The organism is Colwellia sp. MB3u-8 (genome assembly GCF_014076985.1).
Classification (GTDB): domain Bacteria; phylum Pseudomonadota; class Gammaproteobacteria; order Enterobacterales; family Alteromonadaceae; genus Cognaticolwellia.
Genome location: NZ_JACGVA010000037.1, coordinates 57672 through 115342, shown reverse-complemented (window position 1 = coordinate 115342; position 57671 = coordinate 57672). Strand labels below are relative to the sequence as shown.

At 37.9% G+C, this 57671-nt stretch carries 56 protein-coding genes, 1 tRNA gene, 1 pseudogene and 1 riboswitch (2 of these 59 cut by a window edge); of the genes and pseudogenes, 25 read left to right on the top strand and 33 right to left on the bottom strand.

Features of this window, described 5'->3' with window-relative positions; translation table 11 throughout:
* On the top strand, positions 1 to 1642 hold the 3' portion of the coding sequence (locus tag H4J54_RS02880) for a S8 family serine peptidase (protein ID WP_182189396.1). Its footprint begins 479 nt before the window's first position; the window shows 1642 of its 2121 coding nt (coding positions 480-2121); its start codon lies beyond the left edge, outside the window; it ends in the stop codon at positions 1640 to 1642.
* 673 nt (positions 1643 to 2315) lie between these two features.
* The gene (locus H4J54_RS02875; protein WP_182189394.1) at positions 2316 to 4214 is read left to right on the top strand and encodes a DEAD/DEAH box helicase; all 1899 of its coding nucleotides are present in this window, start codon (positions 2316 to 2318) and stop codon (positions 4212 to 4214) included.
* Positions 4215 to 5234: 1020 nt separating this feature from the next.
* On the opposite strand, the gene H4J54_RS02870 is transcribed toward H4J54_RS02875, so the two are convergent.
* Together H4J54_RS02870 and yghU are read right to left on the bottom strand one after the other, a co-directional pair.
* On the bottom strand, positions 5235 to 5900 hold the full coding sequence (locus H4J54_RS02870; protein ID WP_182189392.1) for a DsbA family oxidoreductase: 666 nt from the start codon (positions 5898 to 5900) through the stop codon (positions 5235 to 5237).
* A complete protein-coding gene (yghU, locus tag H4J54_RS02865; protein ID WP_182189390.1) occupies positions 5900 to 6781 on the bottom strand; it encodes a glutathione-dependent disulfide-bond oxidoreductase in 882 nt (293 codons plus the stop codon). Before yghU ends, H4J54_RS02870 begins: the two co-directional genes overlap by 1 nt.
* Before the next feature lie 262 nt (positions 6782 to 7043).
* Here yghU and H4J54_RS02860 point away from each other — a divergent pair, with 262 nt between their 5' ends.
* The 6 genes from H4J54_RS02860 (at position 7044) to H4J54_RS02835 (ending at position 10546) form a co-directional block, all read left to right on the top strand.
* On the top strand, positions 7044 to 7637 hold the full coding sequence (locus H4J54_RS02860; protein ID WP_182189388.1) for a TetR/AcrR family transcriptional regulator: 594 nt from the start codon (positions 7044 to 7046) through the stop codon (positions 7635 to 7637).
* 3 nt (positions 7638 to 7640) lie between these two features.
* On the top strand, positions 7641 to 8318 hold the full coding sequence (locus tag H4J54_RS02855) for a haloacid dehalogenase type II (protein ID WP_182189385.1): 678 nt from the start codon (positions 7641 to 7643) through the stop codon (positions 8316 to 8318).
* Between the two features lie 578 nt (positions 8319 to 8896).
* On the top strand, positions 8897 to 9241 hold the full coding sequence (locus H4J54_RS02850; RefSeq protein ID WP_182189383.1) for a hypothetical protein: 345 nt from the start codon (positions 8897 to 8899) through the stop codon (positions 9239 to 9241).
* Positions 9228 to 9635, top strand: a complete 408-nt coding sequence (locus H4J54_RS02845) for a hypothetical protein (RefSeq protein ID WP_182189380.1) — start codon at positions 9228 to 9230, stop codon at positions 9633 to 9635. Before H4J54_RS02850 ends, H4J54_RS02845 begins: the two co-directional genes overlap by 14 nt.
* A gap of 7 nt (positions 9636 to 9642) precedes the next feature.
* Entirely contained in the window at positions 9643 to 10257 is a 615-nt protein-coding gene (locus H4J54_RS02840; RefSeq protein ID WP_182189379.1) for a hypothetical protein, read from the top strand.
* On the top strand, positions 10250 to 10546 hold the full coding sequence (locus H4J54_RS02835) for a hypothetical protein (protein WP_182189376.1): 297 nt from the start codon (positions 10250 to 10252) through the stop codon (positions 10544 to 10546). The genes H4J54_RS02840 and H4J54_RS02835 overlap by 8 nt, the downstream gene beginning before the upstream one ends.
* A gap of 55 nt (positions 10547 to 10601) precedes the next feature.
* On the opposite strand, the gene H4J54_RS02830 is transcribed toward H4J54_RS02835, so the two are convergent.
* On the bottom strand, positions 10602 to 11090 hold the full coding sequence (locus tag H4J54_RS02830; protein ID WP_182189374.1) for a hypothetical protein: 489 nt from the start codon (positions 11088 to 11090) through the stop codon (positions 10602 to 10604).
* Between the two features lie 1009 nt (positions 11091 to 12099).
* Here H4J54_RS02830 and H4J54_RS02825 point away from each other — a divergent pair.
* Both H4J54_RS02825 and H4J54_RS19330 read left to right on the top strand, forming a co-directional pair.
* On the top strand, positions 12100 to 12753 hold the full coding sequence (locus H4J54_RS02825; protein ID WP_182189372.1) for a PEP-CTERM sorting domain-containing protein: 654 nt from the start codon (positions 12100 to 12102) through the stop codon (positions 12751 to 12753).
* Positions 12754 to 13235: 482 nt separating this feature from the next.
* A pseudogene (locus tag H4J54_RS19330) lies at positions 13236 to 13385 on the top strand (IS3 family transposase); the annotation flags it as partial.
* A gap of 111 nt (positions 13386 to 13496) precedes the next feature.
* On the opposite strand, the gene H4J54_RS02820 reads toward H4J54_RS19330, so the two are convergent.
* A tRNA-Ser gene (locus H4J54_RS02820) sits at positions 13497 to 13587 on the bottom strand.
* Positions 13588 to 13748: 161 nt separating this feature from the next.
* Here H4J54_RS02820 and H4J54_RS02815 point away from each other — a divergent pair.
* The 6 genes from H4J54_RS02815 (at position 13749) to H4J54_RS02790 (ending at position 16684) form a co-directional block, all read left to right on the top strand.
* The gene (locus H4J54_RS02815) at positions 13749 to 14345 is read left to right on the top strand and encodes a DNA-3-methyladenine glycosylase I (protein WP_182189371.1); all 597 of its coding nucleotides are present in this window, start codon (positions 13749 to 13751) and stop codon (positions 14343 to 14345) included.
* 162 nt (positions 14346 to 14507) lie between these two features.
* Positions 14508 to 15173 carry a Bax inhibitor-1/YccA family protein gene (locus H4J54_RS02810; protein WP_182189369.1) on the top strand — a complete coding sequence of 222 codons (666 nt, stop codon included), beginning with the start codon at positions 14508 to 14510 and terminating at the stop codon, positions 15171 to 15173.
* Between the two features lie 129 nt (positions 15174 to 15302).
* Positions 15303 to 15680 (top strand): sulfurtransferase complex subunit TusD, encoded by a 378-nt coding sequence (gene tusD / locus H4J54_RS02805; protein ID WP_182189368.1) that lies wholly within the window; start codon positions 15303 to 15305, stop codon positions 15678 to 15680.
* Entirely contained in the window at positions 15680 to 16057 is a 378-nt protein-coding gene (tusC, locus tag H4J54_RS02800; protein WP_182189366.1) for a sulfurtransferase complex subunit TusC, read from the top strand. The genes tusD and tusC overlap by 1 nt, the downstream gene beginning before the upstream one ends.
* A 1-nt stretch (position 16058) precedes the next feature.
* A complete protein-coding gene (gene tusB, locus H4J54_RS02795; RefSeq protein WP_182189364.1) occupies positions 16059 to 16355 on the top strand; it encodes a sulfurtransferase complex subunit TusB in 297 nt (98 codons plus the stop codon).
* Positions 16352 to 16684: a TusE/DsrC/DsvC family sulfur relay protein gene (locus H4J54_RS02790; protein ID WP_182189362.1), complete on the top strand. Its 333-nt coding sequence runs from the start codon at positions 16352 to 16354 to the stop codon at positions 16682 to 16684. The genes tusB and H4J54_RS02790 overlap by 4 nt, the downstream gene beginning before the upstream one ends.
* Positions 16685 to 16967: 283 nt before the next feature.
* On the opposite strand, the gene H4J54_RS02785 is transcribed toward H4J54_RS02790, so the two are convergent.
* Positions 16968 to 18416 (bottom strand): glyceraldehyde-3-phosphate dehydrogenase, encoded by a 1449-nt coding sequence (locus tag H4J54_RS02785; protein ID WP_182189360.1) that lies wholly within the window; start codon positions 18414 to 18416, stop codon positions 16968 to 16970.
* A gap of 158 nt (positions 18417 to 18574) precedes the next feature.
* Here H4J54_RS02785 and H4J54_RS02780 point away from each other — a divergent pair, with 158 nt between their 5' ends.
* Positions 18575 to 19381 (top strand): DUF2989 domain-containing protein, encoded by an 807-nt coding sequence (locus H4J54_RS02780; RefSeq protein ID WP_182189358.1) that lies wholly within the window; start codon positions 18575 to 18577, stop codon positions 19379 to 19381.
* 102 nt (positions 19382 to 19483) lie between these two features.
* On the opposite strand, the gene gndA is transcribed toward H4J54_RS02780, so the two are convergent.
* Positions 19484 to 21013 (bottom strand): NADP-dependent phosphogluconate dehydrogenase, encoded by a 1530-nt coding sequence (gene gndA / locus H4J54_RS02775; protein ID WP_182189356.1) that lies wholly within the window; start codon positions 21011 to 21013, stop codon positions 19484 to 19486.
* A 258-nt stretch (positions 21014 to 21271) separates the two neighbouring features.
* Between gndA and gap the strand changes: the two genes are divergently transcribed.
* The gene (gap, locus tag H4J54_RS02770) at positions 21272 to 22270 is read left to right on the top strand and encodes a type I glyceraldehyde-3-phosphate dehydrogenase (protein ID WP_182189354.1); all 999 of its coding nucleotides are present in this window, start codon (positions 21272 to 21274) and stop codon (positions 22268 to 22270) included.
* Between the two features lie 395 nt (positions 22271 to 22665).
* On the opposite strand, the gene H4J54_RS02765 is transcribed toward gap, so the two are convergent.
* The 5 genes from H4J54_RS02765 to zwf are packed head-to-tail and all read right to left on the bottom strand — an operon-like array spanning position 22666 to position 28346.
* Positions 22666 to 23313 carry a bifunctional 4-hydroxy-2-oxoglutarate aldolase/2-dehydro-3-deoxy-phosphogluconate aldolase gene (locus tag H4J54_RS02765; protein ID WP_182189352.1) on the bottom strand — a complete coding sequence of 216 codons (648 nt, stop codon included), beginning with the start codon at positions 23311 to 23313 and terminating at the stop codon, positions 22666 to 22668.
* Positions 23314 to 23321: 8 nt separating this feature from the next.
* Complete coding sequence (locus tag H4J54_RS02760) at positions 23322 to 24332, bottom strand: glucokinase (RefSeq protein WP_182189350.1); 1011 nt, start codon at positions 24330 to 24332, stop codon at positions 23322 to 23324.
* A 2-nt stretch (positions 24333 to 24334) separates the two neighbouring features.
* Positions 24335 to 26167, bottom strand: coding sequence for a phosphogluconate dehydratase (gene edd, locus H4J54_RS02755; protein WP_182189630.1), 1833 nt, complete (start codon positions 26165 to 26167; stop codon positions 24335 to 24337).
* A 17-nt stretch (positions 26168 to 26184) separates the two neighbouring features.
* The gene (pgl, locus tag H4J54_RS02750) at positions 26185 to 26877 is read right to left on the bottom strand and encodes a 6-phosphogluconolactonase (RefSeq protein WP_182189347.1); all 693 of its coding nucleotides are present in this window, start codon (positions 26875 to 26877) and stop codon (positions 26185 to 26187) included.
* A complete protein-coding gene (gene zwf / locus H4J54_RS02745) occupies positions 26877 to 28346 on the bottom strand; it encodes a glucose-6-phosphate dehydrogenase (RefSeq protein WP_182189345.1) in 1470 nt (489 codons plus the stop codon). Before zwf ends, pgl begins: the two co-directional genes overlap by 1 nt.
* A 318-nt stretch (positions 28347 to 28664) precedes the next feature.
* Between zwf and H4J54_RS02740 the strand changes: the two genes are divergently transcribed.
* Positions 28665 to 29513, top strand: coding sequence for a MurR/RpiR family transcriptional regulator (locus H4J54_RS02740; RefSeq protein WP_146881122.1), 849 nt, complete (start codon positions 28665 to 28667; stop codon positions 29511 to 29513).
* Positions 29514 to 29582: 69 nt separating this feature from the next.
* Entirely contained in the window at positions 29583 to 31037 is a 1455-nt protein-coding gene (pyk, locus tag H4J54_RS02735) for a pyruvate kinase (RefSeq protein ID WP_182189343.1), read from the top strand.
* A gap of 150 nt (positions 31038 to 31187) precedes the next feature.
* Here pyk and H4J54_RS02730 read toward each other — a convergent pair whose 3' ends face one another.
* Positions 31188 to 32036, bottom strand: coding sequence for a DUF6279 family lipoprotein (locus H4J54_RS02730; RefSeq protein WP_182189340.1), 849 nt, complete (start codon positions 32034 to 32036; stop codon positions 31188 to 31190).
* 155 nt (positions 32037 to 32191) lie between these two features.
* Here H4J54_RS02730 and H4J54_RS02725 point away from each other — a divergent pair, with 155 nt between their 5' ends.
* Entirely contained in the window at positions 32192 to 33244 is a 1053-nt protein-coding gene (locus H4J54_RS02725) for an ATP-dependent 6-phosphofructokinase (RefSeq protein ID WP_182189338.1), read from the top strand.
* 141 nt (positions 33245 to 33385) lie between these two features.
* Here H4J54_RS02725 and H4J54_RS02720 read toward each other — a convergent pair whose 3' ends face one another.
* Positions 33386 to 34306, bottom strand: coding sequence for a LysR family transcriptional regulator (locus H4J54_RS02720; RefSeq protein ID WP_182189336.1), 921 nt, complete (start codon positions 34304 to 34306; stop codon positions 33386 to 33388).
* Positions 34307 to 34772: 466 nt separating this feature from the next.
* Between H4J54_RS02720 and H4J54_RS02715 the strand changes: the two genes are divergently transcribed.
* Complete coding sequence (locus H4J54_RS02715; protein WP_182189333.1) at positions 34773 to 35468, top strand: type 1 glutamine amidotransferase domain-containing protein; 696 nt, start codon at positions 34773 to 34775, stop codon at positions 35466 to 35468.
* Positions 35469 to 35817: 349 nt separating this feature from the next.
* Here H4J54_RS02715 and H4J54_RS02710 read toward each other — a convergent pair whose 3' ends face one another.
* The 10 genes from H4J54_RS02710 to aroG all read right to left on the bottom strand — a co-directional run bounded on the left by H4J54_RS02710 (position 35818) and on the right by aroG (position 45418).
* Positions 35818 to 36267, bottom strand: coding sequence for an SMI1/KNR4 family protein (locus tag H4J54_RS02710; RefSeq protein WP_182189331.1), 450 nt, complete (start codon positions 36265 to 36267; stop codon positions 35818 to 35820).
* 157 nt (positions 36268 to 36424) lie between these two features.
* Positions 36425 to 36862: a SirB2 family protein gene (locus H4J54_RS02705; RefSeq protein ID WP_404851885.1), complete on the bottom strand. Its 438-nt coding sequence runs from the start codon at positions 36860 to 36862 to the stop codon at positions 36425 to 36427.
* Between the two features lie 151 nt (positions 36863 to 37013).
* Entirely contained in the window at positions 37014 to 37838 is an 825-nt protein-coding gene (locus H4J54_RS02700; RefSeq protein ID WP_182189326.1) for a LytTR family DNA-binding domain-containing protein, read from the bottom strand.
* A complete protein-coding gene (locus H4J54_RS02695) occupies positions 37835 to 38908 on the bottom strand; it encodes a sensor histidine kinase (RefSeq protein WP_182189324.1) in 1074 nt (357 codons plus the stop codon). The genes H4J54_RS02700 and H4J54_RS02695 overlap by 4 nt, the downstream gene beginning before the upstream one ends.
* A gap of 85 nt (positions 38909 to 38993) precedes the next feature.
* Entirely contained in the window at positions 38994 to 40073 is a 1080-nt protein-coding gene (locus H4J54_RS02690) for a phosphotransferase (protein ID WP_182189321.1), read from the bottom strand.
* Positions 40074 to 40153: 80 nt separating this feature from the next.
* Positions 40154 to 40828, bottom strand: a complete 675-nt coding sequence (gene pnuC / locus H4J54_RS02685) for a nicotinamide riboside transporter PnuC (protein ID WP_182189318.1) — start codon at positions 40826 to 40828, stop codon at positions 40154 to 40156.
* The gene (locus tag H4J54_RS02680) at positions 40828 to 41094 is read right to left on the bottom strand and encodes a hypothetical protein (protein ID WP_182137891.1); all 267 of its coding nucleotides are present in this window, start codon (positions 41092 to 41094) and stop codon (positions 40828 to 40830) included. The genes pnuC and H4J54_RS02680 overlap by 1 nt, the downstream gene beginning before the upstream one ends.
* Positions 41095 to 41245: 151 nt before the next feature.
* Positions 41246 to 43339: a TonB-dependent receptor gene (locus tag H4J54_RS02675; protein WP_182189315.1), complete on the bottom strand. Its 2094-nt coding sequence runs from the start codon at positions 43337 to 43339 to the stop codon at positions 41246 to 41248.
* A 136-nt stretch (positions 43340 to 43475) separates the two neighbouring features.
* Positions 43476 to 43590: riboswitch (TPP riboswitch) on the bottom strand.
* Positions 43591 to 43728: 138 nt separating this feature from the next.
* Complete coding sequence (locus tag H4J54_RS02670) at positions 43729 to 44097, bottom strand: HIT domain-containing protein (protein ID WP_182189313.1); 369 nt, start codon at positions 44095 to 44097, stop codon at positions 43729 to 43731.
* Positions 44098 to 44362: 265 nt separating this feature from the next.
* Positions 44363 to 45418 carry a 3-deoxy-7-phosphoheptulonate synthase AroG gene (gene aroG / locus H4J54_RS02665; RefSeq protein ID WP_182189311.1) on the bottom strand — a complete coding sequence of 352 codons (1056 nt, stop codon included), beginning with the start codon at positions 45416 to 45418 and terminating at the stop codon, positions 44363 to 44365.
* Positions 45419 to 45647: 229 nt separating this feature from the next.
* On the opposite strand from aroG, the gene add reads away from it, so the two are divergent.
* The 3 genes from add to deoD all read left to right on the top strand — a co-directional run bounded on the left by add (position 45648) and on the right by deoD (position 47720).
* Complete coding sequence (add, locus tag H4J54_RS02660; RefSeq protein ID WP_182189309.1) at positions 45648 to 46667, top strand: adenosine deaminase; 1020 nt, start codon at positions 45648 to 45650, stop codon at positions 46665 to 46667.
* 50 nt (positions 46668 to 46717) lie between these two features.
* Positions 46718 to 46888, top strand: a complete 171-nt coding sequence (locus tag H4J54_RS02655) for a XapX domain-containing protein (RefSeq protein ID WP_182189306.1) — start codon at positions 46718 to 46720, stop codon at positions 46886 to 46888.
* A 127-nt stretch (positions 46889 to 47015) separates the two neighbouring features.
* On the top strand, positions 47016 to 47720 hold the full coding sequence (deoD, locus tag H4J54_RS02650; protein ID WP_182189304.1) for a purine-nucleoside phosphorylase: 705 nt from the start codon (positions 47016 to 47018) through the stop codon (positions 47718 to 47720).
* A 112-nt stretch (positions 47721 to 47832) separates the two neighbouring features.
* Here deoD and H4J54_RS02645 read toward each other — a convergent pair whose 3' ends face one another.
* The 10 genes from H4J54_RS02645 to gyrA all read right to left on the bottom strand — a co-directional run.
* Positions 47833 to 48135, bottom strand: a complete 303-nt coding sequence (locus tag H4J54_RS02645; protein WP_182189301.1) for a ComEA family DNA-binding protein — start codon at positions 48133 to 48135, stop codon at positions 47833 to 47835.
* 139 nt (positions 48136 to 48274) lie between these two features.
* The gene (pyrF, locus tag H4J54_RS02640) at positions 48275 to 48970 is read right to left on the bottom strand and encodes an orotidine-5'-phosphate decarboxylase (protein ID WP_182189299.1); all 696 of its coding nucleotides are present in this window, start codon (positions 48968 to 48970) and stop codon (positions 48275 to 48277) included.
* A gap of 120 nt (positions 48971 to 49090) precedes the next feature.
* Positions 49091 to 50260: a lipopolysaccharide assembly protein LapB gene (lapB, locus tag H4J54_RS02635; protein ID WP_182189297.1), complete on the bottom strand. Its 1170-nt coding sequence runs from the start codon at positions 50258 to 50260 to the stop codon at positions 49091 to 49093.
* 1 nt (position 50261) lies between these two features.
* Positions 50262 to 50513, bottom strand: coding sequence for a lipopolysaccharide assembly protein LapA domain-containing protein (locus H4J54_RS02630; RefSeq protein ID WP_182189294.1), 252 nt, complete (start codon positions 50511 to 50513; stop codon positions 50262 to 50264).
* Positions 50514 to 50583: 70 nt separating this feature from the next.
* Positions 50584 to 50871, bottom strand: a complete 288-nt coding sequence (gene ihfB / locus H4J54_RS02625; protein ID WP_077286743.1) for an integration host factor subunit beta — start codon at positions 50869 to 50871, stop codon at positions 50584 to 50586.
* Positions 50872 to 50969: 98 nt separating this feature from the next.
* On the bottom strand, positions 50970 to 52637 hold the full coding sequence (rpsA, locus tag H4J54_RS02620) for a 30S ribosomal protein S1 (protein WP_146879902.1): 1668 nt from the start codon (positions 52635 to 52637) through the stop codon (positions 50970 to 50972).
* A 96-nt stretch (positions 52638 to 52733) separates the two neighbouring features.
* Complete coding sequence (gene cmk / locus H4J54_RS02615) at positions 52734 to 53426, bottom strand: (d)CMP kinase (RefSeq protein ID WP_182189292.1); 693 nt, start codon at positions 53424 to 53426, stop codon at positions 52734 to 52736.
* A gap of 41 nt (positions 53427 to 53467) precedes the next feature.
* Positions 53468 to 54826: a 3-phosphoshikimate 1-carboxyvinyltransferase gene (gene aroA, locus H4J54_RS02610; protein WP_182189289.1), complete on the bottom strand. Its 1359-nt coding sequence runs from the start codon at positions 54824 to 54826 to the stop codon at positions 53468 to 53470.
* Between the two features lie 101 nt (positions 54827 to 54927).
* The gene (serC, locus tag H4J54_RS02605) at positions 54928 to 56010 is read right to left on the bottom strand and encodes a 3-phosphoserine/phosphohydroxythreonine transaminase (RefSeq protein ID WP_182189287.1); all 1083 of its coding nucleotides are present in this window, start codon (positions 56008 to 56010) and stop codon (positions 54928 to 54930) included.
* Positions 56011 to 56518: 508 nt separating this feature from the next.
* Positions 56519 to 57671, bottom strand: partial view of a DNA topoisomerase (ATP-hydrolyzing) subunit A gene (gene gyrA / locus H4J54_RS02600; RefSeq protein WP_182189284.1) — the 3' end only. 1586 nt of this gene lie beyond the right edge of the window; 1153 of the gene's 2739 nt are visible here — the last part of the coding sequence; its start codon lies off the right edge, out of view; it ends in the stop codon at positions 56519 to 56521.

Sequence of the window (57671 nt, the reverse complement as noted above, 5' to 3'; positions counted from 1 at the left end):
TGCACCAAAACCTATTCCATTGAGAAATCGAGCATCCAATGAGTCAGGTTTGACAACACCTCAGTCATTTGATCCAGAAAAATACAATGACACCTATTTCACTAACTCTTTGTATTTAGATGAGCAACAAGCTTACTTAATGGGCGCTCACTCAGTATTAAAAGCCAATGACTATGTTGATGCCAATAAGGTCATGACGAAAAAAGTTCGTATAGCAATTGTAGACACTGGTAAATGGGAGCATGAGGATGTTATCTGGTCTGAGGAAGGTGTGGATATGGTATCTTGGAATCTTTATTCTAATTGTTTATCTGATGATACTACAAACTCTGGAATGGATATTACTTGTCCTTTAGCTGATTATGAAGAAAAAGAGCGTGACACCGATCCAACAGATAAATCTTGGGATTTTGAACTTGATAGTGATGGAAATCCAATTGGTGATGGTCAAATAAAAGTTGGTGGTCATGGGTTAGAGGTTGCATCAACAGTAGCCGCAATTAGAAATAATGCTGTAGGTGTTATAGGTTCACTTAACGCAAATGATGTTGAGTTAATTGCCGTAAGATCGCTTCATTTCAACATGGGTCTATCTATAGATCTTATTGATAGTATTTTATGGTCAGCAGGGGTAGATATCCCTGGCGTTCCATCAATTAGTGAACCTGTTGATATTATCAATCTAAGTTTAGGTGGTAATGGAGGTGGTTGTCATTTTAATATAGCACTAACAGATGCCATTAACTATGCCCGTGAAAAAAACATTGTTGTTGTTGCAGCGGCAGGTAATGAATATATTGATGCCAAAAACTCTGAACCTGCAAGTTGCGAGGGTGTATTAACTGTTGGGGCAAATGATGATAGCGGTGAAATGGGAGTATTTTCAAACTTTGGTGATACGGTTGATGTTACATTTTCAGGTTATGTAAATTCAGCATTTATTAGTACTTATTCATACAAAGACCCTGATATATCTATATGTATAAATCCCCTTACAGGAACATCTAATGGTCGAAAAGGGTGTTATGGACAGGTATCAGGCACAAGTTTTTCAGCACCATTAGCATCTGCATTAGCTGCCTCAATTAAAATGGTTAACCCAAGTTTATCTGAGGGTGAAATTCGCAAGGTTATCGAAACCACTGCGACTGAATACAATACTGATGAACATGGCAATACAAACTTAAGATCGAAAAAAATGGCTAATGCCAATATTGGTAATTATTACAACGCTGTTAAATCAAATTTCAATATTACTGAGCTGGATAAAGGTCTTGCCTTACATCACTATGCTAACTATACAACACCTGTAAAAGAAATTTATTTGCAAGAAATGGAAAAGTTGGCAGGTAAAGACAAGGTTTGTAATTCATACGACTTATCATGGGGTTTATTTGCAGAGCCCGTAACAACTATTACTTATGAGTTATATGTAAGTAATAGCTCAGATGAAGCAATGAATAGTGCAAACTCAGACTTGGTTGTTGATCCGTTTAACACTACAAGAGTTACCCCAAGTTCAATTGTTGATATGACAGGGTTTACAAGGGTGGGTGTTAAATCCTGTAAAAATGGCTCATGTGGCAGTGTTTATGAGTTAGATTTAACTCAAGCTCAACTACCTAATTATTGCGTTAATTAAAATGTAGTTATAATAGAAAATAAATTAAAAATGATTAAGCACCTCTTTTTTCGGATTTTAAATTTATCTTCTAAGCAACTCAAGTAATGATCCTCGTAACAAGGCAAGTTAACTTCGGTTTACTTGCCTTTTTTTATGTGGCGGTGATATAGGGATTTGGCCCCTATTCGCCAGATTGGCGCTATTACCCTACCTTGTCGTAATTCACTAAATTCTAGACGAAAAAAACCGCCAATCTTTCGATTAGCGGTTTTTTATAATTTGGCAGGCAGAATGGGACAAGTATGGGCACTGGTTTTATTCAATAAAATTACCACTAAAGTAAACTCATGGTCACTATAGATAAGAAATCAAACAGATAAATAGCCGGTTTGATTTTTATAAATAACTTCCTAATTATTGAGAGTAAACTGTAAAAAATATTGTGTAACTGCCTATCACTACTACTTTGTATTATTTTTTGTATGACTTTTTTGTAGAAAAATCTTATTAAGGCTCAATTGCCTCAGTGATATGCCCAGTTATGCGCAGCATATTACTCTCTTTTTAAACCCTACTCTCTAGATTAACCCCAGCAAACTAATGAAAGCTTAAAGTTGGCTTTAAATTTTAGAATTATCTACTCTTTTGCTATTATAGCGGCTATCCGTTCCCTATAAGGCAGTAGCACTGCGTGGCAGTTTTTCAACTTAGAGATTATCAACAAGAAGCCGTTTCTGCGGTGCTCAAACACTTTCGAAAAAGCAACGAATCTGCGGTGATTGTTTTACCTACAGGCTCAGGTAAAAGTCTGGTCATTGCCGAGCTCGCTCGCTTGGCAAAGCGAAAAATACTCGTACTCACCCACGTTAAAGAATTGGTCGAGCAAAATCATCAAAAATATGAAAGCTATGGTGTTACTGCCGGTATTTATTCTGCCGGATTAAAACTTAAACAAACTCAACACCAAGTCACATTCGCTAGCATACAATCCGCAGCCCGCAATCTAGATGACTTTAGTGAGCCCTACTCCTTAATTATTATTGACGAATGTCATAGAGTTAATTTGGCCAGCGCTGACCTGGCTAAAGACGAAGCTAAAAGTAAACCTAAAGGTGAACCCCAAGAGCAATCACAAGAAACAGCAAGCAAGCTGTCCAATAGCAATCAGTATCAACAAATCATTGAGAAATTGATGCAAGTTAATCCCGAGGTAAAATTATTGGGCTTAACCGCAACCCCTTATCGTTTAGGCATGGGCTGGATTTATAAAAAGCATTATCGTGGTTTTATGCGAAGTGAAGAAAAGCGGCCTTTTGAGCACTGTATTTATGAACTACCGCTAAGCTACTTAATTAAACGCCAGTATTTAACCGAACCCAATTTAGTCGATGCCACCATAGAACACTATGATTTTAGTAGCCTGCGAGCAAACGCCTCTGGCGAATATAGTCCTACAGATATTAATCATCTACTAAACAAAAATCCCCGGGTGACTCAAGGCATTATTGAACAGGTCATTGAGTTAGGTGATAAACGTCAAGGTATTATGATATTTGCCGCTACCGTTGAACATGCAAAGGAAGTCTTTAGTTATTTACCCGCCAAATTGAGTGCGTTAATTACCGGTGCTACCGACAACACTGAACGCGATAAGTTAATTAAGGCATTCAAACGTAAAGAAATTAAATACTTAGTTAATGTTTCAGTATTAACCACTGGCTTTGATGCGCCCCATGTCGATATGATTGCAATATTACGTCCAACACAATCGGTTAGTCTCTATCAGCAAATCATCGGTCGTGGTCTGCGTTTGAGTGATAACAAAAAAGATTGCTTGGTGATTGACTATACGGGCAATGATTTTGACCTCTATCATCCCGAAGTCGGTGAGAAAAAGCCGAATAGTAAAAGTCAGCCGGTTCAAGTTGTTTGCCCAAGTTGTGAATTTCCCAATATATTTTGGGGCATTTGTGATGATGATGGTTATTTAGTGGAACACTACGGCCGACGATGCAAAGGCCTCGTCGATGCTCCAAATGAAGAACAAGCATACCTAGTAGAAAGCCAGAGCCAATGTGACTATCGCTTTGTATTTAAAGAATGCCCTCAATGCGGTGGTGAAAATGACATAGCTGCTCGTAACTGCTTACAGTGCCTTGAGGTCTTAGTCGACCCCGATGATATGTTAAAAAAGGCACTGCAACTTAAAGATTCAAAAATTATTCGCTGCGCAGGTCTTAATTTAACCAGAGTTAATGGCAAGGTCAGTGATAAGGGAGCTGATAAGTTAAAAATCACTTACCATGATGAGGAAGGCGCTGAACTCAATGAATCTTTTAACTTCACTAAGCCGCATCAGGTTAAAGCGTTCAATGATATATTTTCTAAACGCCTTAGCGCTAAAATCAGTGTTCAACTGGGTTCAACGGAGACCTTTGAAGTGACTAATCTTGAACAAGCCTTAAAGTTAGCTAACATATTGCCGTGCCCAGATTTTGTCATTGCCAGAAAACAAAAGTACTACTGGCGTATTAAAAACAGACTTTTTGACTATCAAGGTAAATACCGAAAAGCCAATGAGCTCAAATAAATTCAATGACAAAAAACAGAATGAAAATAATGATTAGTCTAATATGGATTGACCTTTTATATTCACTTTTGCCACAAAGCAGTCCTTAAATGCTGCGTTTTTGTTTCTACATTAGGTCAGCAATGTGGCATTAGTTAGCCTAATAACTCAACACTAAGTCGTTAAATTTTTAGCTTCTAAATTAATCAAATGCTAAAGACTAGACTTAAGTTGACCCTGACCCCAGTTTTAATCAGTAACTATCTAAACACACTTGTTATAAAATACATACTAATATCATTAACTTAAAGTAAATCAATATCTAGCTATTCCTAGATATGCACTAACAGACTGCTCCAAAATATCGATTAACGCTTCATCCATATACTGATATTCATCAGGGATATCTAACACTTGAATATATTTAAGTTCAAGTAATCTGGTGAATTGCGGTAAAACCAACTGAAGCAACGATAATGGCAAGTAATATTCAAATGATAAATGTCATTTCAACAAAATGACTTAACTCGTTCAAGAGCAAACGATTATACAATTATATCTTTTGTACAATCGTTAGCAAAGCTAGGTCAAGGCACATGTCGTAAGGTGAAATATTATCTGTGGGCCTTTGTAATACAGATAAAGCCTTACCACAGTAATAAAATATTACCGGCTTTTGCTGACATAAAATATCAATCCAAATCTCTAATAAATTAGTGGCGCAGGAATTCGTTTAATGCCCAAAGCAGCATAAATTACATTAATACCATTAATACCAACCGGAAAGTTAACTGCTGTATTGCCCAAGATTCAATGCCCCCAGTGGTAACGCCTATATGGCGTTCACTGATAGAAAAATGATCTCGTTACGCGCTGTTGCATTCAGAGATCTTATTTTTATAAAATGGCAGCAGGAACTAAGAACTTATGGGCAGAAATGTTAAGTTCATGAGATATTTAACCAAAAGCATTGGCATTTTAGGCGTTTGGTGCAGTTTTACTCTTGAATAAGATTGAACCGCACCACCTGTAATAAACATACTATGCAGTGTTGCTGTTTTCTTCTTGATCTAATAGCTCTTGTAAGACTTGCTTAAATGTTTCTTTCGGTTGAGCACCCGTAAGAGCACTTGTACGATTAAAAATAACCGTTGGCACACCGCTCACGCCCATTTTTTTCCATTGCGCTTCAAGTGTCTTGACTCGACTTATAAGTTCATCATTAGAGAGTGCCATTTGCGACTGTTCGGCAGTAATACCCACTGATTCTGCTTCTTTAATTAGCACATCTCGCTTCGACACATCTTTATGTTCAGTAAAAAATGCAGAAAACAGACGCATTTTAAGCTCTGTTTGCACGCCGATTTGGTGTGCATAATCAAGTAGCACATGCGCATCTAATGTGTTGACGATTTTCATGTCATCAAAATAATTAAAGTTGAAGCCGTATTCAGCGCCTGCTTGTGCGATATTGTCTCTTGCCTTATCACTATCGGCTTTTGATGAACCATATTTTCTTGCCACATGTGCTCGTAGCTCTTCTCCTTCAGCAGGCATGTCTGGGTTAAGCTCAAAGGGTTGCCATTCAATTTCAACTTGCTCTTGCAGGTTTAATTCAACGATTGCTGCTTCTAAATGTTTATAGCCAATAATGCACCACGGACAAACCACGTCAGAAATGATGTCTAGTTTAATTTTTTTAGTCATTATTTAACCTCTAAATTGTCATTCTCGTTAGGATTTAATGCCAATACTTTATCAATATCTTCTGCACTATGACGATTTTCAAGCTGCTCCCACTCATGACCCCAATTCTTATTAACGATACGACCACGCTGAAATGATGGACGAGCTAACATAGATTTTGCCCAACGGTTGAGGTGTTGGTATTCATCTACGTTAAGAAACTCTTTTGCGTCGTAAAGCTTGCCTAAAACTAAGTTGCCATACCAAGGCCAAATCGCAATATCAGCAATACTTAACTCATCACCCGCAATAAATTCATTGTTTTTCAGTTGGTTGTCTAATACAGACAATTGGCGCTTGGTTTCCATGGTAAAGCGATTAATTGGGTACTCAAATTTTTCTGGTGCATAACTATAAAAATGACCAAAACCACCCCCTAAATATGGCGCCGAACCATGTAACCAAAATAGCCAATTCATGACTTGTGTACGCTTATTCCCGGCTTTAGGGAGTAATACTCCAAATTTTTCAGCAAGATAAAATAATATAGATGCGGACTCAAAAATAGGCGCGTTATCTTCATTTGCCATATCAATGAGTGCAGGTATTTTAGAGTTAGGGTTTATATCGACAAAGCCAGATGAAAATTGATCACCCTCACCAATTCGGATCATGTGGGCATCATATTGTGCATCTTTGCCTAGCATTAATAACTCTTCTAACATAATCGTTATTTTTTGACCATTAGGTGTACCCATTGAATATAGTTGTAGCGCATGATTGCCAACGGGTAATGCTTTTTTATGTGTTGCTCCAGAAACAGGACGGTTGATACTCGCCCATTTGCCACCACTTTCTGCGTCATGGGTCCATACTTTAGGTGGTTGATATTGGTTGTTCATATTGTTTCCTTAATACTTTTAACTTAGGTGACATTAGGTTGTTAATAAAATAACTCTATTGTTTATAAAATGACTATACAGCTTATTGAACGACTGTTCAACAAGCTGTATTGAACAATCGTTCAAATTGGGTGTTCTAGCACTTAAATCATTATTTTTAAATTTTAATTAAACAATCAGTTAATAAATATCGTGCTTTACTCAAGGGGAGTTTACACGCATAATTGAACTATCGTTCAGTTATGTTTTAATGGGCTTATGCATGAGTAAAACAGCTAAGTTTGATCGCCAAAAGGTGATTGATAAAGCCACCAATCTTTATTGGAAAAAAGGTTTTCACGCAACTTCCATGCGTAGTTTACAAGACGAAATAGATATGCGCCCGGGCAGTATCTATGCCGCTTTTGGCAGTAAAGATGGTTTATTTACAGAAGCCTTAAGACACTATACCGATATGGCACTTGCTCATCTAACGCTATGCCGTAGTAAACATTCCTCTCCTATTGAGGCGTTAAAAGCTTTTGTTAAAATTCAGGTAATTGACACCAAAAATGATGCGCCCAATGCAATGTGTATGTTAGCAAAAACCATTGGCGAGCTGACAGAAGATAACCAAAACCTTATTGATACAACCAAAGCCTATTTGGGCGAAATAGCGAATCAATTCGTCAATCTCATTGAAGAGGCTCAGGCAATGGGGGAAATAGATAAAGACAAAAATTCAAGCGATCTCTCAAACCGTGTACAAATTCAAATAGCAGGCCTGCGTACCTTTGCTAAAATCGATGATGATAAAAATAAACTTGAGGCTATGATTGAAGATTTTTTTAGCCATTATCCATTTAAAAAGGACTAGCACATGCATGAGCAAACAATACTTTTTGATATTAATGAAACGGTACTAAATTTAGCGAGCTTAAAGCCTAAATTTAACGTTGTATTTGGCGATGAGAGTTATACCGCCACGTGGTTTTCGATGCTATTGCACTCATCAACCGTTTGTTTAGTCACTGGGGTAAAAACAGATTTTGCTCGTCTGGCTAAGATAGCGCTCGATGCTTTAGCCGCAAAACAAAAACTTCTTTTATCTGAAAAAGAAGGCAATGACATACTCGCTACTTTTGCAAACCTGGCACCACATGAAGATATACAAGCTGCATTAACTAAATTACGTAAAGCTGGATTTCGCCTTGTTGCTTTATCTAATTCATCTCAAGCCCTACTCACCACTCAAATACTTAATGCTGGCTTAACAAGCTATTTTGACCAGTTAATCTCAGTAGAAGCGGCAGGAACCTTTAAACCTTCAGCAAACGCTTATGCATTTGCAAGCAAACAATTAGAAACAACAGCTGATAAATTACGTTTAGTGGCAACGCATGACTGGGATACGCATGGAGCATTAAGTGCAGGTTTAAAAGCGGCTTATATAGACAGGACGGGGGCACCTTATAATCCCTTATTTCTAAAACCAGATGTCATTGGCTCTACGATGGATGAAATAGCCGAACAGATTATTTCAATGCACAATATTTAATTAGATCGACACAATCCCTTGGTAATCAAACTAATACAATTTATGATGACCTTGTAACGGTGTTTTTCAAAACAGTTGTCGCCTAAATTGTTAAGCAGCTTCTTTGTGTTGCTCTGGATTTAACTCCACAGCGCCTATTGGCTGCCACTGACTTTGAAGGACTAACGAAAATGTTAATTATCGCCACTATAAATGTACCAAACACGGTAATTAAAGTCATCTTGAATAAAAATGAATTACTTTTATCTGTTACTTTTAATAAATTATCACCGTTTATTTCTGCAACTTTCTTTCTATTACCTCTTTTTTTCATTTTCCATCACAAATATGAACCTATTCCAATATTGTGAAGGCGATCCTCACAGTTTATTAATAAATTTTCAGTGATAATATCTAATAACTAACAAATTAAATATATTGTTTAAATCCCGCTGTGATTAAATCTCAAAATAATTGAATAAGGAGGTAATTAAAGTAAAGATCATAACTAGATTTTGGTTTAATTTTGTACTATATAGTAACGTGAGCGCATATATTCTGTTTAAAACAACCATGATATAAAGTTGCAAGGATCGCATATGAAATTTTTAATTTTAAGTTTTATTTTTCTCCTTTCTACATTCCCCTGCTTTTCAAATGAGAGTATGCCATTAGATGATCTTGAATTATTAGATATTCAATCAAAGGTGATGGCTCTAGCCCTAGAAACTAACAAATCTACTGCACAATTTTCTGCCATTGTTTTAAATAAAAGGATTGGGCGAGATGCATTTCTAGCTAGTCAAAAAGATTCCCTGTATGAAAGTGAAATTTCTAAACTCTTGCTGAAAATTAATCAGCAAGAAGAAATAATATCTGAATATGGTGAATTAGTCTCAGCTCTTGAAATTAAGATTAAGGATTTAGAAAGTGGGGAAAATTAATGAAATTGAAAAGCTAAAAAACAGCATTGAAGCCAAACAAAAAGAGCTTAATGTTGAGTCATCACCTCAAACCAATATGGAAGTAACTGAAAGTGTTGATGATGGCTTAATACTTAGTTCGATTCTACTCATTTTTAGCTTTCTAGTATTTTTAATAATGTTCCAGTTAATTAAATTAGGTAAAAATCCTGGAGATATATTAAAGACATTTGGAACTATTTTTATAATAGTTGCTGCTGTATTTTTAATAGTTGCTGGATACTCAGAAGAACAAATATCCCCTGTAATTGGTTTATTAGGAACTGTGGCTGGTTATATTTTAGGGAGAAATTCATCTAAAGAAGTGGCTTTAACACCTACAGCATCAATCCAAAACCAAATAAATAAGGAGTAGTTTTATCATGATTTTATATAAAGTAGGTAATTTTAAATCACCTCTCATTATTTGCTTATTAAGCATGTTTTTAGTTATGGGGTGCGCTACCCCTCCAGAAGTAAAACAATTATCCATTAAACAAACAGAATACTTTGATGTTGTTATTAAAGCAGTTTCTATACAGTCAGATGCTTTGATAATAGCGACAGAGAAGTTGATTCAAAATGCGATTGTGAATATCGATCTTGAAGAAAGAAATAGCAAAAAAGAATTCAATGACACTTTATTGTCAGGAAGACTAACTAAAGACCAAGCTAACGATATTATTGAACGTATCTCTCAAAAATCTAAATTAATAAAGCAAAGCAAGGATGGTTTAACAAATGACCTAAATATGATAAAAAACAAGATTGCAGAAATAAAATTATTTCTAACAAAAATGAAAGAAGTTAACACCACAATGGATGCTTATATTCAGTCAGAAAAAGCTGGAGAGACTGTAGTAAAAGATATTTTAAATCAACCAAATGTAAAGGCTCTTCTTGCCACTGTTAGTGATCTTACTCCTAAAATTATGAGTGGAGTTGATGAATTAAATGATTTTATAACCAACATAAATGGAGAGTTTACTCATGAATAAAAGTGAATTATTAAATAAAATTGATCAGTTACGTGATGCTGCTGAAAATTTTGAGGGATATGAGAAATTTGCAGCAAAAGATGACATTTCTAATTTAAAAATTAAAGTTAATGGCATGATTATATCGGATATTGCTAATAAGATGTCATCCATTTCCTTACCCGAAATCGAAGATATGGATGACCAAATTAAACTCGCAAATGATGCCATAGAATCCAATGAAAGTAGGGTCAGTGCATTCAATTCTGCATATGGTTTTCTAAAAAACGCATTAGGGATTGTATTGTAATGCTTTCCACGCTTTATGAATCAAAATTTTTACAAAGATTCAAAATAATTTAGTTTTAGCCAATTATCTGTTGTTCAAACTTTTCTGGTAAAGGAGGTTTTTCTTTTCCAATTTTTTTTATAAAATTATTAGTATCATTTTCTAGATCTTTATTAGAAATACTTTGTGAAAATTTCAACATTCCTTTAGTGAAGTTATCTAATTTTATATGATTCATTAATCGCTCATGTTTTAGGATAATACCGTATAAGAGATTATGGCCTAACGGTAGATATAGATCGTCAGGATGAGCATACTGATGATATTCTACATACCTAGCATTTATTCGTAGGCGATGGGCGAATTGTATTCTGCAATAATCTCTTAAAATTAGATCTGCATAATTTGATAATCCTTCGATCACAGTATGTTTTGAAGCTGATGTAAGTATATTCCCAATATGATCTGATAATGATATGAAATTATCTCTATTAAAGTATCTTAATGAGTCTAAAATTAATTTTTTATAATTCCCTTCCTGTTTAGATAAAATATCGTTGAACATATTATCTAAATCCCCATCATTAAAATTTAATGTATATGTCTCACCTAAAGTTTCTTTAAGAATTTCTATAAAATCTGTAACAGAGAGGTTGATATCAAGATTAGGATTATCTATTAAATTTAATTCATGTGGAAAGTCATTAATGGGGACAGATATTTTTTTCTTGTAGATTGAATTAACGTTGTACTCTAAGTATGCTTCACGTCTTATTGGAGAGGATGATAAAGCATCTAGAAACTTATATGATAGCTCTGATTAGGTGGTTGTAATGCTTCTCAATCATTTCACAACTGGTTCCCGCATGCTTTGCGACTATATTAATATTTGCACCACGCTTTAATTGATGAGCATCTACAATACTACCACAAAAACCACCTTTGAAAGCTGTATCGCTTAATACAATTCATAGCCATTGGTGTTAATATTATTTTTCTTTTTACACCGTCTTTTTCTGCTATTTTTCCGCCTTTAATCTGAAAAACCCAGTATTTATTACCTTCGATTTCTTCTACAGTTAAATCGCTACATTGAATATTTGTAACTTCTTTACCTGTGCGTATTCCGCTTTGAGTAGTAAAAATAAATGCATTTAGTAAAAGTCTTGTTGGTGCGCAAAGCTGAACTAATCATTTGATAGTGTTAGTTTTTTACAGCCAAGTATAAGATAGTAAGCGGACTAAGTACTTTAGTAGGTTTAAAATGAATATGTTGATGATTTAACTACAGTTGCAGAGGAAATTCAAACATCTAATCATGCTTTTATACTCAAACTAATATAAACTACAGTTCGTTAATATTATATAGATAAATCAATTGATTAACTAGTTTGGTTGTGTCATGTGTTTTTACAACTTATCTTTGTTAATATTTATATACATTACCACCTAATTGAAATCGTTATGTATTTTAAGTTCGGTATATTTTTACTTTAAAGATGCGAGAGTTAATAAGTTACTATTTTAACGAACACCAACCAAAATCAGTGGAAAGGTATTAAAAAGGAAAGCGAATGAAATTTAAATTTTTAAAGCAATTAGTATTGGGTTTCGCTTTAGTTGTAAGTGCTAATACTACCGCAGGCATCATTAGTAGTACAGATGGCCATTCTACATCTGATGGTTCTGTCGTTAATTTATCTGGCCTAGATTGGCTGAGTTGGGATGTAACAACAGGACAAAGTAGAACGTCCGTCGAAAACGGGTTCGGTGGGTTACTCGACGATGGGTGGAGATATGCGTCTGTGATGGAATATAAAACCATGATGGAAAGCGTGTTCGACACATACACCGGTTGGAGCAGCGATAACGTAGACGGAGCAGAATGGCTTTACGGAAATTTATATGGGCATACAGAAGTAAATAGCCATAATTTTTTACAATACAACAATTTTTACGGCGATGATTTGGCATGTACTAATAGCCCTCTGGATTCATGCTACGGTCACTTTAGATTCAACTCATATACTGGAGATCTAGCCGCTATGTCGCGAGGTTGGTCGAACGCTAACCATAACAGCGGAGAATATGGGATTAGTAAGTCACGTGACGGTAGGTACGCATCAGTATTAGTGAGAGCAACATCAGTACCAGGGCCTTCTACACTTGCTATTTTTGCATTAGGAATGATTGGTTTCGCATCACGTCGATTTAAGAAACAACCTTAAAAAATTAGTTTTATTATCAATAATCGATTATCGTCAACGGTATGCCTGAATAAATCCATGTAACACAATGTTGTCGATAATCATCAAAAAGCTGCAATAATCGATGTATGTGATTTTGGTATGTTCGTTTTGAAACAGTTATTTTTTCTTGTCCAAATCAATACCCTAAAAAATCAAACCCTTTTTTAATTCTACCGATATCTGTTTTATCAGGATGTTGTTTTAATTTCAGTTTTTCAAAATGCTTATTTACTGCTCTTATTGCTTTTCTTAATTTCCATCTTGATGGTGATAATCATATTTTATGTCAGCAAAGTGGTATAAGTGATCGGAGAGGTTAAATCTAGTAAACACAACATGTAGTGGTCGGTCGGGCTAAGTGGATAGCCCTCATTTATATACAGTTAGAGTTTGAGATTAATAAGGAATGATTATGAAATCTGAATGTCTCCCGCATATCAAAAAAACTAAGTGAGAAGTTTAAAACTGAATGGATGCCAATAACGGGTTATCGCTCATTTATTGAAGCTGAAAATGCAGTTGTTAACTATATCAGTGGATATTAAAGCAAAGTTAGGCATCACAGTTATAACGGAGGATTAACACCGAATGAGTCAGAGAAAAGATACTAGCTAGAATACAAATCCGTGGCCAGCTTTACTTGACCACTACAGTTGTTGTGGTTCACTAAATTCTAGACGAAAAAAAACCGCTAATCTTTCGATTAGCGGTTTTTTATAATTTGGCGGAGAGATAGGGATTTGAACCCTAGAAGGGCTATAAACCCTTGCTGGTTTTCAAGACCAGTGCTTTCGACCACTCAGCCATCTCTCCAATGTTCAAAAGCATTACTGCTTGAGAACGAAACGCATAGTAAAGGCTCGAAATTCTCTTGTAAAGGATTTATTCTATAAAACAGTTTGTTTGCTAAAAAAATCAACGATTTGTCATTTATTTAAGCAAATTCAGTTAATTTTCATGTTGAAGGAAAACTTATGAGTGAAGAAAACCTTTGTCGATGTCCGTGGTTAGATACAACAAAACCTGATTATGTTGCTTATCATGATAATGAATGGGGTGTTCCTGTTTTTGATGATCAACAATTATTTGAATATTTAATGCTTGAATCAGCACAGGCAGGTTTAAGTTGGTATACGATTTTAAAGCGTCGCGATGGTTACCGTGCCGCCTTTGCTAACTTTGACGTTAACCTTGTTGCCCTATTTACCGATGCTAAAGTTGAGGAGCTAGTAGTTAACCGCGCTATTATTCGCCACAGAGGTAAAATTAATGCTGTGATTAATAATGCTAAAATATTTATCGACATTCAAAAAGAGTTTGGCAGCTTCAGCCACTATATGTGGGGCTTTGTTGGCCATAAAACTATTGTCAATCATTGGGCTAGATTAAACGATTACCCTGCTACCTCTAAAGAGTCTGATGCTTGGAGCAAAGATTTGAAAAATCGGGGCTTTAAGTTTGTTGGTTCAACCATTTGTTATGCGCATATGCAGGCTTGTGGCATGGTTAACGATCATAGCGATGACTGTTACAAACGCTCACAAATTATTGCAAAATTTCAACAAGGTTAAAGATAGTATTTCAAAATACACCGTGCCATAATATGTCAATGTGGTTTATAATTGATTATCACCCAAGTGATGATGTAAAGGTTAAATATTTGATTTACCCTTGAACTGTTTAACAATAGCCCATATCTAAAAAATAGAATTGGCATACTTAGAGGAAATATTATGCAATCAAATACTAGTGTAAATGCTAGTCGAAGTTCAGCGGTTGAAATTAACAAGGTATTAAGAAACACCTATATGTTACTTTCGATGACTTTGGCGTTTAGTGCCGTAACTGCTGCTATTTCTATGGCAATGGGCTTGTCTCATATGGCTGCCCTAATAATGACCTTAGTTTCATTTGGTTTATTATTTGTTGTTAATAAAAACGCTGATAAAGCGAGTGGTATTTTTTGGATTTTTGCTTTCACCGGCTTAATGGGTGCCTCGTTAGGCCCAATGCTTAACTATTATGCGGCAATGCCTAACGGTGCTTCATTAATTATGCAAGCATTAGGCGGTACAGCATTAATTTTCTTTGCACTTTCTGGCTATGCGTTAACTAGCAAAAAAGACTTCTCGTTTATGGGTGGTTTTTTAATGGTTGGTTTAATCGTTGCGGTTATTGCCATGGTAGCAAATATATTTTTCCAAATTCCTGCGCTGTCGTTAGCTATTAGTGCTGCAATTATTATGATCATGTCTGGTTTGATCTTATATGATACAAGCCGCATTATTCACGGTGGTGAAACAAACTACATTCGTGCAACTGTTTCGCTATACTTGAATATTTATAATATCTTCGTGCACTTATTAAGCCTATTAGGGGTTTTAGGTAGCGATGACTAATTAGCAGTTAAAAATCATTAACTATGATTAATAATTGTTTATACTCTATGTATAAATTATAAAGCCTCTATATTGAGGCTTTTTTATTAGCTGTGTTTAAATAACGTTAATTAAGGCGAAAAGCAGAATATGCAAAATAGATTGGCTTTAGTGGTGACTACCCCGCCCAACAGTAATTTAACAACAACGGCAATTAATCTTGTAAAAGCGGCGCTTGATAGTGGTGTCAGCATTATAGGGGTATTTTTCTATCAAGACGGCGTGTTAAATGCCGCTAAATATTTATCAATACCCAGTGATGAATTTCAAACACTAGCACAATGGCAACAACTTAATAGCGAATACAATGTACCCTTATATTTATGTATTACTGCCGCAGAAAAACGTGGTTTAAGTGACGAGCTAAATAACCATGAAAGCTCAAATATAGACTCAGCATTTACAGTTTCGGGTTTAGGTGAATTAGTTGAGTTAACCAGTAAAGCCGAACGTGTGGTGCAATTATAATGTCAGAAAATAAATCACGAGATAAAACTATCGCCATTATAAATACCCATGCGCCTTTTTCGAATGCCGCCGGTAAAGAAGCGCTAGACGCCGCATTGATATTTGGCTCATACGAGCAAGCAACGTCGCTATTCTTTTTAGGTGATGGGGTGTTTCAGGTGATCGGGGATCAAAATGCCTCAGCCATTGATATTAAAGACTACCTTAAAACATTTTCAGCACTTGAATTTTACGATATTGAAAATATTTATGTTTGCCAACAGTCATTAACCGAGCGCAACTTAAGCGCACATTTTCATATTAACAATATACAAGTATTATCAAACGAAGTGTTTAGTCAACGCTTACACCAGCACAACGTGATTTACAGGTTTTAACATGGCGATGCTACACCTTATTAGAAACTCAGGCTTTAATAGCAATGCATTAACACAATGCCTTGACATGATTTTGCCACAAGACAGTATATTATTAATCGATGACGGTTGTTATAATTTCAGTCATGCCCTATTGCTTAGTAAGCTAACCGAGCAGCAAGACATAACGCTTTACTTTATAAGCGAACACGCTGACGCCCGCGCACAATGCCCTAATAATAAATTATTTATACCCATCACCTTAGCCGAAGTAGTAGCGCTACTTTTTAAACACGACAATTCAATTACCTGGTCATGATAATAATATATAACAACAAAAGCTTAGCCACCGATAAACAAGGCTATTTGCTCGATTTTACTCAATGGAACGAAGATGTTGCCATGTTACTCGCAAAAAATGATGACATTGAGCTGCTAGAAGCCCATTGGGAAGTTATTCGCTTTGTTAGGCAGTTTTACCTAACTTACAATACCTCACCTGCTATTCGCGCTCTAACCAAAGCGATGAAAGCAGAGTTTGGCGAAGAAAAGGCCAGCAGTCGTTATTTATATCGCTTGTTTAAAGAAGGGCCGGCGAAACAAGCCACTAAGTATGCAGGTTTGCCCAAACCGGCTAGGTGTATTTGACTTGTCTTATCTAGCCAATGAGCTTAAAACACTAAAATTTATTAATTATCTGTTTGATTTTAATGGTTAAAAATAAAAAACACAATATTATAATCAGCGTAACTATTTAACAAATTTTAGGCCTTGTATTTAGCCATTCTTCCTCATAAAAAAGTAAAATACTTAATTAAACAGGTATTAAGTCCAGAAGATTTTTGATATTGCTTGGCAAAAAAAAGCGCTTACCTACAAGGTAAACGCTTATTGGAATAAACTAACTTTACATTTTGTTAGCTATCGTTAGTTATGTTAAGGGTAATGATGGTACATCAATACCTGACATGGCTAACATCACACGCACTACCTGACAGCTATAACCAAACTCGTTGTCATACCATACGTAGAGTACAGCGCGATCACCATCAACAATCGTTGCTTGTGAATCAACAACACCAGCGTAACGTGAACCGACTAAGTCAGTGGATACAATTTCAGTAGAAGCGGTGTAATCCACTTGATTTTGTAATTTAGAGTTTAAAGAGATTTTACGTAAATAATCGTTTAATTGTGCTTTACTTGTCTCTTTTTTCAAGTTCAAGTTCATAATAGCCATTGAAACATTGGGCGTAGGAACGCGAATCGCATTACCCGTTAACAAACCTTTTAATTCAGGTAATGCTTTTGCTACCGCTTTAGCTGCACCCGTGGTACTGATCACCATATTCAATGGCGCACTACGGCCACGACGCGGCGCAGGATGGTAATTATCAATTAAGTTTTGATCATTAGTATATGAATGTACCGTCTCAACGTGACCATTGCGAATACCAAACTCATCATTGAGCGCTTTAAGTACCGGCGTGATCGCGTTGGTTGTACAACTTGCTGCAGAAATCATAGTGTCTTCTGCTAAAATCATATCTTCGTTTACGCCGTATACGATGTTTTTAATATCGCCTTTAGCCGGTGCTGTTAGTAAAACTTTAGCAACACCTTTGGATTGTAAATGCTGTCCTAAGCCCTCTTCATCACTCCAAATGCCCGTATTATCAACCACTAAAGCGTTATTGATACCATAAGCGGTGTAATCAATTTCTGAGGGTGATTTAGCATAAATAATTTGAATAAAAGCACCGTTCGCTTTAATAACGTTATTTTCTTTATCAATGGTAATACTACCGTTAAAGGCACCATGCACTGAATCACGACGCAGTAAGCTCGCACGTTTTTCTAAATCATCTTCTTTACCCGGGCGAATAACAATGGCGCGTAACTTAAGCTTAGCGTTGGGTCCGGCACGTTCAATTAATAAACGCGCTAACAAACGTCCAATACGACCAAAACCGTAAAGTACCACGTCTTTAGATTCTTGTACGTCGGTATCTTTAGTGATGGTGGCTAATTCTTTTTCTAAAAATTGTTCAATTGACAAGCCATTCGCTTCACCTTTAAATAAATAACGGTAAGCTAATTTACCTAGGTCGATACGCGCAGGTGCTAATGCCATACTAGCTAACACTTTAATAAAGGGAAAACTTTCACGTAAACGCAATTTATTTTCTTCGTGTAAAGCCACTGACTTATGTGCTTTAATAATGTCGATGGCAGAAGCATTGACTAGTGGGCGGCCGTAAATAGAAATTTCGATACCGTCATTTCTAAATAATTGTCCGATAATCGGCTGCATGTTTTCAGCGAATGTTTGACGTTCCTGCCAACTAGTTAGATATTGTTCTTCAAGAAGAGAAGTCATTGCGTAAACCTTTTTATGTCAGTCAATTGAGTGATGGGTTATTATTAATGTAAAGAGGTAATTAGCAATAACTAATTACTGAATGCGGCGCATATTGTAATCCAACATGAATTATTTCGCCACCTGTTACAAATATTTTTCTGGGATAAATAGAAAAAATGATGAAATTTGATAAATTAGTGCTGACTTTGCTTTTTTGCACATTAATGGCCTGTGAAAACAGACCTAATTTTGCTCAGTTATGTGAACAAAATACAAAAATTTGTCAAGAATTTCAAGAAGACACTTGGTGCAAACGAGAGCGTGTCACGGTGGGTTTTGCTAACTTGGCAGACAAAAATGATGCTAACGATAGCAACAAATACCAGCAGTTAATTGCCTACGAAGGCTATGAAAAATGCATGCTGCTTGCGTCTAAAATAGAGCATATTAAGCTAAAGGTTAAGAAGACCATCCGCACTAATAATGTGATTAAGGCGCAGGCTAAAATTAAAGTGATAGCACTTGCTACGCAAAATTCTGAACACCCTGATCTGTTATTCTTTCATTGGTCGCGCTACTTAAATGAGCAGTCACTCAATAAATTTATTGCCTTAGAAGGCAGTGAATTATTAGAAAAGCCCAACCGACAAATCAACTTAGCGAGCTATTACGCGAAACATGATATCACTAAAACCTTAAACTTGCTCTATCATGCACTAGAACTTTACCCAAGTGATGCCACTATAGATACCGAGATATTTCAGTCGCTTGCCAGTATTTTTGCCCATAAAAAAGAGCATAAGCAAGCTTATATCTGGTCAAAAATATTATATTTATATAGTCCAAAAGATAGCAATATCAACCATGAAACTTTAGTCAGTTACTTTAAAAGTAATAACTTAAACACTGAATTTTTAGACCGAGTAGCGAAAAAAACCTTAAACAACATTCTTGAGGGTGAGTTTAAGGCGCCACATACCTAATTTGGTGATTACTGGCAAGGCAGTTTTTTGAATAAAGCGCCAGTCAAATTAACCATTACCCAAGTAGCGCCAGAGCCTACTTGGGTTGAAATACAGCTATACTTAATTGATTTCCTGCATATTACGTGATTCACTTGACCAATTAACGTGATACTTTTTACCTGTGGCTTTATCGATACGTTCAAAAGTATGAGCGCCAAAAAAGTCACGCTGTGCTTGTAATAAATTGGCCGGCAGCACAGCACATCGTATAGAGTCATAATATGACAATGCAGATGAAATTGCCCCGGTTGGAATCCCCATCAAGGCAGAATTTGACACTGCCTTTCGCCAGTTCAATTGATGTTGACTTAATTGCTCAGCAAAGAAATCATCTAAAAGTAGATTGTCTAGGTCAGGGTTTCGCTCAAATGCTTGCGTGATTGACTGTAAAAATGCCGCACGAATAATACAGCCCGCACGCCAAATTTTGGCAATACTAGCAAAGTTAAGCTGCCAATTATGCTCTTGCTCAGCGAGTTTCATTAATTGAAAACCTTGTGCATAGGCACATATTTTTGCGCTATATATAGCATCATGTAACTGTTCAATAAACGCCTGTTTTTCTTCACCAGCAAGTATCACGACTTCTGGACCTGATAATATGCCTGAAGCTTTAACACGTAAATCTTTAAAAGATGAAATAGAACGAGCAAAAACCGCTTGAGCTATAGTTGGCGCAGGTGTGCCCAATTCTAAACTACTTACCGCAGTCCAAAGTCCGGTACCTTTTTGACCCGCCTTGTCTAAGATCAAGTCAACTAAGGGTGTTTTTTCTTCACCCACTCGATGACGCAAAACCTCGACCGATATTTCCATTAAATAACTTTCTAATGGGCCGCCATTCCACATTTCAAAAATGTCTGCAATTTCATCACTGTTTAATGCTAAGCCGTCACGCAGCATTTGATATGCTTCACATATAATTTGCATATCGGCATACTCAATGCCGTTATGCACCATTTTCACATAATGCCCAGCACCCGCTGGACCAATATAGGCAGCACAGGGTTCACCTTCAGTAACAACTTCACCTGGTTTAGTACGTTCAATGGGTTTACCTGTTTTTGCATCAACCTTTGCAGCAATGGCTTGCCAAATAGGTTTTATTCTTGCCCATGCGTAGGGTGAACCACTGGGCATTAGTGCCGGACCAAAACGCGCACCCACTTCACCACCTGAAACAGCTGATGAAAATAAAATAAAGTTATTTTTGTATTTTTTCTCGCGTGCAACGGTATCAACCCATAAGCTATTACCTGTATCAATAACAATATCATCAGGTTGAATACCGGCACCAATCAAGCTTTCACATACTTGATCAACCGGTGCGCCTGCTGGCACTGATAGTACGATGAGGTGAGGTGGTTTTAAGCGAGAAAGTAATTCAGTATAAGACGAACAACCAATAACACGTGCTGTTGATAAGCCACTTTCAGCCTTGTCTTGAGTAATGGCATCTTCAACTTTACTGATATCAAGATCGAAGGCGGCAATACTAAAACCGTTATCAGCCAAATTAAGTACTAAATTCTTACCCATAACACCTAAACCAATAAAGCCGATGTCGCATGCACTGTTGTTCTGTATCATAAAAAGTCCAAAAAAATTATAGATGGGGGCATTATGCCATCATCATCATCATAGAAAAATAATAACCTTATGGAAAAGCCAATAAATAAATATTTTTAGCCAGGCTATGTTGAATAGCCGACATTTTAGTAACAATACGCAATAAAACAAGGTTTAAATCAATATTTATTGCTTTATGTCGAGTTATAACTTGTAATTTTCATAAAATGGTGTAATTTTACTACATTAATTTTTAAAGTTTGATTTTAGGGTTTTATTATGACAATTAGAGTAGGGATCAACGGCTTTGGTCGTATCGGTCGATTCGTGTTTAGAGAAGCATTTGCCAGAGCAGATGTTGAAGTAGTCGCTATTAATGATTTAATTGACGTTGATTACATCGCTTATATGCTTAAGTATGACTCTACTCATGGCCGGTTTAACGGCACTGTTGATGTTGTTGATGGCCACTTAGTCGTTAATGGCAAAAATGTTCGTGTTACCGCTGAACGCGACCCACTAAACCTAAAATGGAATGAAGCTGAGGTTGACGTTGTTGTTGAATCAACTGGCTTATTTTTAACGGATGAATCAGCGCGTAAGCACATTGTAGCGGGCGCTAAAAAAGTGGTACTTTCGGCACCGTCAAAAGACGATACGCCAATGTTTGTTATGGGTGTTAACCATCTTGAATATGCCGGACAAGACATTGTTTCTAATGCATCTTGTACCACAAACTGTTTAGCTCCTATCGCAAAAGTATTAAATGATAACTGGGGTATCAAAGATGGTTTAATGACCACAGTGCATGCCACCACAGCAACACAAAAAACAGTTGATAGCCCGTCAGCTAAAGATTGGCGCGGTGGTCGTGGTGCTGGACAAAACATTATTCCATCATCAACAGGTGCGGCTAAAGCTGTTGGCAAGGTTATCCCTGCATTGAATGGTAAATTAACCGGTATGGCATTTCGCGTACCAACGCCTAATGTTTCTGTGGTTGATTTAACTGTAAACTTAGAAAAGCCAGCCAGTTATCAAGAAATTTGTCGCGCAATGAAAGCAGCATCACAAGGTGAGCTAAAAGGTATTTTAGGCTACACCGAAGATGCGGTAGTGTCTAACGACTTTATTGGCGAAAGATGTACCTCAATATTTGATGCTACCGCAGGTATAGCATTAACAGATACTTTTGTGAAAGTAGTTTCTTGGTATGATAATGAAATTGGTTATTCAAACAAAATTTTAGATTTAGCGACCTATATTTCAACACAATAAGCCTTTGTTTGTCCGCTAATAAGTTAATAAAAAAGCCAGATTAATTCTGGCTTTTTTATTAACCCTCTCCCCTCCTAAGTTCCTGACTTAACAGTGACGAAAACTAACTTTATTGCAAAAATACTTGTTGGTTAATCTCATTCAGTGGCAATAATCATCACGATTCATCGCTTGGGCACTAGCTAGCTTACTGTTACATAGTGCGATCATTGTCTTTAAATATGTAATAAAACAACAAAAACGATCTGTAGTTGTTTTATCAGTTACCAACCCACTACAGCAGTGAAGCCCAATATTGTTATTATTTTTTGTATTTTAAGCAAAAAAAAACCAGGCAATGCCTGGTTTTTACTGATAGATAAATTTTTTATCAGCCCTTATAGCAACAATGGCTATTATTTTACATGCGCTAGTGCTTGCTTTGCTAAACGCGTAATTTCTTGCCAATTACCTTGTTTAATAATTTCATCAGATACTAACCAAGAACCACCGCAACATGAAACATTGGGTAAGGCTAAGTAGTCTCGAACATTATTTAAGTTAATACCACCGGTTGGACAAAATTTAATTTCAGGAAATGGTCCACCAATTGACTGCAAAGCCTTTACACCACCCGATGCTTCCGCAGGGAAGAACTTAAGATGATCATAACCACAGTCAATGCCATCCATTAATTCAGAAATAGAAGAAATACCCGGAATTAAAGCGATATTGCCTTCTTTACCCGCTTTTAATAAATCTTTGGTTAGTCCTGGGCTAATGGCAAATTTTGCGCCAGCTTCATAAGACTTTTGTAACAAATCTCGATTAGTAACGGTGCCCGCACCCACAATGGCCTCGGGTAAGTTTTTAGCTATGATGCTGATCACTTCTAATGCCGCAGGTGTACGCAAGGTAACTTCTAGCACTTTTATGCCCGCTGCTAACAATGCTTCTGCAATAGGTAGTGCATCTTTAACATCTTTTATCACTAAAACCGGAACTATCGGGCCCATAGCAAAGAGATCTTTTGGCTGTATTTGCCAATTATTTGATAATGTCATAATTGCTCTTAATACCTTGTCGTGTTATTTTTTTGGATGATGTCATTAGCTTTTTCTGACATCAATTGTTTAAGATATGCTGATGCACCAAGTAAACCAGGTTGTTTTTCAGTGACAACAAATGTTGGAATAGGTTGAGTAAAACTCGATAAACGCCCTTTCTGTTCAAATCTTTGTCTAAATTCACTGCTAGCAAAAAATTCGATAAAGCGAGGAACAATGCCACCGGCAATATAAACACCGCCATAACTACCTAGCGTTAACGCTAGGTTACCGGCGAAACTTCCTAAAATTCGACAAAATTGCGCTAAGGTTTCCACGGCCAATGAACAACTGCCTGACAAGGCTTTTTCAGCGATTTCTTTTGCTGATAATTTTGTTATCTCGCCATTTTTTTCGAAACTCAAGGCTTGGTATATTTGTTCAATACCTAGCCCTGACAATACTTGCTCATAGGAAACACGGGGATATTTTTTTGAAAGAAATTGTAAAATGGCAACTTCTTGTTGATCCACGGGGGCAAAGTCTACATGCCCCCCCTCACCGCTTAAACTATGCCAACCAGAATCTATCGCGATCAAATTAGCTACGCCTAACCCCGTACCCGGACCACAAATAGAGATAGGTTTGTTAGCTATAACATCACCAACGCCTATTTGTACTTTTTGCTTAGCACCTAAATGCGGAATAGCATGAGCTATCGCGGTAAAGTCATTAATCAACACCAATTCATTAAACTGTAATTGTGCCTTTAATTCTTTTTGCGAAAACTGCCAAGGTAGATTAGTCATCACAATCAGATCTTTATCTACTGGGCAAGCGATAGCTAAACAAGCATTAACTTTTTTACCCACTAATTGCTGCTGTGTAATAAAGTCGGTTAATACCTCGGCTAAACTCGTGTAGTCGGCACAAGCATAAATGGTGATGTTAGCAATATTTCCTTGCGCGTCGATTAACGCCACGCGCATATTGGTGCCACCAATATCAGCAATAATATTTATCTCATTATCGTGCATGGTTATCGCTCGCCTTGAAAATCATCATCAAACAGTGAACATGCACCGGTTTCAGCTGAGCTTAAGTTACGACGCATAAAGCCAAATAATTCACGCCCCATACCTTGATGATGACCATTAACTTCAAAAATAGCATTTTCACGTTTTGCTAGTTCAGCATCATCAACTAACAAAGTTAACTCGCCACTTTCGCCATCGAGTAAGATCATATCACCGGTTTTAATTTTTGAAATTAAGCCACCATCTAACGCCTCTGGACATAAATGAATAGCGGCCGGCACTTTACCTGAAGCGCCCGACATTCTACCGTCGGTAACTAAAGCAACTTTAAAGCCTTTATCTTGTAAAACCCCTAATGGTGGCGTTAATTTATGTAGTTCAGGCATACCACGGGCTTTTGGCCCCTGAAAGCGAACAACAGCAATAAAGTCTTTTTCTAACTCACCGGCATCAAAGGCAATATCAAGTTCGTGTTGATCTTCGAAAACAACTGCAGGTGCTTTAATCACAAAGCTACCTTCGCGCAGTGATGAAGTTTTCAACACTGAAACACCTAAGTTACCTTTCATAACTTTTAAACCACCATGGCTACTAAAAGGTTTTGCAGCAGTGGCTATAATTTCGTCATCGCCTGAACTAGTGGCGCCGTCGATCCAGACTAATTTGCCATCTTCCAATACAGGTCGTTGGGTATAACGAGTTAAGCCGCGACCGCAGATGGTTTCAACGTCTTCATGTACCAAACCAGCATCAATAAGCTCTTTGAATAACAATGCCATGCCACCCGCTTCTTGAAATTGATTAATGTCAGCATGACCATTGGGATAAATACGCGTTAATAGCGGCACAGCGTCAGATAAATCATTAAAGTCTTGGAAATTAATAATAATACCGGCCGCTTTGGCAAAGGCGATGATATGCATAGTTAAGTTCGTTGAACCACCAGTTGCTAACAAGGCAACAATAGCATTAACAATTGAACGCTCATCAACCATTTTACCTATGGGCATATAATTGCCAGATTGCTGAGTTAAACGCGTAACTTGGCGCGCTGCAGCTTTGGTCAATTCTTCACGTAATTGTGTATTGGGCGCAATAAAAGAAGCGCCTGGTAGATGTAAACCCATCACTTCAACCACTAATTGGTTAGAGTTTGCCGTACCAAAAAATGTACAAGTACCAGCGGTGTGATAAGACGCAGATTCTGCTTCTAATAACTCTTCTTTACCCACTTCACCTTGAGCATATTGCTGACGAACACGCGCTTTGTCTTTATTTGGCAAACCAGAAGGCATTGGGCCCGCGGGTACAAAAACGGTAGGTAAATGACCAAAAGTCATACTAGCAATCATTAATCCAGGCACTATTTTATCGCAAATACCCATCATCAATGCGCCATCAAACATATTATGCGACAGCGCAACAGCAGTTGACATAGCAATAACGTCTCGGCTCATCAAGCTTAAATCCATACCTGGCTGACCTTGTGTAACACCGTCACACATCGCAGGTACACCACCGGCAAATTGGGCTACGCCACCGGTTTCTTTAACAGCGGCTTTAATAATGGCTGGGTAGTTTTCGTACGGTTGATGCGCTGAAAGCATATCGTTATAAGCAGATATAATAGCAACGTCTGAATGATTAACACCACGTAATGTCGTTTTGTCATCGCTACCACAAGCAGCAAAACCATGAGCTAAGTTGCCACAAGATAAACTAGCGCGATGTACAGTCGTTGATTTTTCACCCGCTATCTTTTCAAGGTAAGCCGCTCGGCTTGCTTTACTTCGATCAATAATACGTTGTGTGATCTGTACAATATTTTTATTCATAACTGTTTTATTCATAATTACTTGGCCCAATAAACTTGTGTATTAATGTTTGGTGCTTGTAAAAAAGCCCTGATCGGCATTTCTTTACATACTTGTCCGGCAATAGCTTTAGCCAATACTTGTTTTTTACTGATACCGCTAATGTGTAAAAAAGTATTTTTGCTTTCTGCTAAGGCAGCAAAACTAAAACTAATTCGCTGATGTGGCGCCGTTTTTGGTGTTACTTTCAATAATGCTTGGCTATCCTTCGCCAAGCACTGCGTTATTTCATCACTACAAGGAAATAACGAGGCAGTATGACCATCTTCACCCATACCTAAAATAAGTACATCTAATGGCAATAACTGCTGGTTTGCTGCTAGGTTTAAATCAGCTAAGGTTTCATCGCTAAGGATTTCACCTTGTTTTAAATAGAAAAATTTCGCTTTTAGCGCTTCATTTTGCATCAGGTATTCATGCACTAACTTAGTATTACTATCGCTTGAATCAATATCAACCCAGCGTTCATCTGCCAAGGTAATAGTGATAGCTTGCCACGCTAGCTTTTTCTTTGATAAGGCTTGAAAAAAACCTTTTGGTGTTGAGCCACCCGAAACCGCGATACTGGCTTTGCCTTTACTTTCAAGCGCAGCCGTTAATAACGCAGCGACTTTATCTGCCAGTGCTTCGTCTAATAATTGACGTTCTTCGAATTCATTAATTTGGTACATTATTCTACCCACTGGCGATCATCGCGTGCGATTAAAGAAATTGATGAAACGGGTCCCCATGAACCGGCTGCATAAGGTTTAGGTGCTTCATTGGTGGCTTGCCATGCTTCGATAATACTATCAGCCCATTGCCACGCCGCTTCAACTTCATCACGACGAACAAATAAAGATTGATCACCTTTAATAACTTCAAGCAATAAGCGTTCATAGGCATCAACAACACGTTGGTTGTCGTATGCTTGAGAAAAACTTAAATCAAGTTTGTTTTCGTGAATTTGCATTTGCGACGCGATACCCGGAATTTTATTCATCATTTCAAGTTCAACACCTTCGTCAGGTTGCAAACGAATGGTCAATTTATTTGACGGTAAATCGGCATAACTCTCACTGAAAATATTATGAGCTTGTTGTTTAAAATGGACCACAATCTCACTGTGTTTTTGCGGCATACGTTTACCTGTTCGCAAGTAAAAAGGTACGCCAGCCCAACGCCAGTTGTCTATTTCGGCTTTAATGGCAACAAAAGTTTCTGTTTTGCTATTCGCTTTTGCCCCCTCTTCGTTCAAATACCCTGGGACAGCTACACCATTTAAATAACCATCCGCATATTGGCCACGCACGGTTTTATCTTTAACATTTTGTCGAGTGATAGGTTTAAGCGCTTTGATCACTTTTAGCTTTTCATCACGGACACAGTCCGCACTTAATTCAGCGGGTGGTTCCATGGCAACTAACGACAGTACTTGCAACAAATGGTTTTGCACCATATCTCGCATTTGCCCTGCTTCATCATAAAAACCCCAACGCCCTTCGATACCAACACTCTCTGCAACGGTAATTTGCACATGGTCAATACTGTTTCTATCCCAATTATTGGTAAAAAGGCTATTGGCAAAACGCAACACTAATAAATTTAATACCGTTTCTTTACCTAAATAGTGGTCAATACGGTAAATTTGATTTTCATTAAAGTAACGAGACACCTGATCATTAATCACTTTAGACGACTCTAAGCAATGACCAATAGGTTTTTCCATTACTACTCTGTCTGCATCGTTGATTAACTTAGCCGTTTTTAAACCTTGACTAATATCACCATAAATAGCGGGTGGTGTAGAATAATAATAAACTCTCGCACCCAATGCGGGTGATAAGCTTTCGGCTAATTGCTTATATGATTTAAGGTCTTTAAAATCAAGCTGTTGATAAGCAAGCCTAGCTAAAAACTTGGTCAAGGCTGCGACATCTAATGCTTCAGGTATAAACTCATTTAAGCATTCATCTATTTGTTTAGTAAATTGCTCAAGTGTTAGTTCATTTCGAGCAACAGCAATAATGCGAGTGTTATCACTCAACAGGCCGGCAAGCTCTAACTGATATAAAGAAGGTAAAAGTTTGCGACGAGATAAGTCTCCCAACGCACCAAAAATAACAATCTCGCTTGCTAGAGGGCAATCTATGTTTTTCATAGTGTGTATTCTCAATTATTTATTTTACTGTAACTAAACTACATATGAGGCTAATTTATCTGCTATAGCGTCATCAGTAAAGCTCTTTCTGTAATATTACTACATTCTTTCCATTTCATTTAAAAACAGCCATTTCAAGACTACTTTAGTATGAAAATGGATTAAATGTTTGCAAAATTCAGCACTTTTGTTTTATATTAGTCGAAAATATGAAATAAATTTTCATATTTTCTGTTCTTAAGGCAGAAAATAAATTACAGTTACCCTTTATTTGCTCGGTAATTAACCAGTTAAGTAACACGCGAAGGCTTAAACGTAATGAATATATTAGAAAAAATCGCCAACGAGTTAGAGACTTTCAGTAAATCTGAACGAAAAGTGGCAGACGTTATATTATCATCACCTGAAACGGTTATACATGCCAGTATTGCTGCCTTGGCGAAACAAGCTAATATAAGTGAGCCCACAGTAAATCGCTTTTGTCGACGACTCGACACTAAAGGCTATCCTGACTTTAAATTGCATTTAGCACAAAGTTTGGCCAATGGCACACCTTACGTCAATCGCCATGTTGATGAAAATGATTCGGCTGAAGAATATACTTCAAAAATATTTGAATCAACCATGGCGAACCTAGAGTTAGCGCGTAAAAGTTTAGACAGTTCCACCATAAATCGCTCTGTTGACCTATTAACTCAAGCCAATAAAATTTCTTTTTTTGGCTTAGGCGCTTCTGCGGTCGTCGCACATGACGCACAAAATAAGTTTTTTCGCTTTAATGTGCCTGTTGTCTATTTTGATGACATATTAATGCAACGTATGAGTGCTATAAATAGTTGCCAAGGTGATGTTGTTGTCGTTATATCACATACCGGCAGAACTAAGTCTTTGGTTGATGTGGCAAGTTTAGCACGTGAAAATGATGCCACTGTCATAGGAATAACAACAGCAGGATCACCATTAGCCAAAGAATGTAATATTGTGCTATCAGTTGAAGTTGCTGAAGATACCGACTTATATATGCCAATGGCATCACGTATTGCCCAACTTACCTTAATTGATTGTTTGGCGACCGGTTTTACCCTTCGTCGCGGGACAAAATTTCGAGACAACTTGAAGAAAGTTAAAGACAGTTTACGTAGCTCACGCTTTGAACGTAAAGACTAATTAGTAGCTATTGGTACATAGCCAATCGTTGATAAATACACAAAATATTATATAATTTTAAGGATTACCATGCCTAGAAGAACTAAAATTGTCGCGACCTTAGGTCCTGCAACTGATGATAGAGCCGTATTAAAACAAGTACTTGCTGCAGGTGTAAACGTTGTTAGATTGAATTTCTCTCACGGTATTGCACAAGATCATATTGACCGCGCAAATACAGTACGTGAATTATCGAAAGAGCTAGGCATTTATGTCGGTATATTAGGCGACTTACAGGGACCTAAAATTCGAGTTTCAACATTTAAAAATGGCCCGATAAAATTAGTGATTGGTGAAAAATTCGAATTAGACGCCTCATTAGCGAAAGGCGAAGGTTGCCAAGAAAAAGTCGGTATTGATTACAAAAAACTTCCTCAAGATGTAGTGCCAGGTGATATTTTGTTACTCGACGATGGCCGTGTACAATTACGTGTGCTTGAAACCAAAGGAGAGTCAGTTTTTACTGAAGTTACTGTGGGTGGTCCATTATCAAACAACAAAGGCATTAACCGTCAAGGCGGTGGTCTTACTGCTCCTGCCCTGACTGATAAAGACAAAGAAGATATTAAACTAGCAGCTAAAATTAACGTTGATTTTCTTGCGGTATCTTTTCCACGTGACGCCGCTGATATGCGCGAAGCGCGTTTATTGGCACAAGAAGCCGGTTGTGACGCGCGTTTAGTGTCGAAAATTGAACGTGCTGAAGCAGTAAATGATGACAAAGTGTTAGACGGTATCATTCTAGCGTCTGATGTGGTTATGGTTGCCCGTGGTGATTTAGGTGTGGAAATTGGTGATGCGGCCTTAGTGGGTAAACAAAAACATATTATTGCCCGTAGCCGTCAGTTAAACCGCGTAGTTATCACGGCAACGCAAATGATGGAAACCATGATTGAGCAACCTATGCCTACACGTGCTGAAGTGATGGATGTTGCTAATGCCGTGCTTGATGGCACAGATGCCGTGATGCTTTCTGCTGAAACCGCTGCAGGAAAATACCCGATTGAAACAGTAAAAGCAATGGCGAGTGTTTGTATCGGCGCAGAGAAGGAAAGATCGGTCACTACCTCAAAGCATCGCGTGGAAATGGCCTTTACTGAAGTGTCTGAAACCATTGCGATGTCGGCTATGTATGCGGCTAATCATTTAGTCGGTGTTAAAGCCATCATCGCATTAACTGAATCGGGTCATACCACAAAAATTATGTCACGAATTTCTTCTGGCTTACCGATTTACTCGTTATCTCGCCATAATAAAACCTTAACTAAGACAGCGATTTACCGTGGTGTTTATCCAGTGTTGTTTGACTCTACAGATGCTGACAATGCTGAAAAAATGGCAGAAGAGGTATTGTCTACCGTGGTTAAAGGTTCTGAGCTGGTTGTTGGCGATAAAGTGATCTTAACGCACGGCGATGTAATGGAAACTGTTGGGGCAACTAACACCTTAAAAGTGCTAACCTTAACTAAAAGTCACTTTGCTTAATATCGTTTTATAACGGTTAACATGACTAACCGTGGTGAACGGTAGTTAACTAAAAATAATCAACTAAAAATAGGTAGCTAAAAGCTACCTATTTTTTTTGTTTTTTTATCGCGCTATTTGTATTCATTGCTTAAGCAACCAACCAATTAATTAATCATTATTAATTAGGTACTCTAAATCGCCAAGTATTTTATCAATTTTTTTGTTGATGCGTTTACGCTGCTTATTAGTTGCCGTTGTCACCATATAAAGAAAAATGTTAGTGAACACCTGATTGTTATTGCTAGTAATGGCATTAAATTTTTCATCTCGTAAACTACGACCATTAACAAATAAACTGTAAAACTCCAATTTAAATTGATGGTCTGGTAAGTTGCCATTTAATAAGTCAGCAAACTGCTGGGTCCAACGTTGTCGGTAAAGCATACGCGGTTCAAATGAGTGCTGAAAGCCTTTGCTCAGCACTGTGACTTGCGATTTTTGCTCAGGGGTTAACTTACCAAACCAGTCTTTAAGTTGCTCTTTCTGCTGGTCCGTGCGTTCTTCTAACCAGTCCTGCTCAGACAAAGCCTCATCATCATCAAGACTCTCTTGATGAGCCTCTTGTAGTGCTTGTAACAATTGCTGTGTTTGCTCGGTTGACAAACTAACAACCAAAGGCTGTAACTTAGGCTCTGTGGCGATTAAAAAGTTTTGCCAATGCTCAGTAAATTGTACAAAGTTAGCCGCGATGTCCTGCTCATTTATTTGCTCGTTAATCGCCATTTTAAGGGCTTTAAGCTGCTGTACATAAGCGGGTAACTGTGTGGTGCGATGCCACAAATGCAATTGTTCAAACTCATCATCGAAGCGTTGCTGTTGTTGCTCAGTTAGCGTGACATAATCATCAAGATACCAATGAGTCCACCAATCTAAATGGTTATAGACAAAACGGAAACTACAGCCGGATAAGAACACAGCCATTAATAGCCAAATTAGTATTAGTTTTATTTTTTTCATTTAATATTTCTCGTACAACTTATAGCCATTGAATTAAGCCTAGTTATTGACCTAGAGTAAACTATGCGCGCCTTAATGAAAAACTATTTTACCTTAAGGTAAATCACTGCTAATTTGAAATACATTCCTCGGACATTTAAAACGAGAAGAAAGCTATGCCGACTAGTAATCCAAAGAAGATCAAACCGGTTAAGAGAATCGCTGTTTTAACCAGCGGTGGCGACGCACCAGGTATGAATGCTGCTATTAGAGCTATTGTTATTTCCGCACAGCATTACAAAATAGCAGTGATGGGTTTTTATGCTGGTTTTAATGGCTTGATTGACGATATGTCAATGCCACTTAGCGTTAAAGACGTCGCAAATATTATTCACAAAGGCGGTACTATTTTAAAAAGTGCGCGCTGCCCCGCGATGAAAACACCCTTAGGTATAGCGCAAGCAGCAAGCACTCTGTTAAAAGAAAAAATTGACGCCTTAATTGTTATTGGTGGTGATGGCTCATTTGCTGGCTCAATCGCCTTGCAACAGGAGTGGTCTGGTCAAATCATTGGTATTCCTGCCACCATTGATAACGATATTGACGGTAGCGATTTTACTATAGGTTTTTCAACCGCCATCAATACCGCTATAGAAGCAATAGATAAAATTCGCGATACGGCAGAAGCATTTGAGCGTATTTTTATTGTTGAATTAATGGGCCGTCATAGTGGTCATATTACTTTTAATGTCGGTATTGCTTGTGCCGCTGAACAAGTTATTTCATTTGAAAATTTTGCCCATAATAATCAAACAACGGGCGAGCAAGAAAAACTACTCACATTAGCGCAAGAAATAAAACTCGCTCAAGCCAATCGACATGCCAGCTATATTATTGTCATTGCTGAAAATGTATGGCAAGGAGGTGCCTCTGTGTTAGCTCAACAGCTACAAGCCATAGCACATATCGATTGCACTGCCTGTATTCTTGGCCATATTCAACGGGGTGGCTCACCGGTTGCCAAAGATCGAATTTTAGCAACCAAATTGGGGGTGGGTGCTGTACAAGCCATCATAGCTGGAAAATCAAATATCATGATTGCAGAACAGAATAATACTGTGGCTACGGTGGCCTTACAAACAGCCATTATGCACCAACAAGGGGTTAGTGAAAGTTTAATACAAGCACAGGAAAATATTTTAGCTTTAACCGCGCAACGTCTTTGTTAGCTCTTGTTCTATTTATATTTGTTTAGTCTTGTTAAGTTATTAAAATTGGCTCAGCTTTCATTATTTAAGCGTATTTTACGAAGCTATTTACTGAACCTATTTACTGAACCAAAGTTTTTTGAGTAAACTTTAAGATTTTGATTAACGATCTTTGATGAGCAATCTTGCTTGTTGTTGATCAAAAAACTGTTCGAGAAAATCAATTAAAAGTCGCAATTTTTTTGACTTGGCAGCCCCTGGCGGAAATACCCCATAAACATCAATGGCTTTAAGCTGGTAATCGTCTAATACCGTTTGCAAATGCCCTGCTTTAATTTTTGGCCAAGCATCATAGGTTGGGATCCGCCCTAAACCATGGCCACCCACAACAAAAGCCGTTCTTGCCGTAGCATTATTGGTGGTTATTGTGCCTTTTATATCAACGGTATGTGACCGACCTGACTTTTCTAGTGTTAACTTATTACTGGCTAGTTTATAAACAACCCAATTATGTTGGCTTAATTCACTTGGTTTATCGGGCCGACCATATTGCTCAAAGTAGTCTGGTGAGCCACAGAGGCAGGTTGCTAACACAGCAAGCTTGCGTGCTTGCAAGCCAGAGTCTGCTAAAGGCGCTCCTCTAATAGCCAAATCAATCCCTTCTTTGACAATATTGACCACCTCATCTGTCAACATGATGTCGAGTTCAATTTTCGGGTAAATATGACGAAATTTATCTAATGCCGGCACAATAGTATGCAGACCAACACTAACCGGACAGGTGATCTTAAGTAGGCCCTCAGGTTCATTTTTAACGTTTTGAATTTGTTGATTAGCAGCGCTAGCCTGCTGAGCAATAATATGACATCGTTGATAATAATCACTACCTGCTTGCGTTAAGGCAATAGATCGCGTTGAACGATTCAAAAGTGTAATACCAAGCTGAGTCTCAAGTTTTTTAATATGGTAGCTCACTACCGCTCTAGAAAGCCCAATATGTTTTGCAGCCGCGCTAAAACTGCCTTGCTCGACCACATGCGAAAATACCACCATACTTTTTAATTGTTCAAAAGAAATATCCACTTAGTCCCCCTTAATTGACAGTCACCCTTGTTAATAGTCACCCTTATTAAAAATTTTACTCAACAAATATTTTTACTGTGCCTATTTTACTGTACCCAATGGATAAAATAATTAACCAATAGTTAATAAAGATAATGGGGAAAAATAAAGCCACCCTATTGATACTCATATGGATATAAGCCAATAGCGCAATGCAGGATAATATGAGCAAGTCATACTTAGGTATGTCATTGCGCACCACCATAAAGTTGACTATGTTGAGGTTCAGATTTGAAGTTGATCACTTAATTGCTCGGCTTGCTACAACTTACACCCAATACATTGTATCAATAATTAAAACAATGTTGTCAACTTTATCTGCATTGTATTAAAAGCAGTTAAGCATATACTTGACACATAAATGAGATGCATAAATAGGCACTCACAGAAAGTTTACTTTGAAATTAACTAGCATAGGAAAATTTAAATGACTGTAACAAATACAACTAACGTATTAATGGTAATAACTTCACATGACAAGCTAGGTAACACAGGTGAAAAAACTGGTTTCTGGTTAGAAGAGTTTGCTTCACCTTATTATCAATTAATTGACGCAGGCTTCAGTGTCACATTAGCCTCCCCCTTAGGTGGACAACCGCCGTTAGACCCAAAAAGTGCCGAAGCCGACTTTCAAACTGATGCCACTCGTCGTTTTGAGCAAGATAAAGCAAACCAAGCAGTATTGGCAACAACAACCAAGTTAGCGCTGATTGATGCGAATGATTACGCCGCTGTTTTTTATCCAGGTGGTCACGGTCCAATGTGGGATTTAACCACTGACCAAAAATCAATTGCCTTGATATCAGCATTTATCGAGCAAAATAAGCCGGTAGCTGTCGTTTGTCATTCAACGTCAGTATTGCTTAATGTTAAAGATAAAAATGGCGCTGCAATCGTACAAGGTAAAAAAATAACAGGTTTTACTAACAGTGAAGAAGACGCGGTGCAATTAACCGACATTGTCCCTTTTTTACTGGAAGACGAGCTAGTTAAGCAAGGTGCCAACTACCAAAAAGGCGACGACTGGGCATCATTCGTTGTTGAAGATAGCGGTATTATCAGTGGTCAAAACCCAGCAAGTTCAAGCGAAGTAGCCACGCGTTTAATTAAGCAATTAAGCTAACAGCTTAACCTTATACTAAGTAAAGCAGCATAATAAAAAGACACGGGTTAAAGCTCGTGTCTTTTTATTAGCTTGATGGTGGTTAAGCGAGTCATGTTAGCGCTATTGATCAACTTATCTAGCCCTAAGTAACGATAACCCACTAATCTAGCCATAATGTGATCTTTTAATGACTCTGGTCATTGATATTCAAACGAATTAGCGCGGGTAGATAAAAGAAAATTCACTTCTTGAGTATCTCCATCTGTCCTTTGGTACTAAGTCTCACTGGGATCGTCATACCAAAAATGTCGTTATTAAGCTTAAATAAATAACCAGTCTAGTGAAATTATTGCAGAAATGAGTTTCCTTACAGTTTATTGAATTCTCCTAGCCATTCACTGAAGCTAGGTGATACTTTTTTCACTGTATGAAATTGATGGTCAAAAAACCAGACGGGTATATCTATCTGCTGTCGTTCACAATCACTCAGTTTGAAACAAAACATGTTGCCCTTACAGTCAGAGGCAAACAAAATATGGCCTTTGGGCATGCCACTCATTTCATATAACTTGGATAATGAATATACGTCTTCAAGACTTAAAAAATCTTGTACCTCAGATATATCGACACCTAAATCACATATTCTGCTTAACACATTCGGTGTGTGCACTAAGCCATAATTCGATAGTAAGTATTTATAGGTGTTAGGGAGAATAGCCGCTAATCGTTGTTCAAGTTCGGCTATATCAGCGCTATCGATTGGGGTCATCGATTGTTTGCTGCCCCAATTTTTTACAAAAAGATCAATACTGTGCATTTAAAAAATTCCAGAAGTAACGACTATTATACAGCTGTATATTTTGGTTGATAATTAGCATAGCCGCTGAAAAAGCCAACTGTTTCTTGTTATATTTTAAATAAAACAGTCACAGCGGCTTATATTATTTAGCTGGGTGCTTGTCCCGTTAAAGCGCTTAACAAATCGCTGTTAACATAGATTGTCCTAACTCGATATAAGCATTAGCATCTTCGCTAATCGCTTTCGATTTAAGATGATCAGCAAAACCTAGTCTGGCAGTCATGGCCAACCAAAATACGGCACTAATGAAACCTACAACACGCCATAAGGTAGACTTTGCCCACTTAAGCGCCAAAGTGATAGAAAGTACATAAATGACAAAACCAGCTAATTTTGATGATGCCCAACCATTAACAAAGGGATATAAGTTAAGTGGATTAACGGCAACGAGGTAAATAAAGGTGCAAACAAAAAGCGTATATAAAATATGTGGCCCAATCTTCAGCAGCTTATTATTGACCTTATCAGAGCCTTTCATTGTTAAGACAAAATTAATCATGAAAAAGATAAAAGTAAGCATAATTATAGTCAGATGGGTGTGCTTAACTATCATGTACATATGGTTGATCCCTAAAGTGCTTTTATTTATTACTAAGACCTGCAGTATATCTTTTGTTTGAGTCGGACAACACCATAACGCTTATATTAATTTTCTCAATTAGCTCAAACACGTTAGCCTTGATTTATTAATAAATGTAGGCTCACTATGCCACCACAGATTTTTTAACCTTTTCTTTATAACTGCGGCTAACTTTTAACTCTTTGCCGTTTGTCATGACTAAATAATATTCACCATTGAGCTGGCTGCAAAACTTATCAATATAACTTTTGTTCACTATGGTAGAGCGGTGGCTGCGTAGAAATCGTCGAGGGTCTAACACTGCTTCAAGTTGTTTCATGGTTTTACGAAGAATATGAGTGTTATCGTCAGTATGAACACACATATAATCGCCGGCAGCGTCGATCCATAAAATATCTTTTACCGGCACTCGGCTAACTTCACCAGCATCTTTTATCGCTAATACATCAGAATAACTCGACACACTGACCGGTTCGTTATTTTCTAGCTCTTGTAAAATTTTTTCACAATCGTTACCGGTAACGTCACTCACTAAACGCACTAATTTTGACTTATGAAGGGCATTAACTTCACTACTGATACTTTGGCGTATTTTATCTAAGGTTTGAGCAAGGCGTTGTTCGTCAGCGGGTTTAAGTAGATAATCCTGTGCATGTACTTCAAAAGCCTGCATAGCGTATTGGTCAAAAGCGGTAACAAATACCACCATAGGTAAATGCAAGCCCTGTGCAATAATAGCTTCAACGACTTCAAAACCATTTAAGCCCGGCATTTGAATATCAAGAAATATTAAGTCAGGTTGATAGGCTCTAACGGCTTCTAATGCTTCTCTGCCGTTAGTACATTGGGCAATAATGTTGATGTCTTTGTGCTCTTGCAGACGAACCGCCAAGCCTTTTCTAGCGAGGGGTTCATCGTCAACAATTATGGTGTTGAGCTGTTTGCTCATATTCGACCGCCAACTTCATAAGGAATTCGTATACTGATTTTAACACCAGTGGGTATATTGTTGGCAACAACTAACGAAAAATCATTCTGATATAAAGCTTGCAATCGTTCTCGGGTATTGACCAAACCGACACCATTTTCACGAAATAAGTTACCATTGTTAATATCTGCACCTGGGCCATTATCAGCCAACTCAATCAGTAAATCGTTACCAAAACGATGCACAGACACGATAATTGCACCGCCTTGCTCTTGTACTGCTACCGCATGTTTTATTGAGTTTTCAGCTAAGGGTTGTAATATCATGCTCGGCACTAAGGCCAAGTTACAGTCGCTAGCCACATTAAATGTGACTTGTAAGCGCTCTTCAAAACGTACTTTTTCAATGTCTAAATAAAGCCTTAGGGCTTGCAACTCACTGTCGAGTGTTACTCGCTTCATAGGGTCTTTATCCAGCGAGTAACGTAAAAACTCACTTAACTTAGTGACCATACCATTGGCGGTTTTGTTTTCTTGTACCAAAATTAGCGTTGATATCGCGTTTAGGGTATTAAACAAAAAGTGAGGGTTAAGCTGATAACGCAGCATTTTTAACTGTGCTTGATGGGCAACCGCATTGGCACGTAATACATTCTGTTTTTCTTTTTGCAGCATTTGATAATATTTAGTACCAAAATATAAAGCACTCCAACTTAAAATAATGAAGAAGGATAATAGACTGTTTTTTGTGTAATAAAGCCAAAAATCAGGGCGATAGCCGTGCTTGTATATTTCCCAATAATTAATATTTTTTACCACTTGCCATAATACGCCGGTACAATAAGAGGTTAATATCACCACGATGGCGATTTTTAACGGTGTGAAATTCCAAACACGACGATAAATATACCTTAACGGCACCGTAAATAACCAACCGGCATAGGCATTCAATAAGATAATAATCAGAAAAATATCGCGTAAATCGTGCAGTAATGAACCTAAGTAATGTACTAAGGCAAAACCACACCAGCCAGCTGTATGAACCAACCAAAATAAGCGATTTCTATTTTCTACAAATTCTTTCCAATTCACACAAGACACCAGTAAGTGGGGTTAGTGCAATTATGCGCTAAGCACACGACGCTAGCACTACCACTAGTCTTAAGATTTGTACGCCTTATCTCATTTCATCTAAGAGCCTATTTACCTCTGGATGCCTAATTGCCAGTAACATTAATTGCTTTATTGACAATATTTTGTACTTTATTAGCTTACGGCCCTGATATTGAGTTAAATACCATAAGCTATTGATTAAAATTGAAAAATCAAAGTAACACGTAACTAGTAGTGGCGAGGTATTACTGTTTTCCTGTGTACTCTCTGTTAAATTGTCGATAATTTTTGTTAATTTTCGTTGCTGATTTAAGCGAGTTAATGCTTGCTGATAGCGCGATGTAATCATTTCAACTTTACTGCTATCAATGCTATTAACCGCCATTAGCATCCCAAGGTCATATTCTATTGGTGCGATACATGCACATTCAAAATCAATTATTTTATATAAATTTCCTGGGTTTTTAGTCTCATTTTTCAACGCTATAATATTGCTGTAATTAGCGTCACCATGGCAAAAAACGTGGCTGGTGTGCTGCACTATTTTATGAGTGTCGGCCAAGTTTTGTTGAAAGACATTGACTAAGGATTTTAGCGCCTGATATTGAGTAGAGCTAAGTACTATATTTTGCAATAATTGCTCAATAGTGGCGGATATATCCAGACTCGGTAAGTAAGACTGTTTTGATAGCAAATCATCGGTTAGTGATATTTTTTGTGTTAAGTTTTGATGATTGCTGTGACTACTTTCGCTCTTACTACTCGTACTCGACGGAGCAATGTTATGACAGCGCGCCAATAGCGCTATTGTGACGGCTAACTTTTCTTCTTCACTCTGCTTGCCGTTATCTAGGTCCTGACCTGCTATAAACTCAGTAATTAACCAGTTTTGTCCAACATATATTAGCTTAGGAGAAATTCCAGCTCTGGCCGCGAGTTGGCTCGCTAAAGGTTCTATACTATCAACGATTAAATACTTGGCAAAATAGATTTTATTTTCATGGCTAACTTGAAAACAAGGCTGGCTTAATCCTGCATTAATAACACTGATATGATCTACCTTGAGATTAAAACAAGGTAGATGGCTTAATTTTAGTGCTAGCGATTGTTGCTGCTGGTCTATTATTGCTTGATCAAATGTCAAAATGCTTCCTACAAGTTACCACAACTCTAGATTCTATCAGACAATCCTTTAGCCCTGTCTCCGACTTTTTATCTGACAAGTTAGCCTGCAACAGAATTATTGATGCACAGGTTATTGTGCTCTGGGTTAAATTGCAGTTTATATTGTTTGCGCCATTGCCAGTAACCATAAGCCGCTAAGATCACGAAACTGCCAAAGAGTGCTGCTGTTGGGATCAAGCCCTTTTCAACATAGAGATAAATCGATACTAGATCAATCACAATAAAATATAACCAATTCTCTAATACCTTTTGGGTAATTAGATAAGTAGCAAACACCGCAAAAACCGTGGTGGCACTATCAAGATATGGAAAATGTGCTGGGGTATAAGTCGCCATTACCCAACCTAAAACTAACGACACAAGCGTTAAAAGCACAATAATACGGCTATGGCGCTGTAAGGTCCATTGGCTATACAAAAGCCTATTCAAATCAGTAAGGGTGTTTGAGGGGGTATTTTTATGCCAGCAAAACCAACCATACACAGCCATCAATAAATAATATAACTGCAGCAAGCTGTCCATCCAAAGATAAACATCATAAAAAATAACCGTATATAACACAGTACTTAATATGGCAGCAGGCCAGCACCAAATACTACCTTTTGCCGCTAAAACCACATACAGTAATGATGCGACCACCGCGATCAACTCTAATAAGGGCAAGGTGGTGAAGTAAGTAAAAATTTCACTGGTTGCACTGATTGCATTCGCCATTATGTTTCGGCTTCTACAACAGAGCGATCGCCACCGATAAACTTGCAAATAAATACCGCAGCATTTAGCGTTTGATGTACATGTTTAATTTCTGCCATCACATGCGCCGTGGCTAAGTCATAATCGCCAAATACTTGTGTACTCATACCGTTGGTCACTACCTTGAGTCCTGGAACTAAGCGTAAACGTTTAATAAACGCCCAGATTTCTGTTTTAAATTTTTCTTCCGCTAACGGGTATAAACTAATTTCAATTGATATTTTCATAAATAACTTTCTTCTTATTTGACCAGTACCGCGTTGTAGCCTATTAAACACTTTATCTAATAGGCTACACCATTCATTGATATGTAAACTATTTGCTAAGACCTAACAGATAGAGGCAAGTTGCTAAGCACAAGTATTTACCTCTATTTTCTTAGAAATTATAATCAAATGTTGCACCAAATACCGCCGGCTCAGCTAATTGATAATAGGCTTTTGCGCTATATTCGTCTCTTGGGTCATTGCCAAAATAGAAACCACGCGTAGCATAACTTTCATCAAACAAATTACGCGCCCAGACCTTCACTTGCCAGTCATCTTTTGCATAACTCATTGACATATTAACCACTTCAATTGCTGCAGATTTTTCATTATGACTATCAGAGAATAAAAATTCGTCTTTACCGTCAACAGAAATATTCACCCGTAAGTGATCTGATAATTGATAATTCAAACCAAGATTAAATTGGTAGCTAGGGGCATGTGCTTGTTCGTCACCTGATTTATCATGGCCGTCAGCATCAATAAAACCATTGTATTGGGTATCTAACAATCCAACAGCGCCATAAATTTCAAGTTCAGGGCTGATCTGCCACCCTGCCTCTAGTTCAAGACCTAAATTGGTACCGGTTGCCGCATTACCTAAATATGAAACAAAGTCGGTACTGCCATCTTCACGTTCTTGTAAAAATGACGTGCGCACCTGCATATCGTCCCTGTCCATGTAAAATACGGCGCTTCGAACATAGGCTTGATTATCCAATAAACTGACTTTATAGCCTAATTCGTAATTCCACAAATACTCAGCCGTGAACTCACGAAGTTCAGTAGGTAAACTGCCCTCAGTGTTGGCACCTCCGGCCTTGTAACCACGATTCACTGAGCCATAGAATAAATTATTTTTATCCGCTTGATACGACAACACCACTTTACCACCGACCATGGTATCGCTTGGATCAAAACTCAGTTGCTCTGAATCGGTATAATCTGCGTTTCTGCGCTCTAACCTTAAACCGGTTGTTAGACTTAACTGCTGAGTCAGTTGGCTATCAAATTGTATGAATGCCGCCATGTTATCGCTATCAAAAGACGAGCTAAAATCACTAGACAAATAGGTATATTGACGTAATAAATCTTCTTTTTCTTGCTTGAAGTATATGCCTGTTACCCAAGCGGTACTGCCATTAAAAATTTCACCTCCTTGCTCTGAAAGCGCTCTTAGCTCAAATGTCGCTGATGTTTTATCACGAAAATAATGATCTTCTGAGCTATATTCCCAAGCCGGACGAATACCCACATAGGCCCAATCTTCATCATAGCCGTAGTCTAATGCTGAGTCAGCATAGCTGATGATAGTCTCCAGCGTAAAATCGCTAACGCCTTGATAGGTAAATTTAGTCGCTAACGCTTTGGTATCTTGGCGATCAAAACCGGGTTGGTCTGATAAGGTATGACGTGTATTATCCAGTGAAAAGGCATCATAGCCATTGTCAAAATCCGCAATAAATGTAGTTATATCAAGGGTTAAATTTTTGCTTATCGCAATAGCTAACTTACCACGCATGGTTAATTCATCACGGTTGTTAGTGTCATCACGATGTAAAAAGTCATTAATGATAAAACCATCACTACGGTACTGTTCAACCGCTAAACGGTAGTTTACCTTTTCAGTGGCTGGACCGGATAAAACCAAACCAGCGCTATAACTGTCATAATTTCCAGCAGATAGTCTTACTTTACCTTCAAAGACATCGGTAGGCGCACTTGAAGTGATATTTATCATGCCGGCCATAGCATTAGCACCAAAGCGTGTACCTTGAGGACCACGATAAACTTCAACTTGTTCAACATCGAAAGTTGACGCTATGCTGCCGATACTAGAAAAGTCTATACCGTCGATCACTAAACCCACAGAGGGATTAATCGGTTCTTTGAATTGGCTACGCTCACCAATACCACGTATTTGATAATACCTAGCGCGCTGTGTGCCACTAGAGAAATTAACATTGGGTGTTCGAGCAATTATTTCTTCTAAGTTCTGTGCATTACGCGCGCTAATTTCATCGCTAGCGATAACAGATAAAGAACTGGCGGTTTTTTGTAGTGACGTAGAGCGGAAGTCGCCGTCTATGGTAATAACTTCTATTGTTTGCTCTGCCGTATTAATAGGGCTGTCAGCGGCAAAAGTTGTAGAAGCAACCATGCTGGTTAAAATAGCTAAAGTAATAGGTGATTTTGTAAATGTCATTATGATCTCATAAATTCGATTAGGAATACGTTATGGGATCCGGCATGGGGAAGTGAGGTAGCTACTCGGTTTAATCTGTAGCATTATAGTTAGCAAGCGAGTAATGCCTAAAAAATATAAAGTTACATAACGGTAATGCGATTAGCTTAACCATTCCTACGCCGGTACTATCCGGTTCAGGTTCTAAGGGTTCGCTTCGCATCTCAGCCATTAAAATCGTAAACAATTTTCAGGCACCCCTTGGTTCGATATGCATACTAACAATATTTATTTAAAAGTACAGCGTAAAATCTAAATAAACAAAAACTTTATATTGCCTTATCTTAACTTGAACTAGGGGTAATAAGTCATGAGCTTTATCGCATAACATACTTATTCAAATAATTAATTTACTTAGGGTTTAACATTCTCCCTAACGGTTCTCCCCCCACTAAATGCAGATGAATGTGATAAACCTCTTGGCCAGCGTGTTGATTACAATTCATGATCAAACGATAACCGTCTTCTGCTATTCCCTCTGCTTGTGCCAGTTTCTTCGCAACAGTAAACATACGACCAATAGTTAGCTCATCTTCTACTTCAATATCATTAACTGTTGGAATGAGCTTATTAGGTACAATTAAAATATGACTTTTAGCTTGCGGAGTAATATCACGAAACGCCGACACAAGATCATCTTGAAAAAGTAATGGTGCGGGAATTTCTTGGCGAATAATTTTTGAAAATATAGTTTCTTCTGCTGTGTTGTTATCAACCATGGTTTACCCTCTTTATACTTATGAATTTTTAGATCTTGATCATTTATAGTTTAACGATAAACACGCTGATGACAAGGCTATATGTCATCAGCATGTTAAATTCTTTGGCTTTAATTAACTGAGTTAATTCACTATCACTGATTGGCAATTAACGTCATCAATTGGCTATAACGAAAAACGCCAGTCAGGAATTAACTGACTGGCGCGATTAATAGCCTATTTTTATATTTTTTATTTTTCTGTTATCTATTGCTGATTAACATGACTACAGTGCGCGGCGCTGAATAACGGCTTGATCAAGTTCAGCGAGCAAAATTTCAGTATCTTGCCAGCCAATACATGCATCTGTGATGCTTTGGCCATACGTGCCTGTTTCACCCAGCGCTAAGTCTTGACGACCTTCAACTAAATGGCTTTCTACCATCACACCAAAAATTTGTTTATTACCGGCAGTCATTTGTTGGCAAACGTCACGACAAACTAACATTTGATTTTCAAACTTTTTACTACTGTTAGCATGACTAAAGTCAATCATGATATTGGTATTTAAACCTGACTTATCAAGTTGTTCGGTAACCGATTTAACACTATCAGCATCAAAGTTTGTGCTTCTACCACCACGTAAAATGATATGACAATCTTCATTACCTGCTGTTTCAACAATGGCAGAATGGCCATATTTAGTTACCGAAAGGAAATGATGTGAAGCACTCGCAGCGCCAATAGCATCAATAGCCACTTTAATCGTACCATCGGTACCATTTTTAAAGCCAACTGGGCATGATAAACCTGAGGCTAATTCACGATGAACTTGGCTTTCTGTCGTGCGTGCGCCAATGGCACCCCAACACATAAAATCAGCCATATATTGTGGGGTGATCATATCTAAAAACTCACCGGCGGTAGGTAAGCCTAAGTTATTTAAATCAAGCAGTAACTTACGGCCAATACGCAAACCATCGTTAAGTTGAAAGCTATTGTCCATATAAGGGTCGTTGATAAGTCCTTTCCAGCCGACAGTAGTTCTTGGCTTTTCAAAGTAAACTCGCATAACAATTTCTAGCGTGTCTTGATATTTTTCACGCAATTTAACTAAGCGCTCACCATATTCCAAGGCCGCTTTGGGATCATGTATCGAACATGGCCCGATAACCACAAGCAAACGATCATCTTGATTATTAAAAATGTCACTTATGGCTTTTCTGCCAGTAAAAACCGACTTTGTTGCTTGTTCTGATGAAGGAAATCGCTCAAGTAATGCGATAGGAGGTAAAAGTTCTTTGATGTTATTAATACGAACGTCGTCGGTTTGCTCAAACATATTTTGTCTCTTTATACTGCGAATAATTGCTACTCAATATTTACGTCTAGACACCTAGATGATTAGCCTCTTGGTTAATTTATCAGTGTTATCACGCTAATAGCAACATAAAATACGAAAAAGACGGTATAATAAAATCATCTTACATCAGAGCAAGATAAATACGCTTATTGTAGAAAACTCTGGTCGTATTTTTCATCAAACATATTCATCTAGGTTGCCAATAACTATGACGCATTCTCAGCTACCATTAATTGATTTACACCGACATTTAGACGGTAATATCCGCCCTAAAACCATTTGGGCATTAGCACAACAACATCACATCGTTTTGCCTGAAACTGACTTTGAAGCCTTTATTCCACATGTGCAAGTACAAGGTAGTGAAAGCGATTTATTAGCTTTTCTCAGTAAACTTGATTGGGGCGTTGCTGTGCTTAAAACCTTAGATGACTGTAAGCGCATAGCGTTTGAAAACGTTGAAGATGCCTTTAACGCGGGTATTCATTATGCAGAATTACGTTTCTCACCCTATTACATGGCCATGAATAATAACCTTGTGGTTGCTGATGTTGTTGCCGCGGTTATTGATGGCGTTAACGCAGCATGTAAAATATATGACGTAAAAATTAACCTGATTGGTATTTTGAGTCGAACCTTTGGTGTAGAAAAGTGCCAAGCAGAGTTAGACGCCCTACTTACTCATAAGCAACATTTAATTGCGATTGATTTAGCTGGAGATGAATACAATTTTCCGGGTGAAATGTTTGTCGATCATTTTAATCAAGTACAAAAAGCACAATTAAATGCCACTATCCATGCGGGTGAAGCTGCAGGACCTGAAAGCATTTGGCAAGCTATAAACCAACTGCATGCTAAGCGCATTGGTCATGGTGTTGCATGTCATCGCGACGAGAAGCTTATGGATTATATGGTAAAGCATGATATTGCTATTGAGTCTTGTTTAACGTCGAACTATCAAACTGGTACTATTAAAGATTTAAGTCAACATCCCATTAAAGACTTTCTAGCCCGTGGATTATTGGTTTGTTTAAATACTGACGACCCTGCGGTACAAGGTATTGAGCTAAAAAATGAATATGATCTTGCTCGTAATACCCTAGGTTTTGATGATAACGATATAAAGCAGCTGCAAGAAAACTCGCTTAAAGCGAGCTTTTTATCAGATAGTGAAAAATCAGCATTAAAGCATAAAGTGCTAAATAATGACTCAAGCTCATTGTTGTAATTGTTGATCTTAAGTTAAAATAATTAATTAACAATCAACTAGGAGAACACGTGTACGAAGTTATTATCGCGACAATAACAGGTATTGTGGTGGGCTTGATATTTTCATTACTGAAATTACCCATACCTGCACCCCCTGTTTTATCAGGTATTGCCGGAATTTTCGGCATTTATTTAGGCAGCATCGGTTATCACTGGATCATCGAGCGCTTTTTCAGTTAGAATTCTACTTTCAACATTTAAAAAACATATCAGTAAAACACCCTTGATAGCGGCTGAATTGATACCATATATCGGCAATGGCTAAAAACTTACTGTGATTGAACACCATTAACAAAGGTTAACTCTCATGGCAACAGCACACATAGAAGCAAACGCAGGTGATTTCGCTAAAACGGTACTTATGCCGGGCGACCCACTACGCGCAAAATATATAGCAGAAAATTTTCTTGATGATGCAAAATGTGTCACCCGTGTACGTAATATGTTTGGCTACACAGGTAGCTATAAAGGCAAACCCGTTTCAGTGATGGGCTCAGGAATGGGTATACCTTCTATTTCAATCTACGCGACAGAATTGTATAAAGACTATGGCGTTGAAAGCATTATTCGCATTGGCTCTTGTGGCGCAGTTCGTGATGATATAAAACTACGCGACATCATTGTTGGTATGGCCGCAAGCACAGACTCAAATGTTAATCGTTCACGTTTAAATGCCTGTGATTTCGCCGTTACCGCTGACTTTGAGTTATTATATAACGTAGTAAAAACAGCGGAAAAAACCGGTAAAAATATTCGTGTGGGTAATATTTTTACCTCTGATTTATTTTACACGCCGCAACCAGAAATGTTTGCCTTAATGGAAAAGTACGGTATTTTAGCCGTTGAAATGGAAGCAGCAGGTTTATACGGTGTTGCTGCTGAATATGGTAAAAAAGCACTGACAGTGCTAACCGTGAGCGATCATATTAAAACCGGTGAGCAAACCACAGCTGATGAACGTGAAACAACTTTCAAAGATATGATGGAATTGACCCTAGATAGCTTGTTGTAAAGATTAAGCTAGACAGTAAAAATCCAGTCTGTTGACTGGTTTTTTACTGTCTAGCTTTAACACTATATTATCTATCTTAATTACTTCACTGCTCGTGAACAATGATCAATAATTACAACTTAATCTTTCCTTTATTGAACTCTAATGTGCGCTGACCTATACCCTTAACATTTTTTAAATCATCAATAGATGTAAATGCACCATTTAACTCTCGATACGCGATGATTGCTTTTGCTCGTTTTTCTCCCACACCTTTTAATAAAGCTAAAGTTTCAATATCCGCTTTATTAATATCAATAACTTGTATTTCTTGTGATGAAATAACGGCTGGCGTTTCGTTGAAGCCTACAGCTTGAAGTGGCAATGACATTGCCGTAAATAAGATAATAAGATAATAACAGATATGCTTTTTCATAAGACCTTCCTTCTAATAAAATGAATTTCCATATAAATGAATTATCATAAATATAAATAATAATTCACTTTATTTAGGTTTAGAAGTCTTATCGTTACTTGTCAAATAGATAGGGTAATAAATAATTTAATCGTTGAAACTAACTAATTGATTGGTTAATTTCTTGTAATACAGCCTGTGGATTTTCAGCTTTAGTGATCGGTCGACCAATCACTAAATAGTCGACGCCAACATCTATTGCTTGTTGAGGTGTCATAATACGTTTTTGATCATCGGCATTGCTCCCCGCTGGGCGTATACCTGGTGTGACTAGTTTAAAGTCTTTACCTAATAATTGCTTCAGTGATTCGGCTTCCATTGCTGAACAAACAACACCGTCTAAACCCGCCTGTTTAGTCAAGGACGCTAGATGCAGTACATGTTCAGCCGGTGACTTAGTAATACCTATTCCGGCGAGATCTTCTGGCCCCATGCTGGTTAAAACCGTAACCGCAATCAATAAAGGTGCTTTATCTCCATAGGGCAATAAAGCCGCTTTGGCTTTTTCCATCATTTTAAGACCACCAGAAGCGTGTACATTAACCATCCAAACCCCTAAATCTGCAGCGGCTACAACCGCTTTAGCGACAGTATTAGGGATATCATGAAATTTTAAATCAAGAAACACATCAAAATCACGCTGAACAAGTTCTTTAACAAAATCAGGGCCAAAATGAGTAAACATTTCTTTGCCTACTTTTAATCGACAATCATTCGGCTGAATTTTATCTACAAAAGATAAGGCCTCATCTTTGTTATCAAAATCTAACGCCACAACGACTTTTGCATCTCTCATGCTGTTTTCCTTACTAGGTAAATATTGTTAATTATTATGTTTTGTCATTTGCATCAGCAAGTCAAAAATTTTAGGCTTAATCTGCTAACACTGTAAAATTGGAGCACTTAGAGTGTGGCATTACTCACCATCTAAACCCCGTATCGGTTTAAGTTGCTCCCAATCATGGCATGAAGGACATGACCAATAATGGGTGCTAGAATTAAAACCACAACTTCTACAACTATAGCGGTGCTTAACATTTAGATAAGCTGAAACAAGCTCGCGGATCACTTCAAGATTTTCAGACGTATTTTCAGACTCGCCGTCATTCATTTGCATTTTCACAAAATACTTAAAACCACGAATAGTAGGTCGGCGATTTAATGCTGTTAAGATAAATTTTTTCGCCTGATTAACCCCCTTAACTTGCTCTATATGTGATAAATATTTGATAAGCGCTGATGTAGCACCCGTTTCTTCATAAACCTTTCTGATAAATTGGAAAAATTCTTCTTCAGCATCAAGTGCTTGATAACAAATAAACATTTTTTCTATTACATCAGGGAAAAATTCTTTATCTTGCTCATAAATAGCCTTATAACATTGGCAGGCTTCATTATATTGCTGATGATTTTCATATATTTGTGCCATCAGCCAATTTGCTCGAGACGAATTAGGATCATGGATTAATGCATTGTCTAATAGCTCAATAACTTCAATAAATTCATCTTTTTCTAATGCCAAAGTAGCAAGTTCACAATAGAAATTAGCTAAAGTATGTAAGAGTTTTGTATCACGAGTTTTTGCGATGGCTTTTTTAAGCGCAATACCTTGTTGCCAATCTTTAGTTGATTGATAAATCTTCATTAAAGAGCTTAGCGATTTCAAACCATAAATTTTTGATTTTAGTAATTTATGAAACATCGCTTCAGCGCGATCATATAATCCGGCGCTAAGAAAGTCTTTTGCCAATTCAAATACCGCTTGCTGTTTAGCACTATTAGGTAGGTGTTTTTGGCGCACTAAATGCTCATGCACTTTCAGTGCTCTATCAAGCTCACCGCGACGTCTAAATAAATTTGCCATGGCAAAGTGAGCTTCTACGGTATCATCTTCAACTTTTAACGCTTCAAGTAGATAATCAATCGCTTTATCTTGTTGATTCGAAAATAAATAATTTAATCCAGTAGAATATTTAATAGAAAGTTCTTGTGTCGCTGAATGGTCGTTTTGTTTAACGCTATTGCGTCCCATAAACCAACCATAGCCCATAGCAACTGGTAACAATAAGAATAATAATCCTAGCATACTAAGATTTCTTCTCCGTATTCAGTTGATTATTTTTGCTGGTCTTTATCATGCCAAGCAGCTTCCAAAACAAAGCAAATAATAATCCTAACACAAAACCTATTGAGGTAAATAAACTGACGGCTGCAGCAACTGAAAGGTTAGTTTTTGCAATTAAATAATTTAAGGTAAGTACTTGATCATTTTGACTACCAAATACAAATGCAATGGCAAGTAAGATAAGAAAAACAATAACAGTAGTATAAAGGCGCATAATAGTTCATCCAAAACAACACAAAAAAAAGGCATGCTGATAGCATGCCGTTTAGTCATAAATTCTGCAATTACGCGATTGAAAGATTTACTCTTTCACGTAATTCTTTACCAGGTTTAAAATGTGGAACATATTTTCCATCAAGCTCGACAGACTCGCCAGTTTTTGGGTTCCGTCCCACACGAGGAGCGCGATAATGCAACGAAAAACTGCCAAAACCTCTAATTTCAATACGCTCACCTTTTGACAAAGTGTGCGCCATCATTTCAAGAATTTCTTTAATAGCTTGTTCTACATCTTTCGCAGCTAAATGATTTAATTTATCTGCTAATCTTTCAATGAGTTCTGACTTGGTCATGTGACCTCCAGTGTTCACTATAGCTTCGCGCCATCGGATTTAAACAATAAAGAAGAACTGCTTTAATGCAGCTCTTCTTCTCTTGGTATTGCTAGGAATTATATCTTAGCGTTTTTAAACGCTTCAGCCATTGCACTAAGACCAGATTCTTCTTCTGGTGCTTGGTTCAATGTATCCATAGCTTCACGCTCGTCTGCTTGATCTTTAGCTTTGATTGATAAGCTGATAGTGCGGTTCTTACGATCAACACCAACAAACTTAGTTTCAACGCTGTCATCTACAGATAATTCAGTTGTCGCATCTTCGATACGTTCACGTGAAATATCAGCAACACGAAGGTAACCTTCAACGCCTTCGGCTAATTCAATCTTAGCGCCTTTAGCGTCTACTTCAATAACCTTACCTGTAACAATAGCACCTTTTTTGTTATCTGCAAGATATTGATTAAACGGGTCATCTTCAGTTTGTTTAACACCTAAAGAGATGCGTTCACGTTCTGGATCAACCTGTAATACTACCGCTGAAATCTCATCACCTTTCTTGTATTCACGAACAGCTTCTTCACCGCCAGCCCAAGAAATATCAGATAAGTGAACAAGACCATCAATGCCGCCGTCAAGACCAATAAAGATACCAAAGTCAGTAATTGACTTGATTTTACCTGATACTTTGTCGCCTTTGTTGAAGTTCTTAGCGAACTCTTCCCAAGGGTTCGGGATACATTGTTTAAGGCCAAGAGAAATACGACGACGTTCTTCGTCAATTTCAAGCACCATAACTTCAACTGTATCACCTAAGTTAACAACTTTAGATGGGTGGATGTTTTTGTTAGTCCAATCCATTTCAGAAACGTGAACTAGACCTTCAACGCCTTCTTGAATCTCAACAAAACAACCGTAGTCAGTTAAGTTAGTTACGCGACCTGTAAGCTTAGCGCCTTCAGGGTAACGCTTAGCGATAGCAACCCATGGATCTTCGCCTAACTGCTTCATACCTAGAGATACACGAGTACGCTCACGATCGAATTTCAATACTTTAACTTGAATTTCATCACCAACATTTACGATTTCACTTGGGTGCTTAACACGTTTCCAAGCCATATCTGTGATGTGAAGTAGGCCGTCAATGCCGCCTAGGTCTACGAATGCACCGTAGTCAGTAAGATTCTTAACAATACCTTTAACTTCAATGCCTTCAGCAAGAGAAGCTAATAGTTCATCACGTTCAACACTGCTTTCTGATTCGATAACAGCACGACGAGATACAACTACGTTATTACGCTTTTGATCAAGCTTAATAACTTTAAATTCTAAATCTTTACCTTCAAGATGAGTAGTATCACGAATAGGACGTACGTCTACTAGTGAACCAGGTAAGAAAGCACGGATATTGCTAACTTCAACTGTGAAACCACCTTTAACTTTACCGTTGATAACACCGATAATAGTTTCTTTTTCTTCGTATGCTTTTTCAAGCACTTGCCATGCTTCATGACGTTTAGCGTCATCACGAGAAAGAATAGTCTCACCGAAACCATCATCTGTAGCTTTAAGCGATACATCAACTTCATCACCAACAGAGACTTCTACTTCGCCTGTAAGGCTTTTGAATTGGTCGATTGAAATAACAGATTCAGATTTTAAGCCAGCGTCAACTAAAACGTTGTCTTTTGTGATGGCGACTACAGTCCCTTTGATAATAGAACCAGGACGTGTTTCGATCGTTTTTAAGCTTTCTTCAAATAGTTGTGCAAAATTTTCAGTCATAACTTGTATATAAACTCAGTTATTAATCCAGTCAACGTCATTGTTTCATGGGGTAATTAAATAGTTGCCCAGTGCATCCTTACAGTAGGCGATAGGTTAATGTTCAGTTTGCATTAATCTTTCATTGCTAAATGAGAGGATTTTACTGACCACTTCTTCAATAGAAAGCTCAGTAGAATCAATAATTAACGCACCTTCTGCAGCAACAAGCGGCGCCACCTTGCGGTTTTGATCTCGCTCGTCTCTCAGACGTATGTCATCCAAAAGGCGCGTTATTTTAACATCAAAGCCCTTTTCTTTCAACTGATTAAATCTTCTTTGCGCCCTTTCTTCAGCGCTGGCAGTCAAAAAAACTTTAACTGGCGCATCAACAAACACTATAGTGCCCATGTCACGACCATCAGCAACTAAACCAGGTCCAACTTTAAAAGCACGCTGGCGTCGCAGTAAAGCTTCACGTACGCGAGGAAACGCAGCAACTTTCGATGCTAGAGCGCCTATTTCTTCCGTACGAATGGCGTTAGATACATCTTCGCCTTCCAAAATGACTTTACCTTCACCTTCATTACAGGTTTGAAACTGTACATCAAGATTCGCTGCTACAGGTAATAAGGACTGCTCGTCTTCTACGCTAATATTATGGTGCTGAGCCGCTACGGCTAATACACGATAAATGGCGCCACTATCTAATAAGTGCCAACCTAGTTGCTCAGCGATAATACGCGCAACGGTACCTTTACCCGCACCACTTGGTCCATCAATTGTAATTACAGGGATTTGTTGGTTCATTCAATTCTTCCTAGCTGACTTTTTTCTAACACAATAAGGTGTTAGTTACTTGGGATTAACGTCAATCCTACTTGGTTTGCTAATGCAACAAAATTTGGAAACGAGGTCGCCACATTGTCACATTCTAAAATTGTTATTTCACCTGTAGCTCTTAGAGAGCTAATAGCAAATGACATAGCGATACGATGATCGTCATGACTTTCAACCGTACCTGAAGTTAGCTGGCCACCAGTAATATCGATACCATCAGGGTAAACGGTACAATCAATACCTAGCTCAACTAAGCCATCTGCCATTGCTTGAATACGGTCACTTTCTTTAACACGTAATTCTTCAGCACCTCTTAATCGTGTCATACCCGTTGCACATGCTGCAGCAATAAATATTGCTGGAAATTCATCTATAGCAAGTGGAACATCACGTTCATCAATATCGATACCTTTAAGCGGCGAAGATGATACCACAAGATCGGCAACAGGTTCACCTCCTGCTAGCCGTTCATTTGTAACAAGTATTTTTCCATTCATTTGCTGTAAAATATTAATGGCACCTATACGTGTGGGATTCATCCCAACATTACGAATAGTTATTTGTCCTTCTTTGGCAATTAAGCCCGCTACCATAAAGAAAGTAGCGGAAGATATGTCGCCCGGCACTTGAATATCACAGGCCGTTAACTTGTGGCCACCTTCAATGGATATTTTCTTACCTTGTTCAGTTTCTATCGACTTAACCGGATAACCAAAGGCCGTTAACATGCGTTCTGTATGATCGCGCGTAATGCCAGGCTCAGTCACAGATGTTGTGCCATCTGCGTACATACCAGCCAATAACACACAAGATTTTACTTGTGCACTGGCCATGGGTAATAAATAGTCAATCGCATTAAGTTTTTCATCTGCGGCTAAACCACTACACACAACTGGGGGCGTGCCATCACTAGCGGCGGTAATATTAGCCCCCATAAGTTGTAAGGGTGTGATCACTCGCCCCATTGGACGTTTGTTTAAAGAATTATCGCCAGCCATACGAGTTTCAAACCGTTGGCCTGCTAAAATACCTGAAAGTAGTCTAATTGATGTGCCTGAGTTTCCAATATCTAATAGTCCATCTGGTTTGGTTAAACCATGTAAACCTTTACCCTGTACGGTAACATTGTGTTCGCTATCTGGGCCTTCAATTTCAATGCCCATAGCTTTAAATGTATTCATCGTTGCCAAGCAATCTTGACCAGGTAAAAAACCACTAATATGCGTGGTACCTTCAGCAAGCGCGCCAAACATTATAGAGCGATGAGAACAGGACTTATCACCCGGTACTAAAATATCTCCGCTGACTTTATGGCCAGGTTTAGCCGTTATTGTTAAGGTACTATTTTTTTTAATTTCTAGGTTTGACATTATGATTCCAGTTAAATCTTTCCTTTACGGAAACTTCCCGCTTAACCTAGGCCATTGCTTCACTAGGCTGCTATATTCATTATATTATTGAATGTTGACACTTAATGCTGTTGAGCAAAGCTGTCCATAAAATTAATCAATGCTTGCACGCCTTCTATTGGCATAGCGTTATATATACTCGCTCGCATTCCACCAACCATGCGGTGGCCTTTCAGGGCAGTTAAACCCTGGGCTTCAGCTTGTTTTACAAATTCAGCAGATAAGCTGTCATCCGTTAACCAAAAAGGTATATTCATCAAACTTCTATTTTCTGGCACTATTGAGTTTTTGTAAAAAGTACTTTGATCAATATATTGATAAAGTAACTGCGCTTTATGGTGATTAATTTCAGCAATAGCACTCACACCACCTTTAGCTAATAACCAGTCAAAAACAAGACCCGCTAAATACCAAGCATAAGTGGGTGGTGTGTTATACATTGAGCCATTTTTAGCCTGTATTTCATAGTTCAAAATTGATGGTGTATCTAAGTGCGCCTTACCCAATAAATCTTCACGTACGATAACTATAGTTAAACCCGACGGGCCAATATTTTTTTGCGCGCCGGCATAAATCAAGCCAAATTTGCTGACGTCAAATTCACGTGACAAAATCGTTGACGACATATCAGCAACCAAGGGAATATTACCGGTATTTGGCACTTCGAAAATTTCGATGCCGTCTACTGTTTCATTGGGGCAATAATGCACATAGGCGGCATCTGGGCTAATGGACCATTCGCTACTGGGTTTAATACGTTGAACGCCATCAATATGTTCTATTGCATTGAACACATTAATATTACCGTAATGACTGGCTTCTTCTGCCGCTAATTTAGACCAAGAGCCACTGACGATATAATCTGCTTTTTTAGTCTCACCCAACAAGTTTAAGGCAACAGCAGAAAACTGACCACGACCTCCACCATGACAAAAAAGCACTTTATAATTTTCAGGAATAGCCATCAGCTTACGTAAATTTGCTTCAGCTTGTCCTGCAACAACAAGAAACTCTTTACTTCTATGGCTCAGTTCCATCACAGAGCTACCGGTATCGGCAAAATTTAAAAATTCACTCTGCGCTTTGTTCATTACATCGACAGGTAACATCGCAGGACCTGCGCAAAAATTGTAAACACTAGACATTTAACACTACACCCTTATTTATTAAACTTATTAAATTATAATTGGCCTGACATTGGGTCATCAATAGCAAGTTATTCTATTATCTCACGATATTATACCAGTTCCATTAAATTTGTGATCTTGTTGTGCGCAGGAAAAATAAATCAAAGCACAGGTTTATGGTTCCAAACTAAATCTAAGTACTCACCTTTATATGAACAACACAGCCTAGGGCTATTTTAACGAGCACAAGTGGATAATAACTAAATGGTATGAGTATTTTACCCAATTAATTACCTGTTCATTTTTAATGATGAAAATGAACAAGTAGTTCACTTAATTAATCAAATTGCTATGATAGCCACTGTAAAAATTCACATGAAATTTAGCCGCTACTAGCATACCTGTTTGGTACCTAGCATCAATTCAAAAATAGAATTTGATATAACCATTATCAAGCTAATTAAATGGCTAAATTTTACGCATAAAAAAAGGCGGTTATAACCGCCTTTTTATAAATTAACGACAGTTACTCTGGAGTATCGTCATTATTGAGTGTTGGCTCATCGCCTTCGCTCTCTATATCAATATCAATATCAGGCGCGTTGACTTGCTCACCCTCCATGACTTGAGTTGGCACTAGCTCGCCATCCTCGTTTTCTTCAAATACTTCAACTTCTGCTATTTCATCGATACGTTGTAAGGCAACAACATGTTCACCTTCCATGGTACGAATGATACGAACACCTTGAGTATTACGACCAATAACACTAACTTCACTAACACGAGTACGCACTAGGGTACCATTATCTGTGATCAGCATGATTTCGTCTTGTTCTTCAACTTGCACCGCGCCAACAACAGGGCCGTTGCGTTCGCTGACTTTAATTGAAACAACACCTTTGGTTGCACGACTCTTCGCAGGATACTCATCTAATGCCGTACGCTTACCGTAGCCATTTTCAGTAATGGTCATGATTGGACCATCATTGGTAGGCACAATTAAAGAAACGACTTTTTGCTCACCCTCTAACTTGATACCACGAACACCCGTACCTGTACGACCAATAGGTTTTAATGCCCATTGCTCTAGACCTGTTTCAGGATCAATTTTTATTTCGCCTGTTTCACTGTCACGTCTTTTTTCATTAAAGCGCACTACTTTACCAGCGTCAGAGAACAACATAATGTCGTTAGTTCCGTCAGTAATAGCAACACCAATGAGGGTATCATCATCACGTAAATTCAGCGCAATAATACCATTAGCACGTTGATTTTTATAAGCGGTCAAAGCGGTTTTCTTCACCGTACCTGACGCTGTTGCCATAATAATGTATTTATCTTCTTCGTATTCGCGTACAGGTAAAATAGCCGTAATACGTTCACCTTTATCAAGCGGTAAAATATTAACGATTGGACGACCACGAGCGGTACGACTTGCTAATGGCAATTGGTATACTTTTAACCAATAGAGTTTACCGCGGTCAGAGAAACATAAAATGGTGTCATGTGTGTTGGCAATCAGTAAGCGTTCAATGAAGTCTTCTTCTTTCATTTTCGTCGCTGCTTTACCTTTACCACCGCGACGTTGCGCTTGATAATCACTTAATATTTGATACTTAACATAACCTTCATGAGAAAGCGTTACCACCACATCTTCTTCGGTGATCAAATCTTCCATA

Coding starts and splice junctions, on each gene's coding strand:
- H4J54_RS02870 (WP_182189392.1), bottom strand. CDS start 5,900: ATGACTAAAAAAATTAAACTAGACATCATTTCTGACGTGGTTTGTCCG.
- yghU (WP_182189390.1), bottom strand. CDS start 6,781: ATGAACAACCAATATCAACCACCTAAAGTATGGACCCATGACGCAGAA.
- H4J54_RS02860 (WP_182189388.1), top strand. CDS start 7,044: ATGAGTAAAACAGCTAAGTTTGATCGCCAAAAGGTGATTGATAAAGCC.
- H4J54_RS02855 (WP_182189385.1), top strand. CDS start 7,641: ATGCATGAGCAAACAATACTTTTTGATATTAATGAAACGGTACTAAAT.
- H4J54_RS02850 (WP_182189383.1), top strand. CDS start 8,897: ATGAAATTTTTAATTTTAAGTTTTATTTTTCTCCTTTCTACATTCCCC.
- H4J54_RS02840 (WP_182189379.1), top strand. CDS start 9,643: ATGATTTTATATAAAGTAGGTAATTTTAAATCACCTCTCATTATTTGC.
- H4J54_RS02835 (WP_182189376.1), top strand. CDS start 10,250: ATGAATAAAAGTGAATTATTAAATAAAATTGATCAGTTACGTGATGCT.
- H4J54_RS02830 (WP_182189374.1), bottom strand. CDS start 11,090: ATGTTCAACGATATTTTATCTAAACAGGAAGGGAATTATAAAAAATTA.
- H4J54_RS02825 (WP_182189372.1), top strand. CDS start 12,100: ATGAAATTTAAATTTTTAAAGCAATTAGTATTGGGTTTCGCTTTAGTT.
- H4J54_RS02815 (WP_182189371.1), top strand. CDS start 13,749: ATGAGTGAAGAAAACCTTTGTCGATGTCCGTGGTTAGATACAACAAAA.
- H4J54_RS02810 (WP_182189369.1), top strand. CDS start 14,508: ATGCAATCAAATACTAGTGTAAATGCTAGTCGAAGTTCAGCGGTTGAA.
- tusD (WP_182189368.1), top strand. CDS start 15,303: ATGCAAAATAGATTGGCTTTAGTGGTGACTACCCCGCCCAACAGTAAT.
- tusC (WP_182189366.1), top strand. CDS start 15,680: ATGTCAGAAAATAAATCACGAGATAAAACTATCGCCATTATAAATACC.
- tusB (WP_182189364.1), top strand. CDS start 16,059: ATGGCGATGCTACACCTTATTAGAAACTCAGGCTTTAATAGCAATGCA.
- H4J54_RS02790 (WP_182189362.1), top strand. CDS start 16,352: ATGATAATAATATATAACAACAAAAGCTTAGCCACCGATAAACAAGGC.
- H4J54_RS02785 (WP_182189360.1), bottom strand. CDS start 18,416: ATGACTTCTCTTCTTGAAGAACAATATCTAACTAGTTGGCAGGAACGT.
- H4J54_RS02780 (WP_182189358.1), top strand. CDS start 18,575: ATGATGAAATTTGATAAATTAGTGCTGACTTTGCTTTTTTGCACATTA.
- gndA (WP_182189356.1), bottom strand. CDS start 21,013: ATGATACAGAACAACAGTGCATGCGACATCGGCTTTATTGGTTTAGGT.
- gap (WP_182189354.1), top strand. CDS start 21,272: ATGACAATTAGAGTAGGGATCAACGGCTTTGGTCGTATCGGTCGATTC.
- H4J54_RS02765 (WP_182189352.1), bottom strand. CDS start 23,313: ATGACATTATCAAATAATTGGCAAATACAGCCAAAAGATCTCTTTGCT.
- H4J54_RS02760 (WP_182189350.1), bottom strand. CDS start 24,332: ATGCACGATAATGAGATAAATATTATTGCTGATATTGGTGGCACCAAT.
- edd (WP_182189630.1), bottom strand. CDS start 26,167: ATGAATAAAAATATTGTACAGATCACACAACGTATTATTGATCGAAGT.
- pgl (WP_182189347.1), bottom strand. CDS start 26,877: ATGTACCAAATTAATGAATTCGAAGAACGTCAATTATTAGACGAAGCA.
- zwf (WP_182189345.1), bottom strand. CDS start 28,346: ATGAAAAACATAGATTGCCCTCTAGCAAGCGAGATTGTTATTTTTGGT.
- H4J54_RS02740 (WP_146881122.1), top strand. CDS start 28,665: ATGAATATATTAGAAAAAATCGCCAACGAGTTAGAGACTTTCAGTAAA.
- pyk (WP_182189343.1), top strand. CDS start 29,583: ATGCCTAGAAGAACTAAAATTGTCGCGACCTTAGGTCCTGCAACTGAT.
- H4J54_RS02730 (WP_182189340.1), bottom strand. CDS start 32,036: ATGAAAAAAATAAAACTAATACTAATTTGGCTATTAATGGCTGTGTTC.
- H4J54_RS02725 (WP_182189338.1), top strand. CDS start 32,192: ATGCCGACTAGTAATCCAAAGAAGATCAAACCGGTTAAGAGAATCGCT.
- H4J54_RS02715 (WP_182189333.1), top strand. CDS start 34,773: ATGACTGTAACAAATACAACTAACGTATTAATGGTAATAACTTCACAT.
- H4J54_RS02710 (WP_182189331.1), bottom strand. CDS start 36,267: ATGCACAGTATTGATCTTTTTGTAAAAAATTGGGGCAGCAAACAATCG.
- H4J54_RS02705 (WP_404851885.1), bottom strand. CDS start 36,862: ATGATAGTTAAGCACACCCATCTGACTATAATTATGCTTACTTTTATC.
- H4J54_RS02700 (WP_182189326.1), bottom strand. CDS start 37,838: ATGAGCAAACAGCTCAACACCATAATTGTTGACGATGAACCCCTCGCT.
- pnuC (WP_182189318.1), bottom strand. CDS start 40,828: ATGGCGAATGCAATCAGTGCAACCAGTGAAATTTTTACTTACTTCACC.
- H4J54_RS02680 (WP_182137891.1), bottom strand. CDS start 41,094: ATGAAAATATCAATTGAAATTAGTTTATACCCGTTAGCGGAAGAAAAA.
- H4J54_RS02675 (WP_182189315.1), bottom strand. CDS start 43,339: ATGACATTTACAAAATCACCTATTACTTTAGCTATTTTAACCAGCATG.
- H4J54_RS02670 (WP_182189313.1), bottom strand. CDS start 44,097: ATGGTTGATAACAACACAGCAGAAGAAACTATATTTTCAAAAATTATT.
- aroG (WP_182189311.1), bottom strand. CDS start 45,418: ATGTTTGAGCAAACCGACGACGTTCGTATTAATAACATCAAAGAACTT.
- add (WP_182189309.1), top strand. CDS start 45,648: ATGACGCATTCTCAGCTACCATTAATTGATTTACACCGACATTTAGAC.
- deoD (WP_182189304.1), top strand. CDS start 47,016: ATGGCAACAGCACACATAGAAGCAAACGCAGGTGATTTCGCTAAAACG.
- H4J54_RS02645 (WP_182189301.1), bottom strand. CDS start 48,135: ATGAAAAAGCATATCTGTTATTATCTTATTATCTTATTTACGGCAATG.
- pyrF (WP_182189299.1), bottom strand. CDS start 48,970: ATGAGAGATGCAAAAGTCGTTGTGGCGTTAGATTTTGATAACAAAGAT.
- lapB (WP_182189297.1), bottom strand. CDS start 50,260: ATGCTAGGATTATTATTCTTATTGTTACCAGTTGCTATGGGCTATGGT.
- H4J54_RS02630 (WP_182189294.1), bottom strand. CDS start 50,513: ATGCGCCTTTATACTACTGTTATTGTTTTTCTTATCTTACTTGCCATT.
- ihfB (WP_077286743.1), bottom strand. CDS start 50,871: ATGACCAAGTCAGAACTCATTGAAAGATTAGCAGATAAATTAAATCAT.
- rpsA (WP_146879902.1), bottom strand. CDS start 52,637: ATGACTGAAAATTTTGCACAACTATTTGAAGAAAGCTTAAAAACGATC.
- cmk (WP_182189292.1), bottom strand. CDS start 53,426: ATGAACCAACAAATCCCTGTAATTACAATTGATGGACCAAGTGGTGCG.
- aroA (WP_182189289.1), bottom strand. CDS start 54,826: ATGTCAAACCTAGAAATTAAAAAAAATAGTACCTTAACAATAACGGCT.
- serC (WP_182189287.1), bottom strand. CDS start 56,010: ATGTCTAGTGTTTACAATTTTTGCGCAGGTCCTGCGATGTTACCTGTC.